Annotated in this window: 46 protein-coding genes and 3 pseudogenes (1 of these 49 only partly in view); 25 read left to right on the top strand and 24 right to left on the bottom strand. The window is 62.8% G+C overall.

Going from position 1 to position 46,001, the window contains the following annotated elements; genetic code table 11:
* The 6 genes from C444_RS14035 to C444_RS14010 form a co-directional block, all read left to right on the top strand.
* On the top strand, window positions 1–654 hold a 654-nt coding region (locus C444_RS14035; RefSeq protein ID WP_004593620.1), incomplete at its 5' end, for an AAA family ATPase.
* Between the two features lie 128 nt (window positions 655–782).
* The gene (locus C444_RS14030; protein ID WP_004593619.1) at window positions 783–1,364 is read left to right on the top strand and encodes a DUF420 domain-containing protein; all 582 of its coding nucleotides are present in this window, start codon (window positions 783–785) and stop codon (window positions 1,362–1,364) included.
* 375 nt (window positions 1,365–1,739) lie between these two features.
* Window positions 1,740–2,963 carry an HD domain-containing protein gene (locus C444_RS14025; RefSeq protein WP_004593618.1) on the top strand — a complete coding sequence of 408 codons (1,224 nt, stop codon included), beginning with the start codon at window positions 1,740–1,742 and terminating at the stop codon, window positions 2,961–2,963.
* Between the two features lie 21 nt (window positions 2,964–2,984).
* Complete coding sequence (locus C444_RS14020) at window positions 2,985–4,010, top strand: amidohydrolase family protein (protein ID WP_004593617.1); 1,026 nt, start codon at window positions 2,985–2,987, stop codon at window positions 4,008–4,010.
* Between the two features lie 33 nt (window positions 4,011–4,043).
* Complete coding sequence (locus C444_RS14015; protein WP_004593616.1) at window positions 4,044–4,502, top strand: SHOCT domain-containing protein; 459 nt, start codon at window positions 4,044–4,046, stop codon at window positions 4,500–4,502.
* Window positions 4,503–4,574: 72 nt separating this feature from the next.
* Window positions 4,575–5,054: a universal stress protein gene (locus C444_RS14010; RefSeq protein WP_004593615.1), complete on the top strand. Its 480-nt coding sequence runs from the start codon at window positions 4,575–4,577 to the stop codon at window positions 5,052–5,054.
* A gap of 20 nt (window positions 5,055–5,074) precedes the next feature.
* Here the strand turns inward: C444_RS14010 and C444_RS23260 are convergent.
* The 5 genes and pseudogenes from C444_RS23260 to C444_RS13990 all read right to left on the bottom strand — a co-directional run.
* A pseudogene (locus C444_RS23260) lies at window positions 5,075–5,311 on the bottom strand (biotin--[acetyl-CoA-carboxylase] ligase); the annotation flags it as partial.
* Window positions 5,227–6,201, bottom strand: a complete 975-nt coding sequence (locus C444_RS14005; protein WP_004593613.1) for a biotin--[acetyl-CoA-carboxylase] ligase — start codon at window positions 6,199–6,201, stop codon at window positions 5,227–5,229. The pseudogene C444_RS23260 and the gene C444_RS14005, both read right to left, overlap by 85 nt.
* 75 nt (window positions 6,202–6,276) lie before the next feature.
* Window positions 6,277–8,121 (bottom strand): acetyl-CoA carboxylase biotin carboxylase subunit, encoded by a 1,845-nt coding sequence (locus C444_RS14000; protein ID WP_004593612.1) that lies wholly within the window; start codon window positions 8,119–8,121, stop codon window positions 6,277–6,279.
* Window positions 8,122–8,260: 139 nt separating this feature from the next.
* Window positions 8,261–8,566: a hypothetical protein gene (locus C444_RS13995; RefSeq protein ID WP_004593611.1), complete on the bottom strand. Its 306-nt coding sequence runs from the start codon at window positions 8,564–8,566 to the stop codon at window positions 8,261–8,263.
* Between the two features lie 2 nt (window positions 8,567–8,568).
* Window positions 8,569–10,119, bottom strand: coding sequence for an acyl-CoA carboxylase subunit beta (locus C444_RS13990; RefSeq protein ID WP_004593610.1), 1,551 nt, complete (start codon window positions 10,117–10,119; stop codon window positions 8,569–8,571).
* A 141-nt stretch (window positions 10,120–10,260) separates the two neighbouring features.
* Between C444_RS13990 and C444_RS13985 the strand changes: the two genes are divergently transcribed.
* Entirely contained in the window at window positions 10,261–10,884 is a 624-nt protein-coding gene (locus tag C444_RS13985) for a uracil-DNA glycosylase family protein (RefSeq protein WP_004593609.1), read from the top strand.
* Window positions 10,885–10,938: 54 nt separating this feature from the next.
* Here the strand turns inward: C444_RS13985 and C444_RS13980 are convergent, their stop codons facing one another.
* On the bottom strand, window positions 10,939–11,730 hold the full coding sequence (locus C444_RS13980) for a helix-turn-helix transcriptional regulator (RefSeq protein WP_004593608.1): 792 nt from the start codon (window positions 11,728–11,730) through the stop codon (window positions 10,939–10,941).
* Window positions 11,731–11,954: 224 nt separating this feature from the next.
* Here C444_RS13980 and C444_RS13975 point away from each other — a divergent pair, with 224 nt between their 5' ends.
* Window positions 11,955–12,935: a DMT family transporter gene (locus C444_RS13975; protein ID WP_004593607.1), complete on the top strand. Its 981-nt coding sequence runs from the start codon at window positions 11,955–11,957 to the stop codon at window positions 12,933–12,935.
* A 514-nt stretch (window positions 12,936–13,449) separates the two neighbouring features.
* Here C444_RS13975 and C444_RS13970 read toward each other — a convergent pair.
* The 3 genes from C444_RS13970 to C444_RS13960 all read right to left on the bottom strand — a co-directional run bounded on the left by C444_RS13970 (window position 13,450) and on the right by C444_RS13960 (window position 16,771).
* Window positions 13,450–14,787 carry a sodium-dependent transporter gene (locus C444_RS13970; protein ID WP_004593606.1) on the bottom strand — a complete coding sequence of 446 codons (1,338 nt, stop codon included), beginning with the start codon at window positions 14,785–14,787 and terminating at the stop codon, window positions 13,450–13,452.
* A 221-nt stretch (window positions 14,788–15,008) separates the two neighbouring features.
* Window positions 15,009–15,719: an SDR family oxidoreductase gene (locus C444_RS13965; protein ID WP_004593605.1), complete on the bottom strand. Its 711-nt coding sequence runs from the start codon at window positions 15,717–15,719 to the stop codon at window positions 15,009–15,011.
* Between the two features lie 95 nt (window positions 15,720–15,814).
* Complete coding sequence (locus C444_RS13960) at window positions 15,815–16,771, bottom strand: NADPH:quinone reductase (protein WP_004593604.1); 957 nt, start codon at window positions 16,769–16,771, stop codon at window positions 15,815–15,817.
* Window positions 16,772–17,037: 266 nt separating this feature from the next.
* On the opposite strand from C444_RS13960, the gene C444_RS13955 reads away from it, so the two are divergent.
* Together C444_RS13955 and sop2 are read left to right on the top strand one after the other, a co-directional pair.
* Window positions 17,038–19,293 (top strand): methyl-accepting chemotaxis protein, encoded by a 2,256-nt coding sequence (locus C444_RS13955; RefSeq protein WP_004593603.1) that lies wholly within the window; start codon window positions 17,038–17,040, stop codon window positions 19,291–19,293.
* Between the two features lie 2 nt (window positions 19,294–19,295).
* The gene (sop2, locus tag C444_RS13950; protein ID WP_004593602.1) at window positions 19,296–20,006 is read left to right on the top strand and encodes a sensory rhodopsin II; all 711 of its coding nucleotides are present in this window, start codon (window positions 19,296–19,298) and stop codon (window positions 20,004–20,006) included.
* A gap of 113 nt (window positions 20,007–20,119) precedes the next feature.
* On the opposite strand, the gene C444_RS13945 is transcribed toward sop2, so the two are convergent.
* Window positions 20,120–20,452 carry a hypothetical protein gene (locus C444_RS13945; protein ID WP_004593601.1) on the bottom strand — a complete coding sequence of 111 codons (333 nt, stop codon included), beginning with the start codon at window positions 20,450–20,452 and terminating at the stop codon, window positions 20,120–20,122.
* Between the two features lie 138 nt (window positions 20,453–20,590).
* On the bottom strand, window positions 20,591–21,550 hold the full coding sequence (locus C444_RS13940; RefSeq protein WP_004518753.1) for a transcription initiation factor IIB: 960 nt from the start codon (window positions 21,548–21,550) through the stop codon (window positions 20,591–20,593).
* Window positions 21,551–21,815: 265 nt separating this feature from the next.
* Here C444_RS13940 and C444_RS13935 point away from each other — a divergent pair, with 265 nt between their 5' ends.
* Both C444_RS13935 and C444_RS13930 read left to right on the top strand, forming a co-directional pair.
* Window positions 21,816–22,340 (top strand): hypothetical protein, encoded by a 525-nt coding sequence (locus C444_RS13935; RefSeq protein WP_004593600.1) that lies wholly within the window; start codon window positions 21,816–21,818, stop codon window positions 22,338–22,340.
* Window positions 22,337–23,062 (top strand): RNA methyltransferase, encoded by a 726-nt coding sequence (locus C444_RS13930; protein ID WP_004593599.1) that lies wholly within the window; start codon window positions 22,337–22,339, stop codon window positions 23,060–23,062. The genes C444_RS13935 and C444_RS13930 overlap by 4 nt, the downstream gene beginning before the upstream one ends.
* A 3-nt stretch (window positions 23,063–23,065) precedes the next feature.
* On the opposite strand, the gene C444_RS22770 is transcribed toward C444_RS13930, so the two are convergent.
* The 3 genes and pseudogenes from C444_RS22770 to C444_RS13925 all read right to left on the bottom strand — a co-directional run.
* Entirely contained in the window at window positions 23,066–23,299 is a 234-nt protein-coding gene (locus C444_RS22770) for a helix-turn-helix domain-containing protein (protein WP_239641308.1), read from the bottom strand.
* A gap of 45 nt (window positions 23,300–23,344) precedes the next feature.
* Window positions 23,345–23,530 (bottom strand): annotated as a pseudogene (locus C444_RS22985) (bacterio-opsin activator domain-containing protein); the annotation flags it as partial.
* A 122-nt stretch (window positions 23,531–23,652) separates the two neighbouring features.
* Window positions 23,653–25,464: pseudogene (locus C444_RS13925) on the bottom strand (PAS domain-containing protein); the annotation flags it as partial.
* A 374-nt stretch (window positions 25,465–25,838) separates the two neighbouring features.
* Here C444_RS13925 and C444_RS13920 point away from each other — a divergent pair.
* Both C444_RS13920 and C444_RS13915 read left to right on the top strand, forming a co-directional pair.
* A complete protein-coding gene (locus tag C444_RS13920) occupies window positions 25,839–26,324 on the top strand; it encodes an HTH domain-containing protein (RefSeq protein ID WP_004593598.1) in 486 nt (161 codons plus the stop codon).
* A 64-nt stretch (window positions 26,325–26,388) separates the two neighbouring features.
* Window positions 26,389–26,808 carry a DUF7344 domain-containing protein gene (locus tag C444_RS13915; RefSeq protein WP_004593597.1) on the top strand — a complete coding sequence of 140 codons (420 nt, stop codon included), beginning with the start codon at window positions 26,389–26,391 and terminating at the stop codon, window positions 26,806–26,808.
* On the opposite strand, the gene gatE is transcribed toward C444_RS13915, so the two are convergent.
* Window positions 26,805–28,676, bottom strand: a complete 1,872-nt coding sequence (gene gatE / locus C444_RS13910; protein ID WP_004593596.1) for a Glu-tRNA(Gln) amidotransferase subunit GatE — start codon at window positions 28,674–28,676, stop codon at window positions 26,805–26,807. The two genes, C444_RS13915 and gatE, sit on opposite strands and share 4 nt — an antisense overlap.
* A gap of 88 nt (window positions 28,677–28,764) precedes the next feature.
* Between gatE and C444_RS13905 the strand changes: the two genes are divergently transcribed.
* Entirely contained in the window at window positions 28,765–29,559 is a 795-nt protein-coding gene (locus tag C444_RS13905; protein WP_004593595.1) for a DUF7537 family lipoprotein, read from the top strand.
* A gap of 33 nt (window positions 29,560–29,592) precedes the next feature.
* Here the strand turns inward: C444_RS13905 and C444_RS13900 are convergent, their stop codons facing one another.
* Window positions 29,593–29,889, bottom strand: a complete 297-nt coding sequence (locus tag C444_RS13900) for a DUF5789 family protein (protein ID WP_004593594.1) — start codon at window positions 29,887–29,889, stop codon at window positions 29,593–29,595.
* A 159-nt stretch (window positions 29,890–30,048) separates the two neighbouring features.
* On the opposite strand from C444_RS13900, the gene C444_RS13895 reads away from it, so the two are divergent.
* Window positions 30,049–30,552: a GNAT family N-acetyltransferase gene (locus tag C444_RS13895; RefSeq protein ID WP_004593593.1), complete on the top strand. Its 504-nt coding sequence runs from the start codon at window positions 30,049–30,051 to the stop codon at window positions 30,550–30,552.
* A gap of 275 nt (window positions 30,553–30,827) precedes the next feature.
* On the opposite strand, the gene C444_RS13890 is transcribed toward C444_RS13895, so the two are convergent.
* Window positions 30,828–32,234: a class II fumarate hydratase gene (locus tag C444_RS13890; protein WP_004593592.1), complete on the bottom strand. Its 1,407-nt coding sequence runs from the start codon at window positions 32,232–32,234 to the stop codon at window positions 30,828–30,830.
* Between the two features lie 567 nt (window positions 32,235–32,801).
* Here C444_RS13890 and C444_RS13885 point away from each other — a divergent pair.
* From C444_RS13885 to C444_RS13875, 3 genes are read left to right on the top strand one after another with little or no spacing between them, the layout of a single operon-like run.
* Complete coding sequence (locus tag C444_RS13885; RefSeq protein WP_004593591.1) at window positions 32,802–33,866, top strand: carbohydrate ABC transporter permease; 1,065 nt, start codon at window positions 32,802–32,804, stop codon at window positions 33,864–33,866.
* The gene (locus tag C444_RS13880; RefSeq protein WP_004593590.1) at window positions 33,863–34,792 is read left to right on the top strand and encodes a carbohydrate ABC transporter permease; all 930 of its coding nucleotides are present in this window, start codon (window positions 33,863–33,865) and stop codon (window positions 34,790–34,792) included. The genes C444_RS13885 and C444_RS13880 overlap by 4 nt, the downstream gene beginning before the upstream one ends.
* Window positions 34,793–34,809: 17 nt before the next feature.
* Window positions 34,810–35,949: an ABC transporter ATP-binding protein gene (locus C444_RS13875; RefSeq protein WP_004593589.1), complete on the top strand. Its 1,140-nt coding sequence runs from the start codon at window positions 34,810–34,812 to the stop codon at window positions 35,947–35,949.
* A gap of 57 nt (window positions 35,950–36,006) precedes the next feature.
* On the opposite strand, the gene fen is transcribed toward C444_RS13875, so the two are convergent.
* Window positions 36,007–36,987, bottom strand: a complete 981-nt coding sequence (fen, locus tag C444_RS13870) for a flap endonuclease-1 (protein WP_004593588.1) — start codon at window positions 36,985–36,987, stop codon at window positions 36,007–36,009.
* A gap of 79 nt (window positions 36,988–37,066) precedes the next feature.
* A complete protein-coding gene (locus C444_RS13865) occupies window positions 37,067–37,615 on the bottom strand; it encodes a GNAT family N-acetyltransferase (protein WP_004593587.1) in 549 nt (182 codons plus the stop codon).
* 110 nt (window positions 37,616–37,725) lie between these two features.
* Between C444_RS13865 and C444_RS13860 the strand changes: the two genes are divergently transcribed.
* Window positions 37,726–38,139, top strand: a complete 414-nt coding sequence (locus C444_RS13860; protein ID WP_004593586.1) for a DUF3054 domain-containing protein — start codon at window positions 37,726–37,728, stop codon at window positions 38,137–38,139.
* Between the two features lie 36 nt (window positions 38,140–38,175).
* Here the strand turns inward: C444_RS13860 and C444_RS22390 are convergent, their stop codons facing one another.
* Window positions 38,176–38,343, bottom strand: a complete 168-nt coding sequence (locus tag C444_RS22390) for a DUF7331 family protein (RefSeq protein WP_004518770.1) — start codon at window positions 38,341–38,343, stop codon at window positions 38,176–38,178.
* A gap of 476 nt (window positions 38,344–38,819) precedes the next feature.
* On the opposite strand from C444_RS22390, the gene C444_RS13855 reads away from it, so the two are divergent.
* Together C444_RS13855 and C444_RS13850 are read left to right on the top strand one after the other, a co-directional pair.
* Complete coding sequence (locus C444_RS13855; protein ID WP_004593585.1) at window positions 38,820–39,053, top strand: hypothetical protein; 234 nt, start codon at window positions 38,820–38,822, stop codon at window positions 39,051–39,053.
* Between the two features lie 115 nt (window positions 39,054–39,168).
* Window positions 39,169–40,176 (top strand): ornithine cyclodeaminase family protein, encoded by a 1,008-nt coding sequence (locus C444_RS13850; RefSeq protein WP_004593584.1) that lies wholly within the window; start codon window positions 39,169–39,171, stop codon window positions 40,174–40,176.
* 17 nt (window positions 40,177–40,193) lie between these two features.
* Here C444_RS13850 and C444_RS13845 read toward each other — a convergent pair whose 3' ends face one another.
* From C444_RS13845 to srp19, 3 genes are all read right to left on the bottom strand, one after another.
* Complete coding sequence (locus C444_RS13845) at window positions 40,194–41,306, bottom strand: presenilin family intramembrane aspartyl protease PSH (protein WP_004593583.1); 1,113 nt, start codon at window positions 41,304–41,306, stop codon at window positions 40,194–40,196.
* A 75-nt stretch (window positions 41,307–41,381) separates the two neighbouring features.
* The gene (locus tag C444_RS13840) at window positions 41,382–41,609 is read right to left on the bottom strand and encodes an H/ACA ribonucleoprotein complex subunit GAR1 (protein ID WP_004593582.1); all 228 of its coding nucleotides are present in this window, start codon (window positions 41,607–41,609) and stop codon (window positions 41,382–41,384) included.
* On the bottom strand, window positions 41,606–41,884 hold the full coding sequence (gene srp19 / locus C444_RS13835) for a signal recognition particle subunit SRP19 (RefSeq protein ID WP_004593581.1): 279 nt from the start codon (window positions 41,882–41,884) through the stop codon (window positions 41,606–41,608). Before srp19 ends, C444_RS13840 begins: the two co-directional genes overlap by 4 nt.
* Window positions 41,885–42,006: 122 nt before the next feature.
* Between srp19 and C444_RS13830 the strand changes: the two genes are divergently transcribed.
* Complete coding sequence (locus tag C444_RS13830; RefSeq protein ID WP_004593580.1) at window positions 42,007–42,780, top strand: CAP domain-containing protein; 774 nt, start codon at window positions 42,007–42,009, stop codon at window positions 42,778–42,780.
* Window positions 42,781–43,653: 873 nt separating this feature from the next.
* Here the strand turns inward: C444_RS13830 and coxB are convergent.
* Window positions 43,654–44,418, bottom strand: coding sequence for a cytochrome c oxidase subunit II (coxB, locus tag C444_RS13820; protein ID WP_004593578.1), 765 nt, complete (start codon window positions 44,416–44,418; stop codon window positions 43,654–43,656).
* Between the two features lie 142 nt (window positions 44,419–44,560).
* Here coxB and C444_RS13815 point away from each other — a divergent pair, with 142 nt between their 5' ends.
* Both C444_RS13815 and C444_RS13810 read left to right on the top strand, forming a co-directional pair.
* Complete coding sequence (locus C444_RS13815) at window positions 44,561–45,949, top strand: heme o synthase (RefSeq protein WP_004593577.1); 1,389 nt, start codon at window positions 44,561–44,563, stop codon at window positions 45,947–45,949.
* Window positions 45,946–46,001 carry the start of a DUF7546 family protein gene (locus C444_RS13810; protein WP_004593576.1) on the top strand. The gene runs 646 nt beyond the window's last position, so the window shows 56 of its 702 coding nt (coding positions 1–56); it begins with the start codon at window positions 45,946–45,948; the stop codon falls past the right edge of the window. Before C444_RS13815 ends, C444_RS13810 begins: the two co-directional genes overlap by 4 nt.

Raw genomic sequence — 46,001 nt, 5'->3', positions numbered from 1 at the left:
CACGGCCCGCCCGGCACGGGGAAGACGATGCTGGCGAAGGCCGTCGCCAACGAGACCGACGCGACGTTCATCAAGATGGCCGGCTCCGAGCTAGTCCACAAGTTCATCGGCGAGGGCGCGAAGCTCGTCCGGGACCTGTTCGAACTGGCCCGCCAGGAGGAGCCCGCCGTCGTCTTCATCGACGAGATCGACGCCATCGCGGCCAAGCGGACGGAGTCGAAGACCTCCGGCGACGCCGAGGTCCAGCGGACGATGATGCAGTTGCTCTCGGAGATGGACGGCTTCGACGACCGCGGCGACATCCGCATCATCGCCGCGACGAACCGCTTCGACATGCTCGACCGCGCCATTCTCCGCCCTGGCCGCTTCGACCGCCTCATCGAAGTCCCGAACCCCGATATCGAGGGTCGCAAGCAGATCTTCCAGATCCACACCCGCAGCATGAACGTCTCCGACGACGTAGAGTTCGAGGCGCTGGCCGAGGAGATCACGGATGCCTCGGGTGCTGACGTGAAGGCCATCTGTACCGAGGCCGGGATGTTCGCCATCCGCGACGACCGCACCGAGGTCACGATGGCCGACTTCCACAACGCCTGGGAGAAGATTCAGCAGGAAGAGACCGACGACGAGGACGTCTCCCGGACGTTCGCCTGATCTCGGCAGCGTTTCTATCCGATTTTCCGCGCTTTCGCAGGTCAGTAGCCCCCGTTCTAAGCCGCAATTGCGCCGCCGTGCTCGCCCGTTTCAGAACACAGTTACCACTCCGGTCCCGAATTGCTAGTATGGCCGTCGCAGACACACTCCAGTCGCGTGCCCGCGCTCGTCCGCGGCTCGTCACCGCTGTTGTCTCGGTCGTTGGCTACGCGCTCGTGTTCGGCGCGTTCGGTGGCGTGTTGCCGCTGCCAGAGTTCTCAAAGGACTTCGTTATTCTGCTGGGTGATGCAATCGCCGTCGTCAACAGTATCGCCCTGCTCGCAATCATCGCCGGTGTCTACTTCATCAAGAACAATCAGGTACAGAAACACCGCGCGGCCATGCTGACCGCGTTCACGCTCATCATGGTGTTTCTGGCTCTGTACATCCTCAAGGTCGGCGGCGGCTTCGAAAAGGAAATCGTCGCCGAAGGGTTCGTCTGGACGGCGTACATCGTGATGCTCGCTATCCACATCCTGCTATCCGCGGTGTCCGTGCCCGTCGTCGTTCACGCCGTCGTCCTCGGGCTGACTCACTCCCCGGCCGAACTCAGAGAGACGATCCACGCCCGTGTGGGTCGTATCGCGGTCTCCGCCTGGGGGCTGAGCCTGTTCCTTGGGCTTGTCACCTACGTCATGCTGAACCACATCTACGGCTGGGTCCCTCGCTAGCATCAGCTTTTGTCCCTGTGTGGTACGATAATACAGCGACCGAAGGCCTGAAGAGCCAGAAAGCCCCGGTTGGCTCCGGTCGAGGGCCTCGCTGCGGTTCTCACTGCGTTGCGGTCCTTGCTTCAGCCGTCTTCCCGGAGCCAACCGCCCCTTTCAGTCCCCCCAAAGCCGGTTGGATAAACAGAGCTTGGTGGGCCTGAAACGGGCCGCGCTATCGACTCCTATGACTCGCTACGCTGCGGTAGGTGTTTGCGTCGCCGGAGTTCGCCGATAGCGCGGGGGTTTTCCGGCTCTTTGCAACCAAAGCTGCTTAACTGAACGCTACCCCTGTACGGTGGCGAACGATTTTGCCGGCCGCCGCCGTAGCCCACAGCAATGACCACAATCAAGGACAGCGTCCACGACCACATCGAGGTTCAGGGCGTTGCGGCGGCATTGCTCGATACACCGCCGGTCCAGCGGCTCCGGCACATCTCCCAGCTCGGCACGGTGACGCTCGTATACCCTTCGGCGAACCACACCCGGTTCGAACACTCGCTTGGCGTCTACCACCTCGCAGATCGGGCGTTGTCCCACCTCGGCATCGAGGGCCAGCAGGCCGAACGGGTCCGCGCTGCGGCGTTGCTCCACGACGTGGGGCATTCGCCCTACAGCCACAACGTCGAGGCGCTCATCCACCGGCGAACGGGGAAGTACCACGACGACGTGGACGAACTGCTCGGCGACGGGCCCGTTGCGCGCGTGCTCACAGAACACGGCCTCAATCCGGACCGCGTGGCCGGCCTCGTCGCGGGCGAGGGCGAACTGGGACAGCTCGTCTCCGGCGAACTGGACGTGGACCGGATGGATTACCTGGTCCGTGACGCCCACCACACGGGCGTGCCCTACGGGACCATCGACCACGAGCGGCTGGTCCGGGAGCTGTGTTTCGTCGACGGCGAACTCGTCTTGGACGAAGGGAACGTCCAGACGGCCGAGTCGCTCCTGCTAGCGCGCGCGCTGATGAACCCGACCGTCTACCAGCACCACGTCGCCCGCATCGCCAAGTCGATGCTGCGCCGCGGGACGGAGGAACTGCTCGCCGCGACCGACACGACCGCCGAGACACTTCGCCGGTGGGACGACAACGACCTGCTCGTAGCGCTCAGACAGTACGACGAGACGGCGGCGTACGCGCGGCGGCTGACCCAGCGGGACCTGTACAAGCGCGCCGTCTGGGCGGAGTGGGGGGCCGTGCCCGACGAGGTGCTGTCGGCCGACCACGACACGGTCGGCGGGATGGAACAGGCTATCGCCGACGAAGCGAACGTCGACAGCGATGCCGTTATCCTCGACGTTCCGCCGGAACCGTCGATGACAGAGTCCAGCAGCCGCGTCCTCGTCAACGGTGAGGTCCGCCGGCTCGGCGAGCAATCGACGCTGGTCAACGCCATCCGCGCCGCCCAGCGCGACCAGTGGCGGCTCGGCGTCTACGCACCGGAAGGCGAGAGCGAGCGTGTCGGTGCGGCGGCCATTCGTGAACTCGGACTCGACCTCGACGGGGCCAGAGTCCGGGACGTGCGGACGGGTATCCATGCGACCCTCGATGAGTTTAACTGAGAGAACGGGCGAACAGGGAGTATGATTCTCGAAGGGACGATTCTGACGGGGCGGTCGTTCGAGGCTGTCGAGGGACGCGTCGTCGTCGAGGACGGGGAGATAGCCGCCGTTGAGGAGACCGCGGTCGACAGCGACAACATCATCGCGCCGTCGTTCGTCAACGCCCACACGCATGTCGGCGATTCCATCGCGAAGGAGGCTGGCGAGGGGCTCTCGCTGGAAGAACTGGTCGCGCCGCCGGACGGCCTGAAACACCGGTTGCTCCGCGATGCGAGTCAGGACGAACTGGTGGCCGCGATGGAGCGGTCGCTGTCGTTCATGGCGCAGTCCGGGACTGGTGCGTTCATCGAGTTTCGAGAGGGCGGTATCGAGGGCGTCCGAGCGATACAGGAGGCGCTCGCCGGGTCGGACCTCCAAAGTGTGATTCTCGGGCGCGAGACGACGGACGCGATGGAGCTGGCCGACGGGTTCGGTGCGAGCGGGGCCAACGACAGCGAGTTCGGGGCGGAGCGGCGCGCCACCAAAAACGCCGGGAAGCTGTTCGGCATCCATGCGGGCGAGGTCGATAGCTCCGACATCAACCCCGCGCTCGACCTCGACCCGGATTTCCTGGTCCACATGGTCCACGCCGAGTCGCTGCACCTCGAACGGGTCGCCGACAGCGAGATTCCGGTCGTCGTCTGTCCCCGGTCGAACATCGTCACCGACGTTGGCCGCCCGCCAGTCGAGGAACTGGCCGACCGGACGACGGTCGCGCTCGGGACGGACAACGTCATGCTCAACAGCCCGTCGATGTTCCGCGAGATGGAGTTCACCGCGAAGCTATACGACCTCTCGGCCCGCGAGGTGTTGCGGATGGCGACCGTCAACGGAGCCGAAATCGCGGGGCTCGGCGGCGGCCTCATCAAGACAGGGCAGCCGGCGCGGCTGCTCGTACTTGACGGGGACTCGGACAACCTCTCCGGGGCGCGAAACCCGGTCCGGGCCGTCGTTCGCCGGGCGGAGACGGCCGACGTCCGGCGGGTCGTCCGTCCGGGGGCGGAATAATTCTTATCACTGCGGGAATAGTATCTTCGGGTGATGCCCTCCACCACCGACCGCGCCCTGAGCACACCACTGAAAGTACTGCTGTATAGCCTGCTGGGGCTTCTATCGTTGTTTATCGTCATCGCAGCTGTGCGACTTGCGTTCGGACTGTTCTTCGGTCTCATCGGCATCGTACTGGGGCTCCTCTCTCTGGCCGCCACCATCGGGTTTCTGGTGGCTGTCGGCTACGCCGTATACTGGGTCGTATCGAACGTCTTTGGTCAGGACGAAGCGACGGCGTCGACTACTGATATGTCACAAACGCAGACCACGCACACCACAGACGCACCCAGTACCGACGAGACAGACCCCGTCAACCGACTCTCCGAGCGCTACGCTAACGGGGAGATTACCGAGGCGGAACTGGAACGCCGCCTCGAACAAGTCCTTGACGAACCGTCTCTGGACGGTTCCGAGGCAACAGCATCCGAACAGAACCGAGAGCTGAACTGAGCTATATCCCGCTTGGTTGTTGTGTGTTATCTGTTACCAAACTATATCCCGACAGCCAGTCAATAGTACAGTATGTACGACAGGATACTGGTACCGACGGACGGCTCGGCGGGGTCGAAGGATGTACTCAGACACGCTAAAACACTTGCAACGGCCCACGAAAGCGAGATTCACGCACTGTACGTCGTCGACATCGGTCGGTTCTCGACGCTCCCCCACGAACCGACGTGGGAAGGGGTCACCGACTCGCTCCACCGTGAAGGTGAGATGGCGCTTGACATGGTGGAACGTCTCGTTGCCGACGACGTGCCTGTCACGCGAGCCACGACTGAGGGAAGCCCGAGCCGGGAAATCGTCGACTACGCGAGCCAGCACGGCTGTGACCTCATCGTAATGGGCACCCACGGACGTGGCGGCATCGACCGCCTGTTGCTGGGAAGTGTCGCCGAACGGGTCGTCCGGTCAGCCCACGTTCCAGTCGTCACCGTTCCGGTGGAGACAGCGATGCAAGACCTCTCGGACGACGAGCAGCCTGCCGGCGTCCCACAGTGATGTGTCCTCTGTCGTCGCGCTCACTCCGTAACTGGGCGAAGATGCTCGCAATCTCCCGCTGAAACGACCTCTGTACCGGATTCTGTCTCGATGACGAGCGCGCCCGGGAACTGGACATCCACGGCTTCGCCCTCGATAATTCCGCCGGGTGTCTCGACCCGAACCCGTTTGCCTAACGTCGTCGCATACTCCCGCCATGCTTCGACGACGTGCGCCGGGTCCTGACGGAGCGCGTCGAACTCCTCCAGCAGCNCCTCGCGCCATCAGAGATGTGTATAAGAGACAGGAACTGGACATCCACGGCTTCGCCCTCGATAATTCCGCCGGGTGTCTCGACCCGAACCCGTTTGCCTAACGTCGTCGCATACTCCCGCCATGCTTCGACGACGTGCGCCGGGTCCTGACGGAGCGCGTCGAACTCCTCCAGCAGCCGCTGCGTGAACAGTCGTCTGTCGACCGGTTGGTCCCGTTCAGCCGAGAGGCTCGTCGGGTTCGCTTCGTCGGGCAGGTCTGCGGGGTCGACGTTCGCGTTGACACCGATGCCGACGACGACCCAGGAGACGCGGTCAGCCTCGCCCTCCATCTCGGTGAGGATACCGACCAGTTTCCGTTCCTCGTCGCCGTGGCGGACGAGCACGTCGTTGGGCCACTTGATGCTGGCCTCGACGCCGGCCTCACGGGCCGCCCGTGTCACCGCGACAGCGGCCGCGAGCGTGAACACCGGCGCGTGGGCCATCGGTACGTCGGGCCGGAACAGCACAGAGAGCCAGATTCCGCCGCTTGGCGAGTGCCACTCGCGGTCGAGCCGCCCCCGGCCACCGGTCTGTTCGTCGGCCAGCACCACGGTGTCTGACGCCCCATCCGCTGCAAGGTCTCGGGCGCGGGCGTTCGTGCTCGGGATGCTGTCGTGGTACTCGACGGAGAACGGCGCGTCGAGGTCGTATTCGACCGCGGCCGCACCGAACTCCGGGACCGAATCGAGAACGTAGCCTCCGTCGTCGCTACGGATCTCGAACCCCTCGTCACGGAGCGCTTCGACATGCTTCCAGACTGCGGAGCGAGAGATGTCCAGTTCGTCGGCGAGAGTCGGCCCCGAGACAGGGCCGTCAGCCAGTGCATCGAGTACTCGATGGCGCGTCTCGTTCATACGCACGGCTTCGACCGGCCGGAATAAAAGGCGTCTGCAGACAGCGAGACGGCGCGGCCCTCGGTCCCGCTACCTTCACCCGATCACGAACAGCAAGTCGCCCATGTCGACGGACTCGCCCTCGCTGACGGCCACGTCGTTGATTGTGCCGCCGCGTTCGGCAACGATGTCGTTCTCCATCTTCATGGCTTCGAGCACGCAGAGGACGTCGCCGGCCTCGACCTCATCGCCTTCCTCGACATTGACCTCCAGAATCGTCCCCTGCATCTCCGCGGCGACCTCCTGTCCTTCGGCGGAGGTGGCACTGCCGCCGCCGCTGTCGGAACTACTGCCGCCCTGGGGACGCTGTGGCTGGTTCCCACCGTCGGCGTCCACGTCGCCCACGTTGATTGGGGGTGCGCCGCGCTCTTCGAGATCGACCTGGAAGCGCTTGCCGTTGACCTCGACAGTAAATTCGCGTTCGACGACTTCCTCATCCTCGTCGCCGTCGGATTCGGTGACAGTACCCCACTTCTCCTGCGCCTCCTCGACGCGGGTGCGGTCGAGTTGCTCGTCGAGGTACTTCGTGGTGTGTGTTCCGGTGACGAACTTCTCGTCGGTGAGCATCAGGCGGTGGAACGGAACGACGGTCGGGATGCCTTCGATGTCGAAGTCCTTGAGTGCCCGTTTCCCGCGCTCGATGCACTCCTCGCGGTCCCCACCGTAGGTGATGAGCTTCGCGATCATCGAGTCGTAGTCGGTGACAAGGTCGTCTCCCTGGCGGAGTGCGTCGTCGAGGCGGACGCCGATGCCGCCCGGCGGGTCGTAGGTGTCGAGGCTGCCGCCGGTCGCGGGCGCGAAGTCGTCGGCCGCGTTCTCGGCGTTGATGCGGAACTCCATTGCGTGGCCCTCGATCTCCACGTCGTCTTGATCGAAGGTGATCTCCTCGTCCATCGCCACCCGCAGTTGCCACTTGACGATGTCGATGTCGGTGATCTCCTCTGTGACACAGTGCTCGACCTGAATGCGGGTGTTGACTTCGAGGAAGTAGAAGTTCGCCTCCTCGCCGAGCAGTTCACCCTGCTCGCGGTCGGTGTCCTCTTCGACGAGGAACTCGACGGTGCCGGCGTTGTAGTAGTCCGATTCGCGGACGCCGCGTCGGGCGGCGTCACCGATCTTCTCGCGGAGCGCGTCGTTCAGGGCCGGCGAGGGCCCCTCCTCGATGACCTTCTGGTGGCGGCGCTGGAGCGAGCAGTCACGCTCGCCCAGATGCCGGACGTTGCCGTGGTGGTCGGCGATGATCTGTACCTCGATGTGGCGAGGGTTCTCCAGATAGCGTTCGAGATAGACTGAGTCGTTCGAGAAGTACGCCTCCCCCTCCCTCTTTGCGCTTTCGAGTTGCTCCTCAGCCTCCTCAGGATCGTGGACGATTTTCATCCCACGGCCACCGCCACCGCCCTCGGCCTTGATCGCGACCGGGAAGCCGTTCTCCTCGCCGAACTCGACGACTTCCTCGGGGTCCTCGACGGGGTCGGTCGTTCCCGGGACGATGGGCACGTCGGCCGACTGCATGATCTTGCGAGCCTTCGTCTTCTCGCCCAGCGCCTCCATCGACTCGCTCTCGGGACCGACCCAGGTGACGCCCTCCGTCTCTTGAACGCGCTCGGCGAAGTCGGCGTTCTCCGCGAGGAAGCCGTACCCCGGGTGGATGGCGTCGGCGTCGGCCTGCTTGGCCGCGTCGATAATCGCTTCCTGATCGAGATAGGAGTCAGCGGCACGGGCCGGGCCGACATTGTACGCCTCGTCCGCGTACCGGACGTGTCCGGCGTGCTTGTCGGCGTCAGAGTAGACGGCCACTGTGCCGATGCCCAACTCCTCGCATGCGCGCATCACGCGCACCGCTATCTCCCCGCGATTAGCGACGAGCACCTTATCGAACATACGCCCTCATACTGAGAGTCGGCCCATAAAACTATGCGCAGATAGCGGCAATCTTACATATATAATCATGTTGGTTTGGGGCATGACCGCAAATCCAGTCAGAGCGCCGCCGATCAACTGATGGAAGAACTGTCCGTAGTTAGAACCGTTCGGTGCGGCCGGCGGCACTCCAAGGGTCAGTCGGCGCGTCAGCACGGACCCGGACGGACCGCTTCTGCGTGGCTTCCACGCGCCCGGAGAACGACCACTGCTTGCCGTCCCAGGAGTCCCCGTCGTCTGCCGCCGCAGCCGCCGCGGCCGCTGCTGCCGCACGCTGGCGGTCGGTGAGGTGCGCGCCGACAGCGACAGCGATGGCGGCCGCTTCGTCCACCGACGCGTCGTCTAGCTGTGCGGCGATCTCCGCGACCAGTTCGGCGTCGACCGCCGAATCAGTATCAGCCGCCATCGTCACAGTGGGATGTTGCCGTGTTTGCGGTCGGGCTGGTCCTTGCGCTTCCCCCGGAGGAGGTCCAGATCGTCGATGAGCCGCGGGCGGGTCTCCTGGGGTTCGATGACGTCGTCGACGAAGCCCCGTTTAGCCGCCGTGTAGGGGTTCGCGAAGGCGTCGCGGTACTCGTCGATGAGTTGCTGGCGGCGGGCCTGCACGTCGTCGGCGTCTTCCAGTTCGTCGTCGTAGAGGACGTTCACCGCGCCCTTCGGCCCCATCACGGCGATTTCGGCAGTCGGCCAGGCGTAGTTCATGTCCGCGCCGATGTGCTTCGACGCCATCACGTCGTACGCCCCGCCGTAGGCTTTCCGCGTGATAACGGTCACCAGCGGGACGGTGGCCTCAGAGTAGGCGTACAGGAGCTTCGCACCGTGGTTGATGATGGCGTTGCGTTCCTGATCCTTGCCTGGCATGAATCCGGGCACGTCGACGAACGTGAGAATCGGGATGTTGAACGCGTCACAGAACCGGACGAAGCGCGCGCCCTTCCGCGAGGCGTTGATGTCGAGCGTGCCGGCGTTGACACGCGGCTGATTGCCGACGACGCCGACGCTGTGGCCGTCCATGCGGGCGAACCCGATGACGATGTTGCGCGCGAAGTCCTCGGCGACCTCGAAGAAGGAGTCCTCGTCGACGATACGCCCGACAACGTCCGTCATGTCGTAAGGTTTCTGTGGCGCGTCGGGAACAGCCGTCTTCAGTGCCTCGTCCCGGCGCTCAGGGTCGTCCCAGGGCTCGACCCGCGGCGGGTCCTCGACGTTGTTCTGGGGGAGATACGAGAGGAGATAGCGGATGTCGTCCATCGCGTCCTTCTCGTCGGCGGCCGTGAAGTGGGCGACGCCGGACTCGGAAGCGTGGGTCTTCGCGCCGCCGAGTTCGTCGAATCCGACCTCCTCGCCGGTCACCGTCTCGATGACGTCCGGGCCGGTGATGAACATGTGGCTGGTCTCCTCGACCATGTAGACGAAGTCCGTAATGGACGGGGAGTACACCGCGCCGCCGGCACACGGCCCCATGATGGCCGATATCTGCGGCACGACGCCGCTGGCCTGCTGATTGCGGTGGAAGATGTCGGCGTAGCCCGCCAGCGAGTCGATGCCCTCCTGAATGCGCGCGCCGGCGGAGTCGTTCAGGCCGATGATGGGGGCACCTGTTTCGATTGCCTTGTCCATCACCTTACAGACTTTCTGTGCGAACGCCTCGCCCAGCGACCCGCCGAAGACGGTGAAGTCGTGGGCGAAGACGTAGACACGCCGGCCGTCGACTTGGCCGTAGCCGACGACGACGCCGTCGCCCGGTACTTTCTTCTCGGCCATGTCGAAGTTCGTCGAGCGGTGTTCACGGAGCGAGTCGATCTCGACGAAGGTGTCGTCGTCGAGGAAGTAGTCGATGCGCTCACGCGCGGTGAGTTTCCCGCGGTCGTGTTGCGCCTCGATGCGTTCCTCGCCACCGCCCCGCTCGGCCTCGGCTTTTCGTTCCCGAAGGTCCTCGACACGGTCATCGTGGCTCACGCGATATCACTTCTCCCGGACCGGAGCATATCCGACTCCTTGCGGGCATCCGAGAAAAGCGTTATCAAACTTAACCATTATTTCTCGTATTCGATAACCGAAACCGGCGGAGTTTTGAGCAGTGGCCCGTTGCTTTCGCGCGTGAAGAACGTCACGGCCCGCCAGCACAACCCCTTCGGCTTCGACGCCCCGTGTGAGCCGTTTGTGCCGGGGTACGGCGACGCCAACGCCCACTTCCACGTCATCGGTGACCACCCCGGCGTCCACGGTGGCGCGACCTCAGGCATCCCGTTTACCGACAATGCCGCGAGCGAGCGCCTCCAGCGGGCGCTTGTCGAGGCCGGACTGCTCGTCGAGGCCGGCACTCCGCCGACTGTCGACAAGACGTACCTGTCGTATCTGTACATGTGCGGTGGTGACCCGCCGACAGACGCGGACTACGACGACCTCGAACCGCTGTTCGATACGGAACTCCGGGCCATCACCGCCCACGTCCTTTTGCCCGTCGGCGAGCGCGCCACGAGACACGTGTTTGCGAATACGACATCGGAGCCGACCGACTCCATAGACATGGACGCCCTCCATGCCACGGAGGTCGTCGGCAGCGGCTGGCTCGTCTACCCGATCAAAGAGCCAGCGGAGTGGACTGAAGACGACGAAGATGCCCTCGTCGACGCACTGACGGCACTGCTGAAAACCGACTATCGCCGCGAGGCGGACCTCGGACGGTTCCTGCCGAACGACGATCCGTATCTGGTCCGGTAGCTGCGACTCGACTGATTTCTCCGGCAGTAATGGCTCAGTGACTTGAAACAGTAGTTACAGCGACCACTCGTCCGAAAGCGGCTCCGCAGACGCCCAGTATGTGTCGAACGTCTCGATAGCCCACTCGCGGACGGCCGGGGCGCTCGTATCGATCGACGCCTGCAGGACGCCGTTGTCGTCCCGCAACAGTAGATGCACCACGTCGTCGGCGATCATCACCGCGAGTGGCACACCGTCGTTCCGGACCCGGACTGACGCGTCCGGTTCGGTACGCAGCGATTCGAGCCGGTGCCGGAGCCGGTCGTCCGCCGCCAGCGCGTCGATTGCGCCGGGCGAGAACACACCTGAGAATCGCTGTTCGCCGGCGCTGACCCGCTCCTGAACGACCCGAATCGCCTGGTCGTTGAACGCATGGGAGAACGTTCGGACTTCCTCGGCATCTCGAAGCAGGTCGAGCAACCGCTGGACCGGCGCGTTCGGGCGCGTCTGGCTCGGGACGGTTATGGTCGCGTCGGCCAGATGTTGCAGGTCGAAGTCCATCGCATCAGTGGGGAGGTACTGAACGATGTCCCGCAGTCGTTGCTCGGTTTCGAGGCTGTCGAGCAGATCGGTGAACCCGTCAGCGACGATGCGCCCCGTCGCTGTGGCGACGTACTCGCCCCCTGTTCGGCGAATCCACGACCGCTCCTCGAAGTCAGCGATGATACGCCCGAGCGTCGCCTGTGACGCGCCGGTTTCGGCCGCCAGTTCCCCGCGTGAGTGCGGTTCCGATGCCAGAAGCCGTAACACCTCGACCCGGTTCGAGGAGAGCGCGAGGAACTCGATCTCTTCGAGCGCCGATTCCATACCGTCGCGTTGGGGAGTCCGTCCTAAAGCGCTTTCGCAGTGTGAAATTATTTCACACCGTGCATATCCGCCATGGGTGTTCGGCCGTTTCGCGTTATGTAAGATTTTCTAAACGGGACTATACGTCTCGATATCATACTGTAGAGTACGATGACTCAGGTTTCTCCACGGACTCTCTCTGTCGGCTGTGCAGTTATTTCAGAAAACATATACGAGGTGGTGGCATGATTTCGCGCCGGACGGTCGCCCTCGCTGCCGTTGCCAGTGTCCTGCTTGGCGGGACTTTCGTCGGTGCGAAGGCTGGACTGTCGTACCTCCCGCCGCTTCTGTTTGTCGCCCTCCGGTTTGATATCGCCGCCGTCGTGCTCCTCGGCTACGTCGTCGTGACGCGATCCCGGGACGAACTGCTCCCGCAGACCCGTGGCGATGTGCTGGGGATTCTCTCGACGGGCCTGTTCGCGCTCGGCCTCGCGAACGCGCTGATATTCGTGGGCCAACAGTCCGCCACCAGCGCGGTTGCCGCTATCATCTTCAGTCTCAATCCGATACTGACGCCGGTGTTCGCCGCTTTCCTGCTCTCCGACGAACGACTTTCGGCCCGCGGCGGCCTCGGCATGGCTATCGGCCTGCTCGGCGTCGGCCTCGTCGTCAGTCCCGACCCGGCGATGCTCCTGAGCGGGGGCATCGGCAAGCTCATCCTGTTCGCCGGCGCGACCAGCGCGGCGCTGGGCAGCGTCCTCATCCGGTGGTCCGACGGTGGCCTGTCGAGTACGGTCCGGACCGCGTGGGCGCTCCCCGTTGCCGCCGCGCTCTGTCACTCGCTGAGCATCGGCATGGGCGAGTCGGCGGCCACGGCGGTTTGGTCGCCGACTGCAATTGCGGCCCTGCTGTACGTCGGTATCTTCGCTGGGGCAATCGCCTACATCGCCTACTTCGGCCTGCTCGATGTCACCGGTGCAATCCAGGCTAACCTCATCTTCTACGTGGTCCCCGTCGTGTCGACGCTCGGCGGGTGGGCCGTACTTGGCGAGGCGATCACCCCGACCGCAGTAGCGGGTTTCCTGACTATCTTCACCGGATTCGTCGTACTCGGCAGCGAGTCGGTCGATATCCGCGAAGTACTTCCGGGTAGTACTGCCGAGACTGACACTGTGTCCGAAAGTCTCAGGATTGGGGACGAACGACGCGGATTCGAGTCCGACTGAGATGGCCGGTTAGGGCATCAAATGCCTGCTGTCTCCCTTATTTAAACTAGGCCGTACGCCGCGTCCATCAGCCAGGGAGATTCAGCAAAGCATTCATTCCACCGCCATACAATCCCAATGACATGAGTGGCGGCGAAAGTATACGCATTCGACGACTATTGATACCGATAGGCGGACTGGCGCTAGTGGTTCAGTCGATAGCGTTTGAGGGTACCTTCGGGCTTGTGGAACGTCCCGGTGTTTCCGGGGTCCTCAGCGATGTGCTAAGCGGTGGTCTATTGCTAGTGGCAACAGTCTGTCTTTTCGGCGGTGTGTATCTACGCCACCGCGGTTCGTGAGGGGCGTACGGCCCTACTTCACGTACATATAACCTGCCACGGCTGGACAAAACAGCCCGCGAAAAGTTGTCTAGCCTGCCGATGTACTGTCACTGTTTCCCGCGACGACCGCACACCGAGCGGTCACTACAAGTCGTCGAGAAGACGGTCCGCGGGAAACCGATGCTGTGCGTCGTTTATATCGGCGGGATGATCGCGGGGTCCTCAGCGAGGAACAGCGTCTGCAGGCCGAGGCCCAGCGTCAGGATGACGCCGAGGATGACCACCGTTCGGACCATCCAGAGCCAGGCCGGACCGAACGTCCGGAGTCCACCCGTCCCCTGTCGGAGTTCGGCAACCGCGTCCGAGGAGAGCACCCAGCCGACGAACACGAGGATGAGCAGCACTGACAGCGGGAGGAACAGCTTGTACGCGAGCGTGTCGAACCAACCGAACCACGCCAGGTCCCAGGCTGACGGCAGCCCAAGAACGAACAGCCCAACCCCGAGCATTGCCGACAGTGACACTCGTGAATATGACGTGTTGTCGACGCCGTAGGAGACTGCGACCTCAAGAAGGCTGATGGCGGAGGAGATCGCGGCGATGAGGACAACGCCGAAGAACACGACGCCGAGGAGTCGCCCCCCGGGGAGCTGTGGGAACGCCGACGCCATCGCGACGAAGATGGCCGACGGACCGCTGGTGTCGGGGCTGACGTTGATAGCGAAGAGGATCGGGAATACGACCAGCCCGGCCAGCACACCGACCATCGTGTTCGTCACGACGATGATGCCGCCGTCGACCGGGAGGCTTTCGTCGTCACCGATGTACGAGGAGTAGGTGATCATGGCCGCCATCCCCAGCGAGAGGGTGAAAAACGCCTGTCCAACTGCGAACGGGATCAGGTCGCCGGCGTTCGCCGCCAGCGTGGAGAAGTCCGGTGAGAGGAAGTAGCTGTAGCCAGCCCCTGCACCCTCAAGCGTGGTGACCCAGGCCGCCATCCCGAGCATGAGGAGAACGATGCTGGGGACCATCACCTTTGTCGCCTTCTCGATACCGTCCTCGACACCCACTGCGACGATGCCGACACAGATCAGCAGGAACAGCGCCTGCCCGGCGACGGCCTCTGGACCACTGGAGATAGCGCCGAAGTACTCCGCGGAGTTTCCGAAGTATGCGCCCGTCGCGCTTCCGAGGATATACCGCATGACCCATCCGCCGACGACGTTGTAATACGAGAGAATCCAGAAGCCCGTAAAGACCCCCAGGCCACCGATGACCCGCCACTGCTTGAATCCGAGTTCAGCGAACGCGTCGACGGCATTGCGGTTCGTTCGCCGTCCGATGATGAACTCTGCCAGCATTGCCGGGAAGCCGATGAGCAACACGGCGGCGAGATAAAAGACGAGGAACACTGCGCCGCCGTTTGTCGCGGTCTTGAACGGGAACTGCCAGATGTTTCCGAGGCCAACTGCGCTACCGATCGCTGCGAGAAGGAACCCGAGCCGTGAGGCCCACGTTTCTCTGTCACTCATTGTGATGCGGCTTATTATGTTGGGGTATAAAAACCACCGTGATTCCGATTCGCAATACTACGCCGTAATATCAGAATATAAATATTATTTGCGAAGCCAAACAGCAGCCGGGATATCTGCACCAATTCCCATTTGCCCACCGGTTCTCGACAGCGCGGATACGTGACTACGAGAAACACGGGCTATGGCCAGCGCAGGCAGACCAGATATAGCCAACAATATCAGACCTCGCCGTACACCGGGACCGCCGCCCCGCTGGTCACGGTTGCGGCGTCAGAACAGAGGAACAAGAGTACGTCGGCGATATCTTTTGGGTCGACCCACGTTTCGAAGTCAGCGTCGGGCATCATCTCGCGGTTCATCGGCGTGTCGATGACGCTCGGCATGACGGCGTTGGCCCGGACCGCCCCGAGATTCTCTTCAGCGATAGTCTCGGTCAGGAGTCGGACGCCGGCCTTCGACGCCCGGTAGATACCGTCGCCCTCGCCGCCCTCCAGCGACGACCGCGCGGAGACGGAGACGATTGCGCCCTCGGTTTCCTGCAGGTGCGGGATGGCGTGTTTCGACGCCAGGAACATCGTCTTCAGGTTCACGTCGAACAGGAAATCGAACGTGTCAACGTCCGTCTCGTGGATCGGCGTGCCGCCGCGCCAGGTCCCGGCGATGTTCAGCAGGTAGTCCAGCCGCCCGTGCTCGTCGACGACCGCGTCGATGGTTTCGGAGACGTCGCCCTCGTCGCTGAAGTCCGCCTGGTGGAAATCCACGCGGTCGGGATCGGACAGCAGGAAGTCCTCGGTGTTCGGTTCGATGATGTCGCTGCCACAGACGGTCATCCCGGCTTCGAGGAACGCGTTTGCGACCGCGCTGCCCAGCGCCCCGCCGACACCCGTAACCAGTGCTACCTCGCCGTCGAAATTCAATTCGACTGACATACATCTGTCAACGGATAGTAAGCGGATAAATGCCCATCCCTGGAAACGCGAGGGCCGGGCCAGTAAACCGAGGGCGAGGGTCCGCAGTAGCCGGTCTACGGCGTGACGACGAGTTTGCCGAGGAAGCTGTCGTTCAGCACGGCTTCGTGAGCGGCCGGGACCTCCTCGAGGTCGTAACGCCGGGCGACGACTGGCGACAGTTCGTCGTCGGCCATGAGCGTCGCTAACCGGTCCAGCACTGCGCCAAACTCTGGGGTGTTGAACATCGAAACGTGGTGGACGCTGAGGGCTTTCGCCCGGCATCGCGGGACGTTCTCGAAGGTCGCCGCGAGGTCGGTGTTGCCGATGGCGGCGATCCGAGCGCCCTGGGCGGCTACCTCAGCGTCGAACGCGAGGTAGTCGTCGAGCCGGTGGTCGAGAATAACGTCCGGCGTGCCCGCATCGATCACCGCGTCGGCGAGGTCGTCCCGGCCGTAATCGAAGACGTCGTCCGCGCCGAGGTCGGTCAGTTGACTGTGGTAGGTCGGCGAGGCGGTCGTGGTGACCTGTGCCCCGTTTGCCGCGGCCAACTGGACCGCGACGTGGCCGACGCCGCCGCTGCCGCCGTGAATCAGCGCCCGTTCGGCCGGCTCCAGCGCGCAGGCGTCGACGAGCGTCTGCCAGGCGGTGACGCCGACGAGCGCGACGGCCGCGCCCGCTTCGGCGGACACCCCTTCGGGGAGCTGTGCCAGATGCGATTCGGGAACAGTGACGTACTCCGCGCAGGTTCCCTGGAGCCAGTTGCCCAGTCCGGTCGCGAATGCCCGGTCACCCTCGGTGACGGTGGCCACGCGCTCGCCGGTCGCGGCGACGGTCCCGGCACAGTCTGAGCCGGGTATCCAGGGCAGTTCTGCTGGTTCGTAGTCGCCGGTTCGGAAGTACGTATCGACCGGATTGACAGCCGCTGCTTCGACCTCAAGCAGGACCTCCTCCGGACCTGGGGTGGGTCGTTCGATGTCGTCGACGCGGAGCACGTCCGTTCCGCCGTATTCGTGGAATCGTACAGCACGCATTGAGACATGGGTCAGGTGGTATCGGGAAAACGTTTCCCCACGGGACCGCACCGAGCCCGACTGAACGCGACGTCGGAACAGCCTGCATTTTCACCGGGCGTCGCGGCGAGGGAATCCGATACCGGCGACGGCCACAGTGCTTATCAGCCATGAGAATTGCGTAACAACGCTTTATTAGCATCTTTCCATAGCATTGGCTGATGGAACCAGATAGGGACTCGCCACTCCCGAGTTTTATCGCTGGCAGTTACGCCGCCAGGCTCGGAGTGGCGCTTTCGCTCGCGATACTCGTCATTATCGCCGTCGGTGTCCTGACGAGCGTGCAGGCGTCCGCAACCTTAGAGGAAGACGTTGCGGACGACATCACGGCGCTGTCAGAGACACAGGCCGCACAGTTGGACGACTGGCTGACGACATCGCGGCGGAACGTCCGGTCGACGTCGCGACTCCCCGTGTTCACCGAGGGGACGGGCACGGAGAAACAGCAACGGCTGGAGCGGTTACAGACGAACGAGGAGTTGCCGCCCGGCGTGGTCGCGGTGCACTACCTCGACACCGAAACGAACGAGATCCGCGCCAGCTCGAACCGGGATTTCATCGGCGTGAACGCCGAAGAGCAGGGGGCTCCGTTCGCCACGAACCCGCCGCAGTTCGAGGGGCCGGACGACACGCACGTGACGAAGCCGTTCTCCGTGTCGCTCGTCGACCACCCGATAATCGCCGTCGTCTCGCCGATTCCCGGGGCCGACGACCGAGCGCTCGTGTACATGATCAACCTCGGGGCGAAGGCCGACCAGATCTCGAACCAGCGCGAGGGGTCCTTTACCACGGTCGTCGGCACTGACGGCGAGTTCGTCTCCCACCCCGACACCTCGATGATCGGATCGACGGCACCGATCTCGCAGATGGAGTCGGACCCGCTCGGGACGCTCAAACCCGGAGAGAGCTCCTTCCACGAAACCGACAGTATGCTGATGGGGCTCACCAAGCTCGAATCACAGGACTGGGTCGTCATGGTCCACTCCGACCCGGAGGTCGCCTACGCCCTGAGCGACCAGATCAACTCCGACCTCATCGGGCTCATTCTGCTGGCCGTCGTCAACCTCGGACTCATCGGGGTCACGATCGGCGGGAACACGATCGCCTCGCTTCGGCGGCTCTCCGCGAAGGCCGAAGCGATGGCCGACGGCGATCTCGACATCAACCTCGAAACGTCGCGGGAAGACGAGTTCGGGACGCTGTACGCGGCGTTTGACAACATGCGGACGAACCTCCGGACGCAGATCTCGGAGGCCGAAACGGCCCGCGAGGAGGCCGAACGAGCCAAAGAGCAGGCGGAAGCCGCCCGTGAGGACGTCGAGTCCGAGCGCAACGAGATGGAGGCGCTGACCGGCCACCTCGAACTCAAGGCCCAGCAGTACAGCGACGCGCTCGAGGCCGCCGCCAACGGCGACCTCACCGCACGGGTGGACACGGACAGTATGAACGAGGCAATGGCCGAGGTCGGCGAGGACATCAACACCACGCTGGATGCGCTCGAAGACACCATCGCGGACATGAAGGCGTTCGCGACGAACGTCATCCAGTCCAGCGACCGCGTCAACTCGAACGCGGAGCGGGTCGACCGGGCCAGCAAACAGGTGTCGAAGTCGATCAACGAGATCTTCGAGGGGACGACCGAGCAAAACGAGGGGCTCGAATCGGCGGCCGCCGAGATGCAGAACCTCTCGGCGACCGCACAGCAGGTCGCCTCCTCCGCACAGCAAGTCGCCGACACGTCCCAGTCGGCCGCGGAGGTCGGTGAGGACGGCCGCGAAGCCGCACAGGAAGCTATCGCGGAGATGAGCGCCATCGAGGACGAGACCGGCGAGACCGTCGAGGAGATCAACGCGCTCGACGACGAACTCGACGAGATCGGCGAGATCGTCGGCGTCATCACGAGCATCGTCGAGCAGACGAACATGCTCGCGCTGAACGCGTCTATCGAGGCCGCCCACGCCGACGGGGACGGTGAAGGGTTCGCCGTTGTCGCTGACGAGATCAAGGGCCTCGCAGAGGAGACCAAAGAGGCTGCTGCCGACATCGAACAGCGCATCGAAGGTATCCAGGAGCAGGCCGGCGACACCGTCGAGACGATGGAGTCGACCAGCACCCGGATCACCGAAGGCGTCTCGACGGTCGAGGAGACCGTCGACGCGCTGGAGACGATTGTCGAGTACACCGAGGAGGTCGACACCGGAATCCAAGAGATCGACCGGGCGACCGAGGAGCAGGCCCGGACCGCACAGGACGTGATGGGGACCATCGACGACCTGACGACGATCAGTCAGCAGACGGCGACGGAGGCGGACACGGTGGCCGGCGCGGCACAGGACCAGTCCGCGTCCATCGACGAAGTGTCCGATTCGGCGACGGAGCTCCGACAGCGCGCTGACGACCTCGAATCGCTCCTGGACCGCTTCACTGTCGAAAATTCGGCTGGGACGGATACTGACAGCACGGCTGTGGTGGGGGACGACTAACAATGGCAACGATAACGACCTGGTTCACGCTGGGACTATTGGGTGAACTGCTCGGGACGGCCGTGCTGGCGTACGGCTACACGCTCGTCCCCGAAGAGACGCGAAAGCGGTACCTGCTGTTGATCGCGATTCCGGGTATCGCAATCGTCGCTTACGCTCTGATGGCGCTTGGCTTCGGGTCGATACAGAGCGAGGGCCACACGGTGTATGTGATCCGTTACGCTGACTGGCTGTTGACGACGCCGCTCAACGTCTGGTTCCTGGCGCTGCTCGCTGGCGCGAGCCGGCAGGACACGGTAAAGCTCGTCGTCCTGCAGGCGTTGACCATCGTCTTTGGATTTGCCGGTGCAGTCACGCCATCCCCGATCAGCTACGCGCTGTTCGCAGTCGGCGCAGCGCTGTTCGGCGGCGTCATCTATCTCCTCTACCGGAACATCGCAGTGGCTGCGAAGTCTACCCTGTCAGACATCGAGATCAGCCTGTACCGCACGCTCCGGAACTTCGTCATTGTCCTCTGGATGGTGTATCCGGTCGTGTGGTTGCTCGGTGCGGCAGGACTGGGGCTAATGGACGTCGAAACCGCGACACTCGTGATCGTGTACCTCGATGTGGTCACGAAAGTCGGCTTCGGCGTCATTGCCTTGCTGGCGATGATGGACCTCGGCTCAGTTGGCGAGACTGCCGAGGAGCCGACGTCGGTTGCGGGAGACTAGCGAGGGGCCGACCGCAGGAGCGGCCCTCGTTGGTGTGGGCGGCCTTCGGTGCTGTGAGCGGCCCAGTTTTATGTGTGAGTTATTATACCCTCAGACGACGCACCAGTGCCCAGTCAGGACTGCTCTTCACTGACAGTCCCAGTGGTCTCTACTTCATCAGTCGCGCCGGCGGCCTCGGTCTCGCCGACGGTATCGAGTGCGTCTGGAAGCTGGTCTTTGATCAGCCAGAACGTCAGCCGGTAGACGCCGTACCCGAGCAGGACGAACAGCACGAGGTCGATGAGATACAGTTCGACGAACTCGAGGAGCGAAATCTCGCTGAGTGCGAGGTTGCCGGATAGGATGAGAAACTCGAGCGTGGCGAGGACAAACAGCGCAGGTGCAAAGAGGATCACCAGTCCGATGACGAGAAGTGCGATCCGTTTCTGTGAGGGAGACACAGGCATACCTACAGTTCGCTGTCCAGACAGATAGCTCTACCTTGCTACCAATCCTGTACCGACCGCCCGTGTTGTGCTGTAGCTGGCAGTACGTGGAGTGAACGGCGGACAGCGAGGGTATCGAGTGAAAAGACGCGCGGCCGGTCAGTGGATGCCCATCGCTTCGATCTGCTCCTGATACCGGTTCCGGATGGTGACTTCCGTCACCTGAGCCACGTCAGCGACCTCGCGCTGGGTCTTCTTTTCGTTACAGAGCAGCGAGGCGGCGTAGATGGCGGCGGCGGCGTAGCCGGTCGGTGATTTCCCCGAGAGCAGGCCCTGCTCGGCGGTGGTGTCGATGATTTCGTTGGCCTTCGACTGGACCTCCTCGGAGAGTTCCAGTTCGGAGGCAAAGCGCGGGACGTACTGCTTGGGGTCGACCGGTTCCATCTTCAGTTCGAGCTCCTGGGCGACGTATCGATACGTCCGCCCGATCTCCTTCTGTTCGACCCGGGAGACGTCCGAAACTTCCTCTAGGCTTCGTGGGATGCCTTCCTGTCGGCAGGCCGCGTACAGGCAGGCTGTGGCGACGCCTTCAATGGACCGACCGCGGATGAGGTCCTCGTTGAGCGCACGTCGGTAGATGACCGAGGCGACTTCCCGGACCGACCGTGGGACACCGAGTGCGCTGGCCATCCGGTCGATCTCCGACAGCGCGAACTGCAGGTTTCGTTCGCCGGCGTCCTTGGTTCGGATGCGCTCCTGCCACTTTCGGAGGCGGTGCATCTGGCTTCGCTTCTCCGAGGAGAGCGACCGACCGTAGGCGTCCTTGTCCTTCCAGTCGATCTGTGTGGTCAGCCCCTTGTCGTGCATCGTCTGGGTCGTGGGGGCTCCGACGCGTGATTTGGACTGGCGTTCGGAGTGATTGAACGCCCGCCACTCCGGCCCGCGGTCGATGTTCTCGTCTTCGATGACGAGGCCACAGTCCTCGCAGACGAGTTCACCACCGCCGTCGCTAGATATGGACTCCGACTCACACTCGGGGCAGGTCTGCTGGCCCGTGCTCTCGGACTCCTCCTCGCGTTCCTCCTGTTCAGAATCCCGCTGGCGCGTCGGCCGTTCCATGTGTTCTTTTACGGAGAAAAGCCAATCACGTATAAATGTTTGGGCGAGGCCGACAGTTTTGCCTGATTTGGACGCCGTGTGTGAATGCTAGTTGGAACAATCATGTTAAATTTAGCTAGAACTGTCTATCTTTCGAGCGACCGATGGGTGTAACCGGCTGTCACACCTCGTTCTCGTTCCATGATGACGATGGAGCGCGGACGGACCGGCGCTGTTCGCCCGGTATATCGCGCTCTTTTAGTCCGGGACTCCCCCACCTTGCGGTATGAGCAAGGTCAATATCGGGCTTCGGGGCTGGCGTTTCGACGAGGACGTGCTTGGGCCGGACGGACAGGTCCGTCCGCTCAAGACGATGGAGCCGGAGACCCGGCAGCGGCTACTGGTGCTCGCAGAGCGAGTGGTCGACCCCTGTGACGCCTGCTGGCTAATTCACGGCGACGAAGACATCGAGCAGTGCAACGTCGCGGACGCTATTTACGGAGAGCCGATGGGCGAGGTTGTCGTCTGCTCGGACCACGAGACGGATTTCATCTACTGGTTCCGCGAGGCAGGCGGCGAGGCCTACGCCGGCGATGCTGACCTGGCCTCGGCCTTCCACGAGTGGTTCCTTGACGGGAACCGCGCCCCCGAAGGATATGTCGGCCTTGAACACGTCGACGAGGACCCGACGGCGCTGCCGGAGGCTCCCGACAGGGACGAAGCGATTCCTGGGCTCGAAGCGGAGGTCGAGCAGATGGACGAGGACGACCTCGACACGATTGATATGGACCTCAGCGACTTGGACGTATGATATCGGTCGCCGTCGTCGATGCGGAGACGCCGGGCAACGTCGGCACTATCGCCCGGTCGATGAAGAACTTCGGTCTGTCGGAACTGCTGCTCGTTGACCCGCCGGAGCTGGACCCGGACGGTGAGGCGTACGGCTTTGCCGGGCAAGCTCGCGACGACATCCTCCCGAACGCCCGGACGGTGACGTTCGACGACATCGTCGAGAACTACCACACCGTCGCCTGCACGGCGACGACGAACGAGGACCCCGCCAACCACGTCCGGTATCCGGCGACGACGCCGGCCGACCTGGCCGACTCGCTTCGGGACGTCGACGGCGATATCTGCGTCGTCTTCGGCCGCGAGCGGGTCGGGCTCTCGAACGACGAACTCGCACGGCTGGATGTCATCTGCTCTATCCCGGCCAGCGCGTCCTATCCCGTGTTGAACCTCGGCCAGGCGGCCACCATCGTTCTCTATGAACTCCGCGAGCTAACTGTTGCCGAGACCCAGCACCCCGAGGAACTGCATACGCTCGCCGAGACGCCGGCTGTCGAGGGACTGCACGAGGAGTTCGACCGCTTCCTCGGTGCTATCGGTCACCCCGAAGAGAAACAACACAAGGCCCGGCGGCTGTTCCGGCGGGTGCTCGGGCGTGCGCAACCGACCGGTCGGGAGACGAAGACGCTTCGCGGTCTGTTCCGGCAGGCTCGACAGCGAATCGAGCGTGCCGAAGACGACTGAGGATCAGTCGAGTTTCTCGGGGCCGGTTCCGGAGTCGAACAGCGCGCCGATAACAGTGTCGTGGGCCTTCCGCAAACGGTAGTGTAAGGACGGCGCGGAGATGTCGAGTGTCTCAGCCAGTTCCTCCGCGGCGCTCCCTCGCGGCCAGTCGTAGTAGCCGCGTGCGTAGGCAGTCTTGAGTGCGGCGGCCTGTTTCGGTGTCAGCCGGTCGCGTATCCGTGTCCGGAAGTCAGTCACCGTCGAGACTGACTGGTCGACGTACTGCTTGCTCCGCAGCTCTGTCCCGGGCGTTCCCTCCTGGATCGCCTCAACGACGGCGCGGACGTTGATATCTGGTGCCATCTCCGCAGTGAACCGCAGGTCGCCGTCCGCTGCGACGGCCCGCCGCACGGCCCCGCCGTAATCTGCGAGCGTGTCGAGCGGCGATGCGGATATCTCGTCGAGCGCGACTTCGAGCAGGGGCGCTCGGTTCTTTCCCGCTGTCTCGACGACAGTACAGGACTCGACCGACGCCGTTTCAGTGAGTACCTGACAACCCGATCAGTGTCTGCGCCGTTGACGCGAACGTAGTGGAGGCTGCTTCCGGAGCTGGTCGGGACGCGCTGTTCGAGCGTGAACGAACAGTCGAGCATCGTGGAGAGGTCGGTGAAGACACCGTCGGAATCTGGCGTTAGGAACTCTAACTCGACGGTCGTCGCCGCCTGCAGTGACTGCTGACTGTGGACGCGCTGGATGGAAAGCGCGATAAGTCGCCCCAGATCGGCCAGGATGTCCGACTCACGACAGCCAATCGTGGCCTTGGCCGATGCGTACACCATCAGTACGCCGTACGTGGTCTCACCAGTTGTCAGGGGAACTGCCGCGACGGAGCTGTGGTCTGCGATCAGTGGGTGATCCATCCCGTCCGACTGGGTCGACACGTCGGCGATGTCCTCGACGACTTGGATCTCGCCGGTGTCGATGGCGTCTATCGCGAGACTGTGCTCGCCGGGCGAGATCTGCTCTGGCATTGCAGTGTCAACCCCAGCAGCGGCACCCAGTGTTATACGCGTGGCACTCTCGGGACTCCCGGTCCACACGGCCTGATACAGGTCCGATTCAGTGAGATGGGTACACACTGCCGATTCGATTTCCTCGCGGGTCTGTGTGTCCTGTAGCGCCTTCGCTATCTCTCGGCCCAGCACGTTGAGCCGCTGTGCCTGCCTGAGTTCGTCCCGCTGCCGTTCGAGTTCGGCCTGGCGGTCCTTGTGCGCAGTGATGTCCCGAGCGACGAAGATGACGGTATCGAGGTCGTACGTGCGGCTTTCCAGCGGTGCGACCCGCGCCTCGAACCACCGCTCGCCACCGGGTGCCTGCAGTTCGTACTCCACGGACTGGAACGATTCGGTCCGCAGGGCTGCACGAACGGTCGCCAGTAATGAATCAGCGGTGTCGCGGGGAAGCCACTCGTGCAGCGTCCGGCCGACAAGCGTGTCCGTCTCGTCTACCGTCAGCATCGTCTCGGGGTCGGTTAAACAGTCGAGAAACCGCCCTTCTGCGTCGATGATGAAACTGGGGTCCGGAAGAGCGGTGTTCAACGCATCGCGCTGTTCCGTGTGGCGCTGTCGTTCGAGTTCATAGCCCGCCCAGTCGGAGAGCAACCGGACGAACGTCAGGTCCCACTGCGTGTACTCCGCCGCGCGTGGCTCCAGTCCGTAGAAGCAGAACGTCCCGTACACGGCCCCATCGACGATGACGGGCGCGCCGATGTAGTTTGCAATGCCCCACTCCGGGTCAGCGAGGTCCGGGGCGTCCGCCTCGACGTCCCTGATCGCGAGCGGTTCGCGGTGTTCGACGACGTGCCTGCAGTTCGGGAGGTCCTCAATGCTAGTCGTTCTGCCGGCTTCCAGGTCGGCGGTCGGCGGTGCAGTGACTGCCTCGAACACGTACTCGTCACCGTGGACCCGGGAGAGCGTCCCAAACGACGAACCGAGGGTCTCACAGCCGAGCTCTAACAGCGTGTCGAGTTGCTCCGCGAACGTCCGGCTCGAATCGGTACAGATGTCGTAGGCCGCTTCGAGCGCCGACTCCCGTTGCTTCCGGGCCGTGATGTCGATATGTGCGATGGACGCGAACGTCTCCCCATCGATGGTGAACGGAGCAGCGTACAGCCGGAACCACCGTTTCGCTGACTGCGTGTGACACGGATACTCGAGTTCGAACGAGGATTGCTCGCCAGCGAGGACGGCCCTGATCCCGTCGGCTGCCTGTTGCCCAGTCGTGTCGTCAGCCATGTCAGCGACGTCGAGATAGTTCACGCCGAGCGTATTCGGCGTCGGCGCTGCTCCGTTTGCCCGGCCGAATTCGTTCCATGTCTCGTTCGTCGAGAGAATCACCCCGGACGCATCTACGACCGCAAACATGAGGGGTAGTGTATCGATGGCTGGCCCGTACAGAGCGGGGACATCGTAGCCATCTATGACACTCGGGGCCATGTGACAAGTGTGGCGGCGAGCCACTTAACGCCCGGTGTCCAGTTGGGATATTAATATTTCTGATGGGCACATGCCCGTGATGAATAGTATGCCGAATTAGGACACACTGGGCTGTGAAAGGGGGCGTATCTGAACGAGGGCCTGACAAAACGACCACTAAACATTCACATACTAACCAATTATCAGTGTATCCGGATATATCAGGTATGGTTCCGTCTCGCCCCGATTTATTCTAGGGGCCTAGAGAGAGTACTTAGGACAGTTACCACTGTAGCGGCCTACAAGCTACGCATCACGTCACTATGGATTCAACTGCCAATCCATTTCGCGTCGAACTGTTCGTCCGGTCCCTGTGTCCGGAAGACGCAACGCAACAACAGCACTACGTGCTTGATCGGTTACAGGCGCTCGAGGACGCCGGCCGTATCGAGGAACTATCGATACTGATCTGGGGGCGTCGGATCGAACCGCAACTCGCACAGCGGACTGCGAAGGGGCGACACCTGCTGGAACGGCTTTCCATGTTCGAACAGTGGGAGCGCGACTCTGATGCCTCGCTTGACGCCTTCGACTGGCAGCACCCGGTGACGAACATGGTTTCTGATGAATCGGTCAACGTCATCACGCTGCCGACACTGGCCCTCGCTGAATACGCTGACGGTGCCCTCCAGCACGTCGCCCCCTGTACGCGGGATGGAACGGTCCATCGCGTCGCCGACCGTGTCAGCCACCTCGCGGATACCACAGACAGTACCGACGAACTTGAGCATGAGCGTACCGTGGTCTAATAGCGTTCGAACCGCCCCGAACCTGACACGATAACTGTCCCCATCCAGCACCACACCAACCAAAATGAATACGAAACAAACCGAGATCCCGGACTCGCTGCCACTGGACGACCGACTGTCGCTCCTGTCGTCACATTACCGCCGGTACTTCCTCTACGGGCTTTCACAGTACACGACACCGGTTTCACTGGCTGTGCTTACGGACACGGTGACCGAATTCGAACACGGGACACCGGCCGAACAGTACCGCGATGAGCGGCTCAAGATTTACACGGCCCTCTATCACAACCACCTTCCGCGGCTGGTCGATGCCGGTGTCGTCGAGTACAATCAGTCGGAAGATATGGTCGATATCGGGCCGAACGCGTCAGCCCTCGCCCCGCTGCTCGAATCGACAATCGAACACGACCTGTCGGCGAGCGGTAACGGGCTGACACCGGCCACCATCGATATCGACGCCCTGAAGCCCGAGCGACGCAATTAAGCCCGCTTCTGTATCTCCGAGCGCAGCACGTCGCTCACCGTATCGCCGTCAGCTTTGCCACGGAGTGCGCCCATGCACTCGCCCATCAGCGCAGAGAACGCGCCCATCCCCTCCTCGGCGACCTGGTCCTCGTGGCGCTCGACGACCTCGGCAACGGCGTCACGGACCTCTGACTCGTCGACACCGCCCAGTCCTTCCTGCTCGACGGCCGCCTCGGCAGTCAGCGACGGGTTCTCGGCGAGTGCCGTCAGGAGATCTTCCATCCCCTCGCGGGGCACATCTCCGCCGTCGACTAGCAGAATCGCTTCTCGGAGGTGCTCGTCGGTGAGGTTCCCCACGGGCACGTCGTCGCGGCGGAGTTCGGTCAGCGTCGATTCCAGCGTGCCGGCGGCCAGCGTCGGGTCGACGCCCTCGCCTTCAACCAGTGCCTCGAACAGCGGCCACCGCTGACCGTAGGCGACCTGCTCGGCGAGGCCGGAACCGAGGTCGAACTCACTCTGGTATCGGTCGACCTTCTGTGTAAGTAGCTCCGGGGTCTCGACTTCGGTTACGTCGGGCTCGACCGGCGGCACGTCCGTCTCGGGGTACATCCGTGCCGCGCCCGGGAGCGGACGGAGGTACCGCGACGTGGCGTCCTCGTTCGCGTCCCTCGTTTCTTCCGGGACACCTTCGAGCGCCGTCTCGGCCCGCTCGGCGACGGCCTCAATAGCCAGTTCGGCGGTCTCGGGGTCGTCGGCGACGATGGCGACAGCGTCCTCGGGGCCGGCTCCAACAGTGTCCCGCAACGCCTCGACTTCCGCCTCGGTGACGCCGTAGGCCGGGAGTTCGTCGGTGTGGAAGATGCCGCCCGCACCGTGGCGCTTGGCGTGGTCGGACAGTTCGGTCCCGAGCCGCCTGTCGGGCTGAATCTCGCGGCCGACGAGGCCGTCGAAGCCAGACAGCAGCAGGCCCTGCACGTCGCCGCCCGCGGAGAGCGCGCCCTCGATGACGCCCGAGTCAGTGTCCTTGAACATCTCGGTCACGTTCTGTGGCTCGCCGACCGAAGCGCCACGCTCGGCGAGTTCGTCGGCGATGTCCAGCAGTTCGACCTGCCGGCGGACCTCGTTGCGGACGAGGTCGTCGATGTCATCGAGGCTCTGGACGCCTTTCAGCTCGATCCGTGCGCCCTCTTCGATAGAGACGTTCACGTCCTGCCGGATGGTCCCGAGGCCGCGCTTGACCTTTCCGGTCGAACGTAGCAACATCCCGATGCGCTCGGCGGCCTCGCGGGCCTGCTCGGGCGAACTGATGTCGGGCTTCGTCCCGATTTCCACGAGTGGAATTCCGAGCCGGTCGAGCGAGAACCGGACGCCGTCGTCGGTCTCCTCGACGCGCTGGCAGGACTCCTCCTCCAGTAGCATGTCCTCGATACCGACCGGGCCGGCGCTCGTCTCGATGGCTCCGTCGTTAGCGACCAGCATCGAGCGCTGGAACCCCGTGGTGTTCGAGCCGTCGACGACGATCTTGCGCATAACGTTCACCTGATCGACAACGGACATGTCCAGCAGCTGGGCGATTTCCAGCGCCGTCTCGGTCGCCTCGCGGTCGACGCGGTGGGGCGGCTCGTCGTCCTCCTCGACGAGACAGGTCGTGTCGTAGGCCAGGTACTCGAACTCCCGGTCGACCATGCTCTCCTCCAGCGCCGCCTCGTCGATCTCCCCGAGTTCGCTCTTGGTCGGGTGCAGATAGCGGGTAAAGGAGCGCTCGCTCTCCTCGGGTTCGCGGATCGTCGTCGGACAGTCACAGAACAACTTCGTCGCGGTGTCGAGTTGCTGGTGGATCTCCAGGCCGGCGACGAGCCCCAGCTCCTCGTAGTCGTACTCAGTCATTGTCGAGGTGTCCGGGACCGGGGGCCAAAAAACGCACCCTTCCCGTGCTCGCCGCCGCCCTTTTGCCTGTCTCGCCCTCACTGTCCGTATGCGCTGGCTGCCGACAGCCGCAGTAGCCGTCCTTCTCCTGACCGCCGGCTGTAACGCCTTCGTCGGTGCTGATACCGTCGACCAGGGGACCGTCACGCCAGCCCCGGTTCCGACTGCGGCGGAGTCGGACACGGCGACGACGCTGGGCCCGCCGCCCGGCGTTACCACGGAGCGCCTCGAAAACGTCGCGCTCCTGTCGGCCGCCCACCGGCAGGCGCTCAACGGCACTACCTACACCCTGAACGAACGCTACACCGAGCTCATAATCGGGAACGACAGCAGTTCTGTCCGGCGCGAAGAGACTGTTGCCGTCGAGTCACCGACGCGCTACCGTGACGAGATGGTCAGAATGACGACCGACGCGAACGGGACCATCGAGCGGTACGAACAGTCGACATATTCCGACGGCACCAACTGGTATGAACGCCGTGACAACGGCACTGTCGAGCGCCAGCGCGGCGAGGTCCGATTCACCCGTGACAAGTACGCCTACCGGACAGCCTTCTACCTGAACCGCTACGCAGTAGTCAATCGGAGTTCCACGACCGCCATCAACAGCGACGGCAGCCGAGCCTATCGGATTCGTGGCTCCGGCGGCGAGGTTCCAACAACAGCCCAGGTAGCGGAGTTCCACATCGAACTGGTAATCGAACCTGATGGCCTCGTGCGCCGATTCGATGTCCGGTATCGCACAGCGGACCGCCTTGTCGAATACAGCTTCTGGTACGAGGATATCGGCGAGACGACAGTGGCGCGGCCGGCGTGGCTCAACGAATCTACCCCGGTGGACTGAGCGGGTCCAGCACGCAACAATCCACGCCAGCGGCTACAGGCGGTCCGTTTCGGTTCGAACTTCGTCGGTTCCGGACGTGCTCCCGGCCCGGTCGTCGTAGTACTTCCGACCGATGAAATCGTCATCGAGGTTCCCGACGAGAGAGTTGTACAGTCCCTCTGAGGACTGGTACGTGGCTTCGCTGGTCCGAGCCAACACCTCACTCATTTCCACGGAGTCGCCGTTTTGGGCGACCAGCTCGACATCGCCGAGCTGCTGAACGATAGTGGCGTGGTCCGCCGGGAAATCACAGGCCTGATCGAACAACTGCAGCGTTTCGGAGTAACGCATCTATGTGATATACAGCGCAACCATAATTAAAAAAGATTATGAATTTGGATTGTCCCCTCATCCCTTCTGCCGACCGAACACGGTCAAGGGGGTGGGATATGACGCTTCAACCCACTTGAGCGGGGAAAGCATATCCGAAGCTATGACATATGTTTTCACATGACAGTCAGGACGGCAACGCCGAACGACGTGATGGCCATCAGTCGGGTCGCCACGGCGGCCTGGGAGACGGATTACCCGGATATCCTCTCGCGCGAGACGGCCGAAGACGGCGTTCACGACTGGTATGCTCCTGAACAGCTTGAATCGGAACTGGTCGAATCGCAGACGCTCCTGCTCGTCGCCGAACGCGACGAGTCAGTCGTCGGGTTCGCACACGCTACGTGGCACGAAACCGACAGCGTGGGGTACATTCTCCGGCTGTACGTCCATCCCGACCACCGTCGGGAGGGTATCGGCCAGACTCTCTTGGAGCGGACCTGCGACGAGCTGTTCGAGCACGACATCGACCGGATTAACGCGATGGTCCTCTCCGCGAACAATCCCGGCGCGGAGTTCTACGAGGGGTTCGGGTTCGAGTTCGTCGACGAGAGCGAGACCGATATCGGTGGCGAGCGCTACCCCGAAAGTCGCTACGTCCTTGAAGCCGAGTCGCGGGTCTAGACGCATCGGTCACGGTGGCCTGATGTTGTGTCCCCGCAGTGACGGCTGACTGTCGGCACAGAACCGACCAGAAAACAGAGACACAGCGGCGGACGCTACTGTTCGCTGCTCCCCCGCTGCTCGCGTTACCGAGGGAGCGTCCTTTAGAACGCCTCCACGGCGCCTCACGGCGCAGTTCCGGTACGAGAGCCATCACTCCGTTCGGCTCTCGCTACTCGCGGGTCGCTATCGCTCCCCGCTCGCACTAATGAGGGCCGCGCTTCGCGCGCCCCTCGCTACTCGTCGCCGAGGATACCGCGCTTCGTCATCTTTGCGGGGTCGAGCACGTCGTCGACCTCGTCCTCGTCGAGATACCCCTCTTCGAGGACAACCTCGCGGATGGTCTTCTCCTCGGCGAGGGCCTTCTTGGCGACCTTGGATGCCTTGTCGTAGCCGATGGCGGGGTTGAGCGCCGTCGCCAGCGCCATGCTCTGTTCGACGCGCTCGGCGCAGTGGTCGGCGTCGGCTTCGAGCTTGGCGACGAACTTCTCGCCGAACACCGCGCTGCTGTTGGCGATGAGCTTGGCTGACTGCAGGAAGTTCGAGGCCAGCACGGGCTTGTAGAGGTTCAGGTCGATCTGGCCCTCGGCTGCGCCGGCCGAGACGGCGGCGTCATTACCGACGACCTGTTTGTGGACCTGATTGACCGCCTCGGCGACGACGGGGTTGATCTTCCCTGGCATGATGGAGGAGCCGGGCTGGTTCTCCGGCTGGTCGATCTCGCCGAGGCCGTTGCGGGGGCCGGACGCGAGCAAACGGAGGTCGTTGGCGATCTTGTTCAGTGAGCCGGCGACCGTCCGGAGCGCGCCGTGGGCTTCCGACATCGCGTCGTGGGCGGCCTGCGCCTCGAAGTGGTTGTCCGCCTCGCGGAAGTTGAGGTCGGTCTCCTCGCTGATGTACGCCGCGGCTTTTTCGGGGAACTCGGGATGGGTATTGAGTCCGGTCCCGACCGCAGTTCCGCCAAGTGCGAGTTCGGCGAGGCGGCCGTGAACGTCCTGGACGCGGGAGATGCCTTTCTCGACCTGCGTGCGGTAGCCGGAGAACTCCTGGCCCAGCGTCACCGGCGTCGCGTCCTGGAGGTGGGTTCGCCCGGTCTTGACGACGTTGTCGAACTCCTCCTCTTTGGCTTCAAGTTCGTCACGCAGCGTCTTCAGGCCCGGAATGACGTCCTTCTCGACCGCTTCGAGGGAGGCGATATGCATCGCCGTCGGAATCACGTCGTTGCTGGACTGGCCGAAGTTGACGTGGTCGTTCGGGTGGATCTCGCGGGTCCCGATTTCTCCGCCGTATAGCTCTGTGGCGCGGTTAGAAATAACCTCGTTGGCGTTCATGTTCGACGACGTGCCCGACCCGGTCTGGAACACGTCGACGGGGAACTGGTCGTCGTGTTCGCCGGCGATGACCTCATCGGCGGCCTCGACGATACAGTCAGCCTTGTCCGCCGGAACCGTTCCGAGGTCGCGGTTCGCCTGCGCGGCCGCTTTCTTGACGACACCGAGCGCTCGGATGAACCGCCGCCCGAAGGTCACATCGCTGATCGGGAAGTTCTCGACGGCACGTTGCGTCTGTGCGCCCCAGTACGCGTCGGCTGGCACCTGCATTTCACCGAGACTATCCTGCTCTGTCCGGTACTCGTCGGTCATACGTCCGGGGGGTGGTCCGCCCGGTCGTAAAACCCACCGGTACGAGTCGGGACACCACTCGCTACAGACCTGTAAATGCCGGGACAGTCGATCACTAAACACCACGAGTCCCCGGTTGGACAGCGGAGACCGTGGGGCTCAGAACCCGTGACTTGGATAAACGTGTATTATCATTCGGAAATATTAAGTAGAATCTCTCTCCACTTACCATGAGTTCGACGCCACAGAGACGTTCATGACTGATGCCCCCCACAATGGCCGGTGACGGCGGTGTGTTGCTGCCGTCGTCGGCTGTCGGGGTCCGAGGGACACCGACGGACGTGACACATCGCAATCGCTCGCAGCCGGTGTACCCGCCGTGTTGCAACCGCTCGCCCGCCCGGCACGACGACGGGATGGCACACCCGTCACCTGGCGTTCCCATGCCGCCTGCCAGCCTGTGTTGGTGCGACAGGCTGGGCAGGTCAGATGGTCTACGTGCGTGCTGGCTGGCGAGACTATGTGACTGACGACACATCCGTCGGGACGATGGACGGCGAACTCACGTCGGCGAACCACTGACAAACCATGCGCGAGATACTCAGTAGACTCCTCGCCACCGGAGGTAGGCTCCGGTCGGCGGTATCGAGAGACGAATCGGACGGCGACCAACTGGCAACAGACGGCGGGGCGACGGTGAAAACGAGCCGGACCGACTCGCTCCGGAACTCACTGCCGGTCGAGTGGGAACTCATCGAATCCGCCCCGTTCTGGCTGCCGCCAGTCCTGTTTGCGGGCTTTTTCGTGTACGGCGCTATCGCCTGGAACTTCCTCCTGTCGCTGACCGACTACAACGGCCTGGGCGGTGCACAGTACGAGACGTTCGATTTCAGTATGTACAGCCGCATGCTGAACGACGGAGCGTTCTGGCAGGCGGCACAGAACACGGTGGTGTTACTCGTCGTGTTTACCGTCCTCTGTCTGGCGCTTGGCCTGTTCGTGGCCATCCTCATCGACCAACAGATACGCTTTGAGAACACGTTCCGGACGATCTACCTGCTCCCGATGAGCCTCTCGTTCGTCGTCACGGCGACGATGTGGGCGTGGGTGTACAACGCCCGCAACGGCGTGCTCAATCAGCTCCTCCGGGTGTTCAATCTCGAAGGGGTCATCGTGGGGCTGCTCCGCCCGGCCGGGGTCAACGCCGAGGTCATACAGTGGCTCTCCTGGAACACGACCGCACTGGCGGCGGTCATCTTCGCGCTCATCTGGCAGTTCAGCGGCTACGCGATGGTCGTCTTCCTCGCCGGCCTTCGGGCGATTCCGACCGAACACTACGAGGCCGCGCGGGTCGACGGTGCGTCAACGGTTCGGATGTACGCGCGGGTCATCATCCCGCAACTCCGCGCCTCCGCGGTGTCCGCGTCGGTGGTGCTGATGGTGTTTGCGCTGAAAGCGTTCGACTTCATCTACGCGCTCCGTGGCTCACAGCCGGGGGCGAACATGGACATTCTGGCGACGATGATGTATCGGGTCGCGTTCGACAGTCTCCAGTGGGCGTACGGGTCAGCCGTCGCTATCGTGCTGTTTGCCCTCGCGCTGCTGGTCATCGGACCGTACCTGTACAGCGAATACCGACGGGGTGAACTATGAGTATCAGAGACGGGGATTTCATCGACGAACTCCGCAGTACAGAGAACAGCCGTATCGGCCTGTATGTCCTCCTGCTGGCGGGCATCGTCTTCTACCTCTTCCCGGTGGAGACGGCCGTGATGACGATGTTCAAGACCGAGAGCGCGTTCGCACGGACGCTCCCGTTCGCGCCCCCGGGCGCTGACGGGTTCACGCTCGAAGCGCTCAGTACCGCCTGGAACACGCTCCGGCCGGGGCTGCTGAACTCGCTGCTGATGGCGATTCCGGCGACGATCATGTCGGCGCTGCTTGGGAGCCTGACCGCGTACGGGCTGACGACGATCAGCTGGCGCGGCCAAGTCGGCGTGGTCGTGCTCATCATCGCAGGCATCTTCATCCCCTATCAGGCCGTGCTGGTCCCGCTGGCACAGTTCTGGTTCCAAGTGTTCCCCGGACTAGTCGAGGGATTCGTCAACACCCTCTTCGGCTTTATCACGGGCGGCAGTTGGCAGTATCCGAGCCGCAACGGCTACGTGCAGTTGCTGCAGTTGTCGGTTACCCACGCGGCGTACGGGATACCGATCTGTACGCTGCTGTTCCGGTCGTACTACCAGAGCATCTCCGAGGAGATGATTGAGGCCGCTCGCCTCGACGGCGCGAGTGCGTTCAGCATCTACCGCAACATCATCCTCCCGCTGTCGCTACCGATGTTCGCGGTGACGCTCATCTACCAGTTCACGCAGGTGTACAACGATCTGCTGTTCGCGCTGGTGCTCATTAACGAGCCGGCCTCGCAGGTGGCGACCCAGCGCCTCGCGGCGCTCACTGGTGGGGTCATTCAGTCGTTCAACACCACGATGGCAGGCGCCATCGTCGCAGCACTGCCGACGCTGCTCGTCTACATCGTGTTCGGCGAACAGTTCGCGAAAGGCGTCGCTGGAGAGTAATCACGGAGGTATTCACAATGGCACAACTTACACTGGACGAGGTAACGAAGACGTTCCAAGACGACGACGGCGAAATCGTGGCGGTCGATCAGGTATCGGTCGACATCGAGGACGGCGAGTTCCTCTGTGTCGTCGGCCCATCGGGCTGTGGGAAATCGACTACGCTGCGGATGATTGCCGGGCTCGAAGATATCACGCGCGGCGAAATCCGACTGGACGGCCAGATCATCAACGACCAGCCGCCGGCCCGTCGGAACGTGGCCATGGTGTTCCAGTCCTACGCCCTGTACCCGCACATGACCGTGCGGGAGAACATGGCCTTCGGGCTGGAGGAATCGACCGACATGCCCGACGACGAAATCAACGAGCGTGTCGAGAAGGCGTGTAAGGATATGGATATCTTCGAACTCATCGACCGCAAGCCCGGGGAGCTCTCCGGCGGGCAGCAACAGCGCGTGGCGCTGGGCCGCGCTATCGTCCGGGACCCCGAAGTGTTCCTGATGGACGAGCCGCTGGCGAACCTGGACGCGAAGCTCAAAGCCGAGATGCGGACCGAACTTCAGGAGCTCCAGCAGGACCTCGACGTCACGACGGTGTACGTCACCCACGACCAGACGGAGGCGATGACGATGAGCGACCGCATCGCGATCCTCAACGACGGCGTCCTCCAACAATGCGCGACGCCCCTGGAGTGCTACCACGAACCGAATAACCTCTTCGTCGCCGGCTTCATCGGTGAACCGTCGATGAACTTCTTCCCGACGACGCTGGAGGGGTCGACGCTCAAGGGCGAGTGGTTCGAGTACGAACTCAGCGACGAGACGGTCGCCCAAGTCGAGGGGACGACCGACATTACCCTCGGCATCAGACCCGAAGACATCGAGTTCGTCCAGAGTGATACCGGTTCGAACGTGTTCGATTCGACTGTCCACGTCGTCGAGCCACGCGGGAACGAGAACACGGCCCACCTGCAGTTCAACGAGTCGATGGACGACCAGTTCATCGCGACAGTCGGTGGGATGAAACAGCTCAAAGCTGGCCAGCGCGTCAAAGTCCGGTTCCCCGAAAATGCCATCCACCTCTTCGACACGAACAGCGGCCAGGCCATCCGGAACCGTACGCTCGACGAGATCGAAACGGTCGAATCTGTCGTCTGAGCTGAAACCGTCGTGGCTGTCCTTACTCTGCTGTTGGTCGCTCGTGAGCGTCTGCTGTCACGCCCAGCGGTCGAGTCCGGTCTGGACGACTGAGTCATCAATGCGTTCGAACCCGCGAGCGACTTCGTCGGCGTCGACTTCCCATTGATCGGTGACGAACGCTCGGGCGGCATCGAGATCCGGCTCGATGCTGTCGGGGATCTCGTAGTCGTCGGTCACTGCCGGGTCCAGAAACAGGTTCCGGATGCGGTCGGCGTGGTCGATGTGTTCGTTTCGGGCTTCGAGAACGGTGTAGAGGTCGCCGTGCTCGTGGAGTTCCTTGACGGCGGTCTTCGGGCCGATACCGGAGATGCCCTCGTTGAAGTCAGTTCCCATCAGAATCGCCGCGTCGACCAGTTGCTCCCAGGTGAGGTCGTGCCGCTCAAGCGTGGCCTCGAAGTCCATCAGTTCGGGGTCGCCCTTCGACGTGATCTGGCGGAGCGTCATCGGTGCGCCGAACAGCAGTGCGTCGTAGTCCTCGGTCCCGACGTAGTCCACGTCGCCCCGCCGGGCCATCACCGATGCCTGCCCCTCGCCTTCTGCCGGGGCGTCGACGATAGGCACGTCGAGCAGTTCCAGCAGGTCCCGCGTGGTGTCGACGATGGTGTCGGTAAGACGCTGCGTGCGGGAGTCGAGTTTGGCGACGCGGGTGCTGTCGCCCGCTTCCCGGGCTTCCTCCAGTTCGGACTCGTATTTCTCGCGTTGCTCGCGGCGCTTCTCGACCTCGTCGTCTTTCAGGTCTGTGACCGCGCCGTCGAAGACGAACACCGGCGTCATGTCGTGTTCGAAGAACTTCGGCAGCCCTTGGACGACGCCGATGAGGTTCGCCACCTCCTCGCCGTCATCCGTGGTGTACTTCGATTCACTGGTGAACTTCACCGTCGTCGTCAGGTAGCGATAGAGCCAGTTGTGGGCGTCCACGGCGACGACGCTCCCGCCGAGCTCGTCGAACGACACGTCCGACAGCGCCGCGAGCGACCGTAAATCAGCGTTTCCCATTGGCAGGCCTTTGGCCGACAGCGGTTTGAATCCCCCGGAGACGGCGCGCCACGCTGTCAGGATTGTTTCGGGCCCCTTGTCAGCCGGTCGGCGTGGGCGGCTGTTCGGCCCAGTCGTCGAGGACCGACGGGGGGTCGGCGTCGCCTTTCGCCGCGAGGAACGATTCCTCCTTTGGCGAGAGGTCGCGCTCGCGAAACAGGTCCAGCCCGGCCTGATACCGGTCGGTGCTGCGGTCGCCCGGCCAGACGAGGTCGAGTTCGGCCATCCCAGACTCCGCGCCGCTGAAGCAGAATCCGGCCCGGTAGGCGGCCTGATACGAAAACGGATTGTTGACACCGATGGACACGTGTTTGAAGCCCCGGTCTGTGGCCCGCTCCCGGACGAATCGAAGGAGACGGGCACCGAGCCGGTCGCCCTGACGGTCCTGCCGAACGGTGATATACCGGACACAGAGTGTGTCCGAGTCTGTCCGGTCAGCGTCGAACGCAGCCGCGGCCACGACCCCGTCGTCTCCGATGACAGCCTTCCCGGTCGAGGTCATCACGAACTTGCCCGCGTACGCGAACTGCTCATGGTCCAGCCGGAGCCGGTGGCCGTCCTCGGGCCAGCCGAGCAGCGTGAACTCCATAGTCCAACTGAACGGGCCACCACTGTAATCAGTGCTGGTCCCTATTCTAAGGCACCAATCGCTGTCGCCGAATCCGGGAGAGCGAAGTGTCCGGAGCCGGAACTGTCTGTATGAGCGTCTCGACGGTGGGGAACGGTCGTATCGAACTGTCCGCACGGACGGCGCTGGTCGCTGTCGGTGACCTGCTGGCGATTGCTTTGTTCGTCGGTATTGGGGAGTTGACCCACGGTATCAATCCGATACTCAACCCGGGTCGGTTCGCCGGAACGCTGACCCCCTTTTATCTCGGCTGGCTCCTCGTCGCGGGACTCGGGGGGCTGTACACCGCCGCTGCGACCGGAACAGTTCGAGCGGCTCTCGGGCGCACTATCGTGGGGTGGGTACTGGCAGTTGGAATCGCGCAGGGACTCCGATCAACGGCGGTGTTCCCCGGTAGTGCGGCGCTGACATTCGCAGTCGTATCGGTGTTCGTCGGTGGTACGCTGCTGTTGCTCTGGCGGGGTGCGATTGCAGTCGCAAAATAGGGCGGCCTGTAGCAGAGATATCGTGCCGGTGACGGACTATCGCAGGTCGGCGACTTCGAGCGACTCTGTCGACTGAATCCATGCTTGGTGGTTCTCCCGGTCGTAAATTACGAACTCCTCGTCCCCGATGTTCAGTTCGGCGTATCGTCGTTCTTGATCGTCGGTCGCGGCGTCCGTCGTGTTGTCCGTTGCGTTCGTGCTCATTGTCTCGTTTGGAATCGGTGTTCCGTTTTTCTCCGGCTCAACGTATCCTGGCGTACGTAATAAGCACATGGACCCAGTTATCATCGGAGAAAATAGGCACCCTTACGACACCACGAATCCTCTAATCTAGTTCTCAAATTCTGAAAACAGGTGCGTAGGTGGGTTTTATCCCCAGAACTGGATAACCGTTACAGCAGCTACCCTATACGGTTGGTGAACACTGAATTCCAGCTTTGTGGTGAATTCCAATATCCTGCGTACGGCTGCGGGCCAGCAATAACAGGCTGTCCCTGTCCTTATATTGTGAACCACTCACAGTAATGGGAGCATATAAACTTTTCCCCGCTATCCAACTCATAACTTATGAGATTGTTACCCAGCGGGTACTGAGTAAATTTGCAGGGGCCATTGCGTGTATTATCTCGTATTTTAGGGAAACATTCATATACCCCACTACCGTAGAATAATTCATACTTATGACGGGATATTACGACATCATTCTTGGACTCATTCCGCTCGCCATGGCCGGCATCACCGCCTCTCTGTTCGTTGTCGGCTTCGAACTGACGACGGCGATTCCGATGGCTTCTGTCGTAACAGTCGGCCTCATCGGCCACGCAATGTTCGTCCGTGCTCCCGTCGACCCGGTTCCGAACGACACGCCGACCAAGCAGAGCGCCCAGTCGGACCCGCTACAGACAGCGGACTGAGCCCTGTCCCACCCGTCTACTCTCCTGTTTTCGATAGATATCCAGTGACCGGTATCCGATTGAACAGATTAGCACTGCCGGGCAGTATAAGAGTCACTCGCCCAAACGACGGAGTATGACGACAGATGCGACAGCGCTGTTCCTGCAGAGCGACGAAGTAGCTGACCTCGCTGAACCCACTGAATACGTCGACGCCGTCAGAGAGGGATATCGCCAGCGTGGTGAGGGTGCCCCGGCGACTCCCAGAACAACGCTGTTCTCGGACGAGCCCGCCGGCATGTTGACGGGCTATCTCGCGATTCTCCCCGACACCGGTGCGATGGGCGGGTACACCTACGCGGCCGGTTTCAGCGGGCGAGACGCACACTTCACGCTCCCGATATTCGACGCCGACAGCGGCGACCCGCTCGCTGTCCTCGATGGTGCGAGTATGAACCCGCACAAGACCGGCGCGGCCGGGGCGGTCGGTGTCGACGCACTGGCCCGCCGTGACGCCAGCGACCTCGCAATTATCGGCAGTGGCGCACAGGCCCGCGGCCAGGTCCGTGCGACGGCAACGGTCCGTGATTTCGATCGCATTGAGGTGTATTCGCCGACGGCCAGTAACCGGGAGTCCTTCGCCGCGGAGATGAACGACGCGCTGGACCCGACAGTGGCTGCCGTCGCGTCCCCGGCCGCAGCAATTGAGGGGGCCGACGTCGTTATCACGGCGACCAGTGCGAGCGAACCGGTGTTCGACGGCGACCTGCTCGAACCGGGAACCCACGTGACTGCGATGGGCCAGTACCACCCCGAGAAGAACGAACTGGATGCAACGACAATCGAACGCGCCACGTACGTCCCGGACCTGCGCGAGCGGGTGACACAGGACGCCGGGTCGTTCATCAACGCCCTCGATGCAGGCGTCATCGACGAGGACCACGTCCACGCCGAGCTAGGTGATATCGTCGCCGGCAACGCGCCCGGGCGGCAGTCTCCAGAGGAAATTACAGTCTTCGACTCCGGCGGGACGGCTATCGAAACCGTCGCTGCGGGCCATATGCTGTACGAGCGGGCGAAGGCCGAGGGCCGGGGGGAGGAGATCGATTTCGCGCCCGCGAGCAAGGCCCTGACCGGCCGATAGCTGTTGCGAGAACCTATTCAGAGGTACGGGCCGAGACCGAGGGCGTCGACCAGACTGATACCCGCGGCAAGCGCGCCAATGATGTAGCCGGCGATAGTTCCACCGTTCAAGAGCGGGAGTCCTGCGTGTGCGCGCCCCTTCAGCACCATCCACAGCAGTATCGTCAGGCCGACGTAGGACCCGATCATCGCGGTCAGCGCCGGCAACGGGACGCCGAACACCGACAGTACGTCCGCTGAAGCGAAGAACGCGGCGCTGGCGACGAGTATCGACGGGATGATGGCGTCACCGAGACCGATAAACAGCGCATCGCGCTCTAGCGGGTCGGCATGAACGTCAGCACTTTCGTCTGTGTCGCCAGTCTCTGTCGCTTCGTCGGGACGGTCCGCCGGCTGGCTCCCATCCGCAACCGCCGGACCGTCCGCGTCAGTCCCGGTTGCTGTGGTCGCCGGCCCCTCGGCCGCGTCGTTCGCCGCCGCCGATTCGTCGCTTTCCTCGGATTCCGCCGTTGGATCCGGCGCTGTTGCGTCGAGATAGGAGTACGACAGCGTCATCGGGATCACGAGGACGACAGGGACCTTGAGGTCCATGACGCCCGATGCCAGCGTGAGCATGTGCTCAGTTCCGTAGACGCTGATCGCATCGTACACGGCCAGGACAGTCAACAGGACGAGCGCTGGCAACACTCCGAAACTGATACCGAACAGACCGGCGGCGGCAGCCCCCATCACGGCACCGGCGCTGTCGATGACGTACCACTCGGGATAGACCAGCAGCGCCGTTCCCAGACCCAGCGCTAACAGGACGGCGACGACGTTGAGGCCGGCGTACGTGAACACCGGCGGCACCAGCACCTGAAACACGTACAGAGAGAGCCAGGCCGACGAGAAGACGATGAGCCCGCGGATGAGCTGGTCGACATTGTAGCGGAAGGCAAGCAACATAACTGCCGTCGCGACCAGAATTGCCCCGATGTACATGAGGCTGTTCGTGGGGTCAGACGGGTCCTCGACGGCCTGGTAGCCAGCCGATTCGAAGGGCTGGACCAGCGCCAGCGCGCCGAGTTGAACGAACAGGAAGATACCAGCGATAAGGCCACAACCGCCGAGGATTCGCCACCGTCGCTCCATACACACACGTCCTGCAGGAACCGGTTTGAGCGTTACGAAGCAGGTGTGGACAGACGTCGACGGACTAGAGGACTGTTACCGCGCGTACAGGACCGTGCCGACCAGCGTCGGGAGGTGTACGCTGGCGTTCGGTGAGACTGCGAGGTACGGGCGTTCGACCGGACCGAACACGTCGACGACGGAGCCGACCGTCTGGAGTTCCTCGTCGACCACGTCAGTTCCCACGGACGCGTACTCGTCGTCGGGTGCCCGGACGACGGCCAGTCCCTGTGCGACCCGCGAGACAGTGCCGATGCGTTTCATTCACGTAGCGCCTGCATGTAGGCCGCCACAGCCCCGAGCAGGTCGCTTTTCGTCGCATCGTCCGCGTCCTTGACGACGACTCGCCCGCGGGCTTCGTACTCGCGCGGATACGTCTTGTCCCGCTCGATGACTGCGTCGTAACCGACCTGCTGGACGGCTTTGGCGATTTCGTCGACAGTCGGGTCCTCGACGGCCAGATCCAGTGACACGCGACGCCCGTCGCTGCGCGAACGGTTGGCGTCAAGTGCCGCCGGCCAGATAACGTTCTCGACCATACCGGCAGTGGCCGCCCGTGGCATATATGGGTTATCGTCACCGCCGACGGTAGATGAAATGATAATTAGATTAAATATATGAAGAATCAAGCTTACATACCTCTGTAATCTATCCGTGGCATATGGTAAAGAAAGGGTTACTCGCTGTCGCCGCTGTGGTGCTCCTTGTGGTTTTAGGGACGGGAGTCCTTATCGGAGCACAGTTCGCTGGCGGGACAGCGGATACGCCGACACAGACAGCCGATTCACAGAGCGACGACGGCGGCGGTGATGGCGGTAGTTCAACGGCGACGGCGACAGCAGGCACCAGTACGACGCCAGCACCAACGGCGGAACCAAACGAGGCAGTGGGCGAGACAGCGACCCCACAGCAGGAGTCGATACCGGCGCGGGAGTTCAACGAACAGAACGTCTCGAAATACGTCCGGCAGTTCCTCAACGAGGAACGCGAGGCCGCAGGTGTCTCCCCATTCGAATCAGGACTTCGGACAGAAGAAGACCTCAACGAGATGGCAAAGAACCACAGCAAGCAGATGGCCATCGAAGGGAATGCGATCCACAAAATCGACAGCGTCTCCAGTAAAGACCGGTACGAAAACACCGGCCTCTACGACCGGTGTACGTTCGACTCTGCAGAGGGCGAGTACATAGAGCAGCCGGACCGAAACCGGTTCGAGGCAGTTGAGAAGACCGTCGCCGGCCAGACATACGAGGAGAACGGCGAGGAACTGTTCCACGCCACCGACAAGGAAGTCGCCAGAAAAATTGTCGATGACTGGATGGCGTGGCCGGACTACCGCGAACGGCTCACGCTCCCCAACGCCAATCTTGTCGGCATCGGCGTGGAGATAACCGATACCGGCAACGTGTACGTGACTGCCAACATCTGCGGCTAACGGCTGGACGGCCGTATCGATACACTGATAGCCGGGTCGTTTGCGAGCGCTGGTTGCCGCCACTGCCCCACACCTCTGTCTAAGTTCTATATTTCCCCAAAGCAGTGTCGTTGGTACCTCGCTACTCTCTGTGGCGACCCGTTCGGAAACCACTGGTGGCAGTACTCGATCAGTCAACAGAACTCCTCAACGAATACTGTCTCCTGTGGCTAAGCCGGGTGCAGCCGTCATACCTCTCACAAGACACTTACACAACCCGTTTCACCAGTTATCATGAATCGTCGACAACTCCTCTCAGTCTCAGCCCTTTCCATACCTCTCTCCGGTTGCATCGAGTGGGACTCTAATGGCACAACCGAAAGTAACTCCCCAGCACCGGAGGCGACAGAAACACCGGGCAAAACCGCCACTGAAACCGGGACACCGCCTTCCACGGTATCGACACCGGAATGTTAGCCATCGATGTGTGAAGGATCAAAGCTCGTGGAAGTCCAAGTCGTCGGTGGGTTCTCGGGTACTGTTGTCCTACTGGCCACATGCCAGAACAAGGAACTTTCAATCCCACCAGGGGAATCAGTCCAGATTAACCGCGATACGGACGCTCAGACCTGTCGAATTGTGCTCTCTGTCGACGGCAAGCAGGAATTCAGTGACACGGTCAACAGCCACCAAAGCGTGGATCTGACAGTCAGTTCGGATGGCGAAGTAACTGACAGATGGATCGTTCAGTAACGGACTGGCGGGCCGTGTCTGCTTTCTTCTGGGCTTCGACTTGGTCTGACTCCCATTCATCGTACAGCAGTACGGTCTGCTGGACGAGTGTAATAGTCCGCAGCGGTCAGTTCTCGAAACAAAAAGACGCCGGTTACCGCGCTACTCGTCGCTGCCTTCTGAGTCGTCGCCACCGCTCTTCTGCTCTGCCAGCCAGTCCTCGTACTCGTCCTGCGGGACGACCTCAACGGTCCCGAGCATCTGTGAGTGACCAGAGCCACAGTATTCGGCACAGTAGAGCTGGTATGTGCCGGTGTTTCCTGCGTTGGTCCGGAGACGGTTGTACTGGCCGGGGAACGCGTCGGATTTCAGTCCAAGTCCGGGAACGTGGAACGCGTGTAGCCAGTCAGCCGACGTAATTCGCAAGGATACGTCCTGATTGGCCGGTATCTTCAGGTCTGTCGTGGTGGTCACCTCCGCTTCACCGTCCCAGCTCGACTCGTTGTAGTAGAACGTCCAGCCGTATCGCTGTGCCTCGACGGTGATGAGTTCAGTGTCCTGTTCCTGCAGTGCGGCTTGGTCACCGGCCTCGGCGGTGACGTACGGGCTAGCCATCACCTGATAGGAGGCGACGCCGACGAACAGGAGAATGATCGCCGTCGCGATGGTCCAGGTGACTTCGAGTCGGCGGTTCTCCTGCGTGGGAAGCGCTTCTTCCTGATTACGGAACCGCCAGACGGTGTAGATCAGAATCCCCTCGACGAGGACCGTAATCGGGATCGCGACGTACAGGAGGTTCATGTTTAGCCCCCAGATGAGGCTCTCTGACGTCGAGTCCTGAATCTGTGCGGCGGCGGCCGGCTCGACGGCGAGCGCGAGCAACGCAGCACCGAACAGAGCGACCAGACCGGCGCGTTTCCGGTTCATGGATGCGGCTTAGGATTTCGGGGATAAATAACTGCTGTCTTCGCCGCAGGCTCCCGATTTGCAGCGATAGGGCAGCGGAACAGCTCCGGACAGAGACAGCAGAATCGCGAGGTCTAAGTGGCCAGCATCGAAGGATACAATAATGGCAGAGAGCCGGACCTTCACCGGGCTGCTCGCCGCGACTGCCGTCGGCGTGTACTTGCTAGTTCTCGCCGGCGCGACAACGACGCTCACGGATGCGGCGGCAGCCTGTACTACATGGCCGCTGTGTGACGGACCGGTCGACGTGACGAACACGGCCCTGTTAGTCGCCTGGGGACATCGACTCGTCGCAGCCGCCGTCGGACTCCTCGTGGTGGCTGTGGCCGTTATCGGGCTCCGATCCAACTGTCGCGGCCGTGTCAAGGCAGCTATCCTCCTCGGCACCGCGCTGTACCCGATCCAGATAGCGCTCGGTGCTATCGTCGCGACGAGCACCGAGACGGCGCTCCCCGGTGCCCACCTCGCTCTGGGGATGGGCATCTTCGGCTCGTTCGTGCTGGCTCTAGCGTGGCATCTCGAAGCTGAGACGGGCAGTGATGACGAATCCCCCGTGAAGAACCCGACACTCGCACCGGAGCCAGCCGACGACAGTCCGGTACGGTCGCCGATGCTTTCTACCCGCGAGCGCGTCATCGAGACCGCGTCAGCGTACTTCCGTCTGATGAAGCCCCGGCTGATGTGGCTCCTGTGTCTGGTCGCCGCGGCCGGGATGGCACTCGCCGCCGGGCAGACACTCACCGTTCGGACGGTGCTACTCACGCTCGGGGGCGGTGTCCTCTCTATCGGCGCGTCCGGGACGTTCAACCACGTTCTCGAACGAGACATCGACAAGCGGATGGACCGGACCTCGGACCGTCCCATCGCGACCCACCAGATTCCGGTCCGGAACGCGCTGGCCTTCGGCCTGCTCCTGTCGCTTGCGTCGCTATGGCTGTTCTGGCAGGTGAACGCGCTCGTAGCGGTCCTCGGACTGACCGCGATTGTGTTCTACAGCGTTATCTACACGGTCGTGTTGAAACCCAACACCGTCCAGAACACTGTTATCGGCGGGGCCGCCGGCGCACTACCGGCGCTTATCGGTTGGGTGGCCGCCGATGGGTCGGTCGGCCTCCCGGGTGTCGTCCTCGCCGTCGTCATCTTCCTCTGGACGCCAGCCCACTTCTACAATCTCGCGCTCGCGTACAAGGACGACTACGAGGCGGGCGGCTTCCCGATGATGCCGGTCGTCCGCGGCGAGACGGAGACGCGCAAGCACATCGTCTACTATCTCGGGGCGACGCTCATCGCCTCTGGTGTTCTGGGCGTGCTCACGCCGCTTGGCTGGCTGTACGCCGTCACGTCGGTGTTGCTGGGTGCGGTGTTCCTCTGGGCAGTCATCCTGCTCCACCGCGAACAGACGGAGGCGGCGGCCTTCCGGGCATTCCACGCGTCGAACGCCTACCTCGGGGCGGTCCTGATCGCCATCGTCGTCGACGCACTGGCACTATGAGCACCACGACACCGACTCTCAGAGATGCAATTCCGGACACGCGCTCGTTGGT

Source organism: Haloarcula japonica DSM 6131 (assembly GCF_000336635.1).
In the GTDB taxonomy this organism is placed as follows: domain Archaea; phylum Halobacteriota; class Halobacteria; order Halobacteriales; family Haloarculaceae; genus Haloarcula; species Haloarcula japonica.
This window is presented reverse-complemented; position numbering and strand designations above follow the sequence as displayed.

Bases quoted from the DNA above. Each gene is read 5' to 3' on its own strand.
- C444_RS14030 (WP_004593619.1), top strand. From the start codon at position 783: ATGGCCGTCGCAGACACACTCCAGTCGCGTGCCCGCGCTCGTCCGCGG.
- C444_RS14025 (WP_004593618.1), top strand. From the start codon at position 1,740: ATGACCACAATCAAGGACAGCGTCCACGACCACATCGAGGTTCAGGGC.
- C444_RS14020 (WP_004593617.1), top strand. From the start codon at position 2,985: ATGATTCTCGAAGGGACGATTCTGACGGGGCGGTCGTTCGAGGCTGTC.
- C444_RS14015 (WP_004593616.1), top strand. From the start codon at position 4,044: ATGCCCTCCACCACCGACCGCGCCCTGAGCACACCACTGAAAGTACTG.
- C444_RS14010 (WP_004593615.1), top strand. From the start codon at position 4,575: ATGTACGACAGGATACTGGTACCGACGGACGGCTCGGCGGGGTCGAAG.
- C444_RS14000 (WP_004593612.1), bottom strand. From the start codon at position 8,121: ATGTTCGATAAGGTGCTCGTCGCTAATCGCGGGGAGATAGCGGTGCGC.
- C444_RS13995 (WP_004593611.1), bottom strand. From the start codon at position 8,566: ATGGCGGCTGATACTGATTCGGCGGTCGACGCCGAACTGGTCGCGGAG.
- C444_RS13980 (WP_004593608.1), bottom strand. From the start codon at position 11,730: ATGGAATCGGCGCTCGAAGAGATCGAGTTCCTCGCGCTCTCCTCGAAC.
- C444_RS13975 (WP_004593607.1), top strand. From the start codon at position 11,955: ATGATTTCGCGCCGGACGGTCGCCCTCGCTGCCGTTGCCAGTGTCCTG.
- C444_RS13970 (WP_004593606.1), bottom strand. From the start codon at position 14,787: ATGAGTGACAGAGAAACGTGGGCCTCACGGCTCGGGTTCCTTCTCGCA.
- C444_RS13965 (WP_004593605.1), bottom strand. From the start codon at position 15,719: ATGTCAGTCGAATTGAATTTCGACGGCGAGGTAGCACTGGTTACGGGT.
- C444_RS13960 (WP_004593604.1), bottom strand. From the start codon at position 16,771: ATGCGTGCTGTACGATTCCACGAATACGGCGGAACGGACGTGCTCCGC.
- sop2 (WP_004593602.1), top strand. From the start codon at position 19,296: ATGGCAACGATAACGACCTGGTTCACGCTGGGACTATTGGGTGAACTG.
- C444_RS13945 (WP_004593601.1), bottom strand. From the start codon at position 20,452: ATGCCTGTGTCTCCCTCACAGAAACGGATCGCACTTCTCGTCATCGGA.
- C444_RS13940 (WP_004518753.1), bottom strand. From the start codon at position 21,550: ATGGAACGGCCGACGCGCCAGCGGGATTCTGAACAGGAGGAACGCGAG.
- C444_RS13935 (WP_004593600.1), top strand. From the start codon at position 21,816: ATGAGCAAGGTCAATATCGGGCTTCGGGGCTGGCGTTTCGACGAGGAC.
- C444_RS13930 (WP_004593599.1), top strand. From the start codon at position 22,337: ATGATATCGGTCGCCGTCGTCGATGCGGAGACGCCGGGCAACGTCGGC.
- C444_RS13920 (WP_004593598.1), top strand. From the start codon at position 25,839: ATGGATTCAACTGCCAATCCATTTCGCGTCGAACTGTTCGTCCGGTCC.
- C444_RS13915 (WP_004593597.1), top strand. From the start codon at position 26,389: ATGAATACGAAACAAACCGAGATCCCGGACTCGCTGCCACTGGACGAC.
- gatE (WP_004593596.1), bottom strand. From the start codon at position 28,676: ATGACTGAGTACGACTACGAGGAGCTGGGGCTCGTCGCCGGCCTGGAG.
- C444_RS13905 (WP_004593595.1), top strand. From the start codon at position 28,765: ATGCGCTGGCTGCCGACAGCCGCAGTAGCCGTCCTTCTCCTGACCGCC.
- C444_RS13900 (WP_004593594.1), bottom strand. From the start codon at position 29,889: ATGCGTTACTCCGAAACGCTGCAGTTGTTCGATCAGGCCTGTGATTTC.
- C444_RS13895 (WP_004593593.1), top strand. From the start codon at position 30,049: ATGACAGTCAGGACGGCAACGCCGAACGACGTGATGGCCATCAGTCGG.
- C444_RS13890 (WP_004593592.1), bottom strand. From the start codon at position 32,234: ATGACCGACGAGTACCGGACAGAGCAGGATAGTCTCGGTGAAATGCAG.
- C444_RS13885 (WP_004593591.1), top strand. From the start codon at position 32,802: ATGCGCGAGATACTCAGTAGACTCCTCGCCACCGGAGGTAGGCTCCGG.
- C444_RS13880 (WP_004593590.1), top strand. From the start codon at position 33,863: ATGAGTATCAGAGACGGGGATTTCATCGACGAACTCCGCAGTACAGAG.
- C444_RS13875 (WP_004593589.1), top strand. From the start codon at position 34,810: ATGGCACAACTTACACTGGACGAGGTAACGAAGACGTTCCAAGACGAC.
- fen (WP_004593588.1), bottom strand. From the start codon at position 36,987: ATGGGAAACGCTGATTTACGGTCGCTCGCGGCGCTGTCGGACGTGTCG.
- C444_RS13865 (WP_004593587.1), bottom strand. From the start codon at position 37,615: ATGGAGTTCACGCTGCTCGGCTGGCCCGAGGACGGCCACCGGCTCCGG.
- C444_RS13860 (WP_004593586.1), top strand. From the start codon at position 37,726: ATGAGCGTCTCGACGGTGGGGAACGGTCGTATCGAACTGTCCGCACGG.
- C444_RS22390 (WP_004518770.1), bottom strand. From the start codon at position 38,343: ATGAGCACGAACGCAACGGACAACACGACGGACGCCGCGACCGACGAT.
- C444_RS13855 (WP_004593585.1), top strand. From the start codon at position 38,820: ATGACGGGATATTACGACATCATTCTTGGACTCATTCCGCTCGCCATG.
- C444_RS13850 (WP_004593584.1), top strand. From the start codon at position 39,169: ATGACGACAGATGCGACAGCGCTGTTCCTGCAGAGCGACGAAGTAGCT.
- C444_RS13845 (WP_004593583.1), bottom strand. From the start codon at position 41,306: ATGGAGCGACGGTGGCGAATCCTCGGCGGTTGTGGCCTTATCGCTGGT.
- C444_RS13840 (WP_004593582.1), bottom strand. From the start codon at position 41,609: ATGAAACGCATCGGCACTGTCTCGCGGGTCGCACAGGGACTGGCCGTC.
- srp19 (WP_004593581.1), bottom strand. From the start codon at position 41,884: ATGGTCGAGAACGTTATCTGGCCGGCGGCACTTGACGCCAACCGTTCG.
- C444_RS13830 (WP_004593580.1), top strand. From the start codon at position 42,007: ATGGTAAAGAAAGGGTTACTCGCTGTCGCCGCTGTGGTGCTCCTTGTG.
- coxB (WP_004593578.1), bottom strand. From the start codon at position 44,418: ATGAACCGGAAACGCGCCGGTCTGGTCGCTCTGTTCGGTGCTGCGTTG.
- C444_RS13815 (WP_004593577.1), top strand. From the start codon at position 44,561: ATGGCAGAGAGCCGGACCTTCACCGGGCTGCTCGCCGCGACTGCCGTC.